This window comes from Streptomyces sp. NBC_00554, from assembly GCF_041431135.1.
GTDB lineage: Bacteria > Actinomycetota > Actinomycetes > Streptomycetales > Streptomycetaceae > Streptomyces.
In genome coordinates this window covers 9,364,606-9,420,097 of the sequence record NZ_CP107799.1, presented here as the reverse complement: position 1 = coordinate 9,420,097, position 55,492 = coordinate 9,364,606, and the positions used below count along the sequence as shown (strand labels likewise).

55 protein-coding genes (2 of these 55 running past the window's edge) are annotated in these 55,492 nt (G+C 71.0%); 30 read left to right on the top strand and 25 right to left on the bottom strand.

Annotated features, from left to right (window positions below):
* On the top strand, positions 1 to 763 hold the 3' portion of the coding sequence (locus OG266_RS41875; RefSeq protein ID WP_266469750.1) for an O-antigen ligase. Its footprint begins 323 nt before the window's first position; 763 of the gene's 1,086 nt are visible here — the last part of the coding sequence; its start codon lies off the left edge, out of view; it ends in the stop codon at positions 761 to 763.
* Positions 764 to 787: 24 nt separating this feature from the next.
* On the opposite strand, the gene OG266_RS41870 is transcribed toward OG266_RS41875, so the two are convergent.
* Together OG266_RS41870 and OG266_RS41865 are read right to left on the bottom strand one after the other, a co-directional pair.
* Positions 788 to 1,333, bottom strand: coding sequence for a hypothetical protein (locus tag OG266_RS41870; protein WP_266469748.1), 546 nt, complete (start codon positions 1,331 to 1,333; stop codon positions 788 to 790).
* A gap of 141 nt (positions 1,334 to 1,474) precedes the next feature.
* Entirely contained in the window at positions 1,475 to 2,260 is a 786-nt protein-coding gene (locus OG266_RS41865) for a glutamate racemase (protein ID WP_371552102.1), read from the bottom strand.
* Positions 2,261 to 2,318: 58 nt separating this feature from the next.
* Here OG266_RS41865 and OG266_RS41860 point away from each other — a divergent pair, with 58 nt between their 5' ends.
* Positions 2,319 to 3,494, top strand: a complete 1,176-nt coding sequence (locus OG266_RS41860) for a glycosyltransferase (protein WP_371552101.1) — start codon at positions 2,319 to 2,321, stop codon at positions 3,492 to 3,494.
* 4 nt (positions 3,495 to 3,498) lie between these two features.
* Here the strand turns inward: OG266_RS41860 and OG266_RS41855 are convergent, their stop codons facing one another.
* Entirely contained in the window at positions 3,499 to 4,779 is a 1,281-nt protein-coding gene (locus OG266_RS41855) for a TerD family protein (RefSeq protein ID WP_371552100.1), read from the bottom strand.
* 293 nt (positions 4,780 to 5,072) lie between these two features.
* On the opposite strand from OG266_RS41855, the gene OG266_RS41850 reads away from it, so the two are divergent.
* The 4 genes from OG266_RS41850 to OG266_RS41835 all read left to right on the top strand — a co-directional run bounded on the left by OG266_RS41850 (position 5,073) and on the right by OG266_RS41835 (position 9,779).
* Entirely contained in the window at positions 5,073 to 5,516 is a 444-nt protein-coding gene (locus OG266_RS41850) for a DUF6643 family protein (RefSeq protein WP_266469742.1), read from the top strand.
* Positions 5,517 to 5,560: 44 nt separating this feature from the next.
* Complete coding sequence (locus OG266_RS41845) at positions 5,561 to 6,388, top strand: MOSC domain-containing protein (RefSeq protein WP_371552099.1); 828 nt, start codon at positions 5,561 to 5,563, stop codon at positions 6,386 to 6,388.
* 188 nt (positions 6,389 to 6,576) lie between these two features.
* Entirely contained in the window at positions 6,577 to 7,185 is a 609-nt protein-coding gene (locus OG266_RS41840) for a hypothetical protein (RefSeq protein WP_371552098.1), read from the top strand.
* Between the two features lie 158 nt (positions 7,186 to 7,343).
* Positions 7,344 to 9,779 carry a right-handed parallel beta-helix repeat-containing protein gene (locus OG266_RS41835; RefSeq protein ID WP_371553157.1) on the top strand — a complete coding sequence of 812 codons (2,436 nt, stop codon included), beginning with the start codon at positions 7,344 to 7,346 and terminating at the stop codon, positions 9,777 to 9,779.
* Here OG266_RS41835 and OG266_RS41830 read toward each other — a convergent pair.
* Positions 9,749 to 12,115 (bottom strand): hypothetical protein, encoded by a 2,367-nt coding sequence (locus tag OG266_RS41830; RefSeq protein WP_371552097.1) that lies wholly within the window; start codon positions 12,113 to 12,115, stop codon positions 9,749 to 9,751. The two genes, OG266_RS41835 and OG266_RS41830, sit on opposite strands and share 31 nt — an antisense overlap.
* A 271-nt stretch (positions 12,116 to 12,386) precedes the next feature.
* Here OG266_RS41830 and OG266_RS41825 point away from each other — a divergent pair, with 271 nt between their 5' ends.
* Together OG266_RS41825 and OG266_RS41820 are read left to right on the top strand one after the other, a co-directional pair.
* Positions 12,387 to 13,217, top strand: coding sequence for a DeoR/GlpR family DNA-binding transcription regulator (locus tag OG266_RS41825; RefSeq protein ID WP_266469731.1), 831 nt, complete (start codon positions 12,387 to 12,389; stop codon positions 13,215 to 13,217).
* Between the two features lie 94 nt (positions 13,218 to 13,311).
* On the top strand, positions 13,312 to 13,791 hold the full coding sequence (locus tag OG266_RS41820; protein WP_371552096.1) for an SRPBCC family protein: 480 nt from the start codon (positions 13,312 to 13,314) through the stop codon (positions 13,789 to 13,791).
* Positions 13,792 to 13,831: 40 nt separating this feature from the next.
* Here the strand turns inward: OG266_RS41820 and OG266_RS41815 are convergent, their stop codons facing one another.
* On the bottom strand, positions 13,832 to 14,956 hold the full coding sequence (locus OG266_RS41815; RefSeq protein ID WP_323178338.1) for a PLP-dependent cysteine synthase family protein: 1,125 nt from the start codon (positions 14,954 to 14,956) through the stop codon (positions 13,832 to 13,834).
* Positions 14,957 to 15,304: 348 nt separating this feature from the next.
* Here OG266_RS41815 and OG266_RS41810 point away from each other — a divergent pair, with 348 nt between their 5' ends.
* Positions 15,305 to 15,628, top strand: a complete 324-nt coding sequence (locus OG266_RS41810; RefSeq protein ID WP_266823575.1) for a hypothetical protein — start codon at positions 15,305 to 15,307, stop codon at positions 15,626 to 15,628.
* Positions 15,629 to 15,842: 214 nt separating this feature from the next.
* The gene (locus tag OG266_RS41805; protein ID WP_329549245.1) at positions 15,843 to 16,358 is read left to right on the top strand and encodes an ATP-binding protein; all 516 of its coding nucleotides are present in this window, start codon (positions 15,843 to 15,845) and stop codon (positions 16,356 to 16,358) included.
* Positions 16,359 to 16,384: 26 nt separating this feature from the next.
* On the opposite strand, the gene OG266_RS41800 is transcribed toward OG266_RS41805, so the two are convergent.
* Genes OG266_RS41800 through OG266_RS41790 form a run of 3 tightly spaced genes read right to left on the bottom strand, consistent with a single transcriptional unit; the run spans position 16,385 to position 19,988 of the window.
* Positions 16,385 to 18,946 (bottom strand): ABC transporter permease, encoded by a 2,562-nt coding sequence (locus OG266_RS41800; protein WP_371552095.1) that lies wholly within the window; start codon positions 18,944 to 18,946, stop codon positions 16,385 to 16,387.
* Positions 18,943 to 19,701: an ABC transporter ATP-binding protein gene (locus tag OG266_RS41795; RefSeq protein WP_266469723.1), complete on the bottom strand. Its 759-nt coding sequence runs from the start codon at positions 19,699 to 19,701 to the stop codon at positions 18,943 to 18,945. The genes OG266_RS41800 and OG266_RS41795 overlap by 4 nt, the downstream gene beginning before the upstream one ends.
* On the bottom strand, positions 19,698 to 19,988 hold the full coding sequence (locus OG266_RS41790) for an SHOCT domain-containing protein (protein WP_371552094.1): 291 nt from the start codon (positions 19,986 to 19,988) through the stop codon (positions 19,698 to 19,700). Before OG266_RS41790 ends, OG266_RS41795 begins: the two co-directional genes overlap by 4 nt.
* Before the next feature lie 200 nt (positions 19,989 to 20,188).
* On the opposite strand from OG266_RS41790, the gene OG266_RS41785 reads away from it, so the two are divergent.
* From OG266_RS41785 to OG266_RS41775, 3 genes are read left to right on the top strand one after another with little or no spacing between them, the layout of a single operon-like run.
* A complete protein-coding gene (locus OG266_RS41785) occupies positions 20,189 to 20,770 on the top strand; it encodes a TetR/AcrR family transcriptional regulator (RefSeq protein ID WP_329549241.1) in 582 nt (193 codons plus the stop codon).
* Between the two features lie 18 nt (positions 20,771 to 20,788).
* Entirely contained in the window at positions 20,789 to 21,373 is a 585-nt protein-coding gene (locus OG266_RS41780) for a DUF4865 family protein (RefSeq protein ID WP_371552093.1), read from the top strand.
* 2 nt (positions 21,374 to 21,375) lie between these two features.
* Entirely contained in the window at positions 21,376 to 22,278 is a 903-nt protein-coding gene (locus OG266_RS41775; RefSeq protein ID WP_371552092.1) for a phosphotriesterase, read from the top strand.
* 24 nt (positions 22,279 to 22,302) lie between these two features.
* On the opposite strand, the gene OG266_RS41770 is transcribed toward OG266_RS41775, so the two are convergent.
* Both OG266_RS41770 and OG266_RS41765 read right to left on the bottom strand, forming a co-directional pair.
* Positions 22,303 to 23,541, bottom strand: coding sequence for an ROK family protein (locus OG266_RS41770; RefSeq protein WP_266469712.1), 1,239 nt, complete (start codon positions 23,539 to 23,541; stop codon positions 22,303 to 22,305).
* 55 nt (positions 23,542 to 23,596) lie between these two features.
* The gene (locus OG266_RS41765; protein WP_371552091.1) at positions 23,597 to 24,259 is read right to left on the bottom strand and encodes an alpha-ketoglutarate-dependent dioxygenase AlkB; all 663 of its coding nucleotides are present in this window, start codon (positions 24,257 to 24,259) and stop codon (positions 23,597 to 23,599) included.
* 66 nt (positions 24,260 to 24,325) lie between these two features.
* Here OG266_RS41765 and OG266_RS41760 point away from each other — a divergent pair, with 66 nt between their 5' ends.
* Positions 24,326 to 25,459, top strand: a complete 1,134-nt coding sequence (locus tag OG266_RS41760; RefSeq protein WP_329549237.1) for a methyltransferase — start codon at positions 24,326 to 24,328, stop codon at positions 25,457 to 25,459.
* Here the strand turns inward: OG266_RS41760 and OG266_RS41755 are convergent.
* Complete coding sequence (locus tag OG266_RS41755; RefSeq protein ID WP_371552090.1) at positions 25,449 to 26,222, bottom strand: helix-turn-helix domain-containing protein; 774 nt, start codon at positions 26,220 to 26,222, stop codon at positions 25,449 to 25,451. The genes OG266_RS41760 and OG266_RS41755 overlap by 11 nt on opposite strands.
* A 71-nt stretch (positions 26,223 to 26,293) precedes the next feature.
* Between OG266_RS41755 and OG266_RS41750 the strand changes: the two genes are divergently transcribed.
* Together OG266_RS41750 and OG266_RS41745 are read left to right on the top strand one after the other, a co-directional pair.
* Complete coding sequence (locus OG266_RS41750; protein WP_371552089.1) at positions 26,294 to 27,106, top strand: phytanoyl-CoA dioxygenase family protein; 813 nt, start codon at positions 26,294 to 26,296, stop codon at positions 27,104 to 27,106.
* Entirely contained in the window at positions 27,103 to 27,384 is a 282-nt protein-coding gene (locus OG266_RS41745; protein WP_266469703.1) for a hypothetical protein, read from the top strand. The genes OG266_RS41750 and OG266_RS41745 overlap by 4 nt, the downstream gene beginning before the upstream one ends.
* A 13-nt stretch (positions 27,385 to 27,397) precedes the next feature.
* Here the strand turns inward: OG266_RS41745 and OG266_RS41740 are convergent, their stop codons facing one another.
* Positions 27,398 to 28,249: a ketose-bisphosphate aldolase gene (locus OG266_RS41740; RefSeq protein ID WP_371552088.1), complete on the bottom strand. Its 852-nt coding sequence runs from the start codon at positions 28,247 to 28,249 to the stop codon at positions 27,398 to 27,400.
* 33 nt (positions 28,250 to 28,282) lie between these two features.
* Entirely contained in the window at positions 28,283 to 29,173 is an 891-nt protein-coding gene (locus tag OG266_RS41735; protein ID WP_371552087.1) for an SIS domain-containing protein, read from the bottom strand.
* Between the two features lie 122 nt (positions 29,174 to 29,295).
* Here OG266_RS41735 and OG266_RS41730 point away from each other — a divergent pair, with 122 nt between their 5' ends.
* From OG266_RS41730 to OG266_RS41720, 3 genes are all read left to right on the top strand, one after another.
* A complete protein-coding gene (locus tag OG266_RS41730) occupies positions 29,296 to 30,075 on the top strand; it encodes a DeoR/GlpR family DNA-binding transcription regulator (RefSeq protein WP_266469696.1) in 780 nt (259 codons plus the stop codon).
* A 67-nt stretch (positions 30,076 to 30,142) separates the two neighbouring features.
* Positions 30,143 to 30,949, top strand: coding sequence for a DUF427 domain-containing protein (locus tag OG266_RS41725; RefSeq protein ID WP_371552086.1), 807 nt, complete (start codon positions 30,143 to 30,145; stop codon positions 30,947 to 30,949).
* Positions 30,950 to 31,077: 128 nt separating this feature from the next.
* Positions 31,078 to 32,616, top strand: a complete 1,539-nt coding sequence (locus tag OG266_RS41720; protein ID WP_371553155.1) for a metallophosphoesterase — start codon at positions 31,078 to 31,080, stop codon at positions 32,614 to 32,616.
* Positions 32,617 to 32,682: 66 nt separating this feature from the next.
* On the opposite strand, the gene OG266_RS41715 is transcribed toward OG266_RS41720, so the two are convergent.
* The 7 genes from OG266_RS41715 to OG266_RS41685 all read right to left on the bottom strand — a co-directional run bounded on the left by OG266_RS41715 (position 32,683) and on the right by OG266_RS41685 (position 38,863).
* Entirely contained in the window at positions 32,683 to 33,135 is a 453-nt protein-coding gene (locus tag OG266_RS41715) for a phospholipase (RefSeq protein WP_371552085.1), read from the bottom strand.
* Positions 33,136 to 33,395: 260 nt separating this feature from the next.
* Positions 33,396 to 34,001 (bottom strand): hypothetical protein, encoded by a 606-nt coding sequence (locus tag OG266_RS41710; RefSeq protein WP_371552084.1) that lies wholly within the window; start codon positions 33,999 to 34,001, stop codon positions 33,396 to 33,398.
* Positions 34,002 to 34,202: 201 nt separating this feature from the next.
* Positions 34,203 to 35,198, bottom strand: coding sequence for a MurR/RpiR family transcriptional regulator (locus OG266_RS41705; RefSeq protein ID WP_371552083.1), 996 nt, complete (start codon positions 35,196 to 35,198; stop codon positions 34,203 to 34,205).
* Between the two features lie 119 nt (positions 35,199 to 35,317).
* Positions 35,318 to 36,241 (bottom strand): ABC transporter substrate-binding protein, encoded by a 924-nt coding sequence (locus OG266_RS41700; protein ID WP_266470982.1) that lies wholly within the window; start codon positions 36,239 to 36,241, stop codon positions 35,318 to 35,320.
* A 47-nt stretch (positions 36,242 to 36,288) separates the two neighbouring features.
* Positions 36,289 to 36,978 (bottom strand): ABC transporter permease, encoded by a 690-nt coding sequence (locus OG266_RS41695; RefSeq protein WP_371552082.1) that lies wholly within the window; start codon positions 36,976 to 36,978, stop codon positions 36,289 to 36,291.
* Entirely contained in the window at positions 36,975 to 37,640 is a 666-nt protein-coding gene (locus OG266_RS41690) for an ABC transporter permease (protein WP_266823613.1), read from the bottom strand. Before OG266_RS41690 ends, OG266_RS41695 begins: the two co-directional genes overlap by 4 nt.
* On the bottom strand, positions 37,637 to 38,863 hold the full coding sequence (locus OG266_RS41685; RefSeq protein ID WP_371552081.1) for an ABC transporter ATP-binding protein: 1,227 nt from the start codon (positions 38,861 to 38,863) through the stop codon (positions 37,637 to 37,639). The genes OG266_RS41690 and OG266_RS41685 overlap by 4 nt, the downstream gene beginning before the upstream one ends.
* A gap of 253 nt (positions 38,864 to 39,116) precedes the next feature.
* On the opposite strand from OG266_RS41685, the gene OG266_RS41680 reads away from it, so the two are divergent.
* The 3 genes from OG266_RS41680 to OG266_RS41670 are packed head-to-tail and all read left to right on the top strand — an operon-like array spanning position 39,117 to position 42,960.
* A complete protein-coding gene (locus tag OG266_RS41680) occupies positions 39,117 to 40,118 on the top strand; it encodes an ornithine cyclodeaminase family protein (protein WP_371552080.1) in 1,002 nt (333 codons plus the stop codon).
* Positions 40,115 to 42,064, top strand: coding sequence for a histidine ammonia-lyase (gene hutH / locus OG266_RS41675; protein ID WP_371552079.1), 1,950 nt, complete (start codon positions 40,115 to 40,117; stop codon positions 42,062 to 42,064). The genes OG266_RS41680 and hutH (OG266_RS41675) overlap by 4 nt, the downstream gene beginning before the upstream one ends.
* Entirely contained in the window at positions 42,061 to 42,960 is a 900-nt protein-coding gene (locus OG266_RS41670) for an amidohydrolase family protein (protein WP_371552078.1), read from the top strand. The genes hutH (OG266_RS41675) and OG266_RS41670 overlap by 4 nt, the downstream gene beginning before the upstream one ends.
* Here the strand turns inward: OG266_RS41670 and hutU are convergent.
* On the bottom strand, positions 42,944 to 44,602 hold the full coding sequence (gene hutU / locus OG266_RS41665) for a urocanate hydratase (protein ID WP_371552077.1): 1,659 nt from the start codon (positions 44,600 to 44,602) through the stop codon (positions 42,944 to 42,946). The two genes, OG266_RS41670 and hutU, sit on opposite strands and share 17 nt — an antisense overlap.
* Positions 44,603 to 44,624: 22 nt before the next feature.
* Here hutU and OG266_RS41660 point away from each other — a divergent pair, with 22 nt between their 5' ends.
* From OG266_RS41660 to OG266_RS41645, 4 genes are read left to right on the top strand one after another with little or no spacing between them, the layout of a single operon-like run.
* Positions 44,625 to 45,347, top strand: a complete 723-nt coding sequence (locus OG266_RS41660) for a GntR family transcriptional regulator (protein WP_371552076.1) — start codon at positions 44,625 to 44,627, stop codon at positions 45,345 to 45,347.
* Positions 45,344 to 46,279 (top strand): 3-hydroxyacyl-CoA dehydrogenase family protein, encoded by a 936-nt coding sequence (locus OG266_RS41655; RefSeq protein WP_371552075.1) that lies wholly within the window; start codon positions 45,344 to 45,346, stop codon positions 46,277 to 46,279. The genes OG266_RS41660 and OG266_RS41655 overlap by 4 nt, the downstream gene beginning before the upstream one ends.
* On the top strand, positions 46,276 to 47,796 hold the full coding sequence (gene hutH, locus OG266_RS41650; RefSeq protein ID WP_371552074.1) for a histidine ammonia-lyase: 1,521 nt from the start codon (positions 46,276 to 46,278) through the stop codon (positions 47,794 to 47,796). The genes OG266_RS41655 and hutH (OG266_RS41650) overlap by 4 nt, the downstream gene beginning before the upstream one ends.
* A 47-nt stretch (positions 47,797 to 47,843) precedes the next feature.
* Positions 47,844 to 48,380, top strand: coding sequence for a hypothetical protein (locus tag OG266_RS41645; protein ID WP_371552073.1), 537 nt, complete (start codon positions 47,844 to 47,846; stop codon positions 48,378 to 48,380).
* Positions 48,381 to 48,517: 137 nt separating this feature from the next.
* Here the strand turns inward: OG266_RS41645 and OG266_RS41640 are convergent, their stop codons facing one another.
* Complete coding sequence (locus tag OG266_RS41640; protein WP_371552072.1) at positions 48,518 to 49,369, bottom strand: LysR family transcriptional regulator; 852 nt, start codon at positions 49,367 to 49,369, stop codon at positions 48,518 to 48,520.
* 204 nt (positions 49,370 to 49,573) lie between these two features.
* Here OG266_RS41640 and OG266_RS41635 point away from each other — a divergent pair, with 204 nt between their 5' ends.
* Positions 49,574 to 49,936: a DoxX family protein gene (locus tag OG266_RS41635; RefSeq protein ID WP_371553153.1), complete on the top strand. Its 363-nt coding sequence runs from the start codon at positions 49,574 to 49,576 to the stop codon at positions 49,934 to 49,936.
* A gap of 152 nt (positions 49,937 to 50,088) precedes the next feature.
* Here OG266_RS41635 and OG266_RS41630 read toward each other — a convergent pair whose 3' ends face one another.
* On the bottom strand, positions 50,089 to 50,676 hold the full coding sequence (locus tag OG266_RS41630) for a TetR family transcriptional regulator (RefSeq protein ID WP_371552071.1): 588 nt from the start codon (positions 50,674 to 50,676) through the stop codon (positions 50,089 to 50,091).
* Positions 50,677 to 50,776: 100 nt separating this feature from the next.
* On the opposite strand from OG266_RS41630, the gene OG266_RS41625 reads away from it, so the two are divergent.
* From OG266_RS41625 to OG266_RS41615, 3 genes are all read left to right on the top strand, one after another.
* A complete protein-coding gene (locus OG266_RS41625) occupies positions 50,777 to 51,760 on the top strand; it encodes an aldo/keto reductase (RefSeq protein WP_371552070.1) in 984 nt (327 codons plus the stop codon).
* A gap of 63 nt (positions 51,761 to 51,823) precedes the next feature.
* Positions 51,824 to 52,780 (top strand): SDR family NAD(P)-dependent oxidoreductase, encoded by a 957-nt coding sequence (locus tag OG266_RS41620; RefSeq protein WP_266469660.1) that lies wholly within the window; start codon positions 51,824 to 51,826, stop codon positions 52,778 to 52,780.
* Between the two features lie 17 nt (positions 52,781 to 52,797).
* Positions 52,798 to 54,054, top strand: coding sequence for a low temperature requirement protein A (locus OG266_RS41615; protein ID WP_371552069.1), 1,257 nt, complete (start codon positions 52,798 to 52,800; stop codon positions 54,052 to 54,054).
* Positions 54,055 to 54,084: 30 nt separating this feature from the next.
* Here OG266_RS41615 and OG266_RS41610 read toward each other — a convergent pair whose 3' ends face one another.
* On the bottom strand, positions 54,085 to 55,188 hold the full coding sequence (locus OG266_RS41610) for an LLM class flavin-dependent oxidoreductase (protein ID WP_371552068.1): 1,104 nt from the start codon (positions 55,186 to 55,188) through the stop codon (positions 54,085 to 54,087).
* 124 nt (positions 55,189 to 55,312) lie between these two features.
* Positions 55,313 to 55,492: the 3' end of a MarR family winged helix-turn-helix transcriptional regulator gene (locus OG266_RS41605; protein WP_266469655.1), read on the bottom strand. Its footprint extends 288 nt past the window's final position; the window shows 180 of its 468 coding nt (coding positions 289–468); the start codon falls outside the window, past its right edge; it ends in the stop codon at positions 55,313 to 55,315.

Below are 55,492 nucleotides of genomic sequence, written 5' to 3'. Positions count from 1 at the left end.
GCTGATCCTCTCCGCCGGAGCCGCCTGCTGCGCGGCCTGGGCCGCCCGCCCGCTGGTGCTGCGCTTCGCACTGCGGCTGCTGGCCGCCGGGATCGTGGTGACCGCGGCGGTGCTGGGGTCGACCACGGGAGTCGTCTTGTGCACGGGGGTGCTGTTGTGCTCCCTCGCCGCCGCCCGCATGCGCCGCCGCGCCCTGGGACTGGCCGGCCTCGCGCTCACCACCGCCCTGGTGACGGGAACGACCTGGGCGATCGCCGAGAACGTGCTGCCGGACGGCCTGACCGCCGCTTTGGAAGGGCCACTCACCCAGCACCGGGTCCTGCTCTGGCGCGACGCGCTGCACCTGGCCCGCGAGTATCCGGCTCTTGGCGCCGGCCCCGGGCGCTACGGGGAACTCGGCCCGACGGTCACGCAGTCGCTGTTGCCCGATGGCAAGCCCCACTCCGCGCCTCTGCAGCAGGCGGCCGAGCAGGGCGTGATCGGCGTGGCACTCCTCGCGGCGGTGTTCTGCTGGGTCCTGTACGCGCTGTGGCGCACGCGGCGTCCCACACCGATCGCACTCACGGCGGGCGCGGCCCTGACCGCTCTGGCCGTCGTCGCGTCGGTCGGCAACGCCCTGAGCTTCACCACGGTGACGGCCGGCGCGGGCCTGCTGGCCGGCTTCGCCACGTCACGACCGCTGTCCGAGGAGGTGCCGGAACTCATCGTCGACACGGGTGGTGTGCCCCCGGCAACCGCCTTCAGCCGCGACGCAGGGGACTGATCAGCCGTAGGACAGGCGGCTGGGTCAGAGCGCCGTGCCTGGCGTGGTCGCGCGCAGGTGGTCGCGGATGATCCGTACGGCCGCCTCCGCGTTGTCCACCGTGATCGTGAACGTATGGCCGTCCCCGAGGAGGAGCACCACGCCCTCGCCACGCCGGACGATGACCGCGGTCCCCATCTCGGGCCGCCAGCGGTAGCCCCAGCCGCCCCACTGGCGGGGGGTGACCGAGGGCGCGAAATCGGCGCCGACGACATTCGAGAGCGGGATGCGGCGACGCGGCAGCCCTATGTGGCCGCAGCGCACTTCGAGGGAGTCCTTGTCGACCTTCACGGCGACATGCACGAATGCGAGCGTGCCGAAAAGGATCAGCAGTCCTGCCGCGATGCAGCCGACGACGGACATGACTAGCGGGGCACTGCCCGACGTCCACGCGGAGTCGACGGCCAGCTCGATGCCGAGCGCGATGCACGCGGCCCCGCCGAGCGCGGGCAGCCACTGGACACGGTTGGTCGCGCGCCCTGTCCAGATGGCCGGGTGCGAGGTCTTTTTGCCGTGGGGGTGGTCCCTCATGGCAATGAGACTACTCAGGTTCCGCACTACGGGCACTGGGTTGCGGAGCGTTACTGCTCCGGGTGGACATTCTTCGTACGCAAGGCGTCCGTTTCGTGACCGAGGGTGTCCGAACGGAGGGTGTTCACCGGTGACCGACGGTCAGTGCGCGGGGGTGACCGCGGACAGGAGGCGGCCTTCCTCGTAGGCCAGCGCGGCAGTGGGAAGCGCGCCCTCGTGGCCGCTGAGGAGCACGGTGAGAGAACCGACGGCGGGGGCCTCCGGGTCCGCGACCTCGCCGATCCGGCGCAGCGCCTGGGCGGCGACCGCTCCGGCGGAGGCGTGCAGGACGAGCGGCGGCAGGCCGGGCTGCTGCACGGCGTCGCGGATGCGGTCGGCGACCAGCTCGTAATGGGTGCAGCCCAAGACAACGGCCCTTACATCGTCGGGGGTGCGAGCGGCGGCCGCGGCGATCGCGGCGTCGACGGCCTCCTGGTCCGCGTGCTCCACGGCTTCGGCGAGACCGGGGCAGGCCACCTCGGTGACGTCCACTCCGTCCGCGAACTCGCGGATGAGACCCCGCTGGTAGGGGCTGCCGGTGGTGAGGGGCGTGGCCCAGATCGCGACGGGTCCGCCGCCTGCCGCGGCCGGTTTGATCGCCGGGACGGTGCCGATGACGGGCACCCCCGGCTCCAGACGGGCGCGCAGCGCGGGCAGGGCGCGCACGGAGGCGGTGTTGCAGGCGACGATCAGCGCGTCCGGGTGGTGCTGCGCGGCGGCCTCGGCGACGGCGAGGGCCCGTGCGGTGACGTCTTCCGCTGTGCGAGGTCCCCAGGGCATGCTGCCGGGGTCCGAGGAGAGGATGAGATCGGCGTCGGGCCGCAGGCGGCGTACCGCGGCAGCGGCGGCGAGCAGTCCCGTACCGGAGTCCATGAGCGCGATCTTCACCCGGTCACCATAGACGATCCGCCTCAACGGGCCGCTGGGGTGGGGCAGACTGCGGCGGGTGAGCGCCGTTGTGTGGACCGCTGTCGGATCACTGGCCGCCTGGCTGTGGCTGCTGCTCGGCCAGGGCTTCTTCTGGCGTACGGATGTGAGACTGCCGCCGCGCGAGGAGCCTGACGACTGGCCCTCCGTCTGTGTCGTCGTACCGGCGCGTGACGAGGCCGCCGTGCTGCCGGACAGCCTGCCCTCGCTCCTCGCACAGGACTATCCGGGGCGGGCCGAAATCTTCCTCGTGGACGACGGCAGCTCGGACGGCACCGGGGAGCTGGCCCGTGAGCTGGCGCGGCTGCACGGCGGGCTGCCGCTCACCGTCGGCTCGCCCGGGGAACCGCCCGCGGGCTGGACGGGCAAGCTCTGGGCGGTGCGCCACGGCATCGGTCTGGCACGCGCGCGTGCACCCGAATATCTGCTGCTGACGGACGCCGACATCGCCCATGCGCCGGACAGCCTGCGGGAGTTGGTGGCGGCGGCGCGCACCGGTGGCTTCGACCTGGTCTCGCAGATGGCCCGGCTGCGGGTGGAAAGCGTGTGGGAGCGGCTCGTCGTACCCGCCTTCGTCTACTTCTTCGCCCAGCTCTATCCCTTCCGCCGGATCGCCGTACGGGGCTCACGCACGGCTGCCGCGGCGGGCGGCTGCGTCCTGCTGCGTGCGGACGCGGCCGAGCGGGCGCGGATTCCGGACGCCATCCGCCATGCCGTCATCGACGACGTCGCGCTCGCGAGGGCGGTCAAGGGGGGTGGCGGCCACATCTGGCTGGGGCTGGCGGAGCGAGTGGACAGCGTCCGCCCGTATCCGCGCCTGCACGACCTGTGGCGGATGGTCTCGCGCAGCGCGTACGCCCAGCTGCGGCACAATCCGCTGCTGCTCGCCGGGACGGTCGCCGGCCTCGCCGTCGTCTACCTGGTGCCACCGATCGCGCTCTTCGTGGGCCTCGCCACGGGGAGTGTGTGGGCGGCGACGGCCGGGGGGCTCGCCTGGCTGCTGATGACGGCGACGTATCTGCCGATGCTGCGCTACTACCGGCAGCCCCTGTGGTTGGCTCCGCTGCTGCCCGTCACGGCGTTCCTGTATCTCCTCATGACGGTCGATTCCGCGGTGCAGCACTACAGGGGGCGAGGCGCCGCCTGGAAGGGCCGCACCTACGCCCGTCCCGACACCGCCCTGGACGAGAGCTGACCGCTCACTTCCTGCCGGGGGTCCAGTTCATGCCCCACCCGTAGGCGTAGTCGACGGTGCGCTGGGGGCTCACTCCGCGCTCGGGGACCAGGAACCGGGCCTCACGCTGGACGATCAGATCGCCGCCGTTGCTGGTGATGAGGGCGAGGGCGCAGACGGTCGAGGGCACTGTGCACTCACCGAGCGAGAAGTCGATCGGCGCACCGTTCAGCGGCTGGAGGGTGACCGTGGCGTTCAGGTCGGCGAAGGAACGTGCTCCTTCGTAGATGGTCACGAAGATGAGGATGCGCCGGAAGCTCTGCTTGTGGTCGAGGTTGATGGACAGGTTCTCGCCGCTCGCCGACGCACCGGTGCGGTCGTCGCCGTCGAGATGGATGTACGGCGGCTGGTGCAGCGCTCCGTAGGCGTTGCCGAGCGCCTGGACGACTCCCTTGCGGCCGTCGGACAGCTCGTACAGCGCGCAGAGGTCGAGGTCGAGATCCGCGTGCATCGCGACGGCCCGGCCCAGCTTGCTGCCCCACCCCGAGAACTGCTTGCGCACCTCCCAGTTGAGGTTCACGCGCATGGCGCCGGACGTGCCGCCCTGCTTGCTCAGCGAGACCGACGGGGCCTCCTTGGTGAGCGTGACCTTGGTCAGGCGCACCGGGGTCGGAGGTGCCGTCGGCGGGACGGGCGGCGGCGTGGGGACGGGCTGGGCAGCGGGCCGCGCCATGGTCACCGGCGGAGCCGCGGGCGGTGCCGCGGGCGGTGCCGCGTGCTGCGGTTCGTCCACCGTGATCCCGTAATCCGTGGCCAGCCCTTCCAGACCGCTGCTGTACCCCTGTCCGACGGCGCGGAACTTCCAGGCGCCCTGGCGCCGGTAGAACTCGCCGAGCACGAACGCGGTCTCGACGGTCGCGTCGGCGCTGTCGAAACGGGCGACCTCGGTGCCGCGCTGCGCGTCGAGCACCCGGACGTACAGTCCGGGCACCTGCCCGAAGGGGCCGCCGTCCGTGGAGGCGGCCAGCACCACGGTCTCGATCGTGGGCTCCACGCGCGCGAGGTCGACGAGCAGTGTGTCGGTCACCTGGCCGCCCGCGTCCCGCTTGCCCTCGTGCCGCACGGCGCCGGAGGAATGCTCCGGCTGGTTGTAGAAGACGAAATCGCCGTCAGAACGGACCCTTCCGGAGACCAGCAGCAGCGCGGAGGCATCCGCGTCGGGCACTCCTGGTCCTGAACGCCATCCCAATTCGACGCGCAAGGCGGTCGTCGGCACGGGAACATTCGATCCCTTAGGCATTGACATGTACGCCCCCATCACATGCTCTCCGCGCCGGGCCGCGCCTCGGGCAGTCCGCCGACTCCACTCCCGCCAAACCTAATCCCCCGCGTACCGAACTCCCATGATCCGCACCGGAAGATCGGTGGTCAACCGCCGGTAACCTCCCAGGCACTCGGCCTTTACACGATCTGAACGCGCTTCGGTGCCCTTTTTTGCCGAGTTCGCTCGCATTGGGGATCCCGCGTCACTGCCGACACGGAAAACAACCCTCTTATCGGTCTCCCCAACCAGCACATCGTGGGCTTAACTTATGTGCCATGACCTCCCCCCGCTCCACCTATGGCGGCGGTTACTACTCCGCGCCGTCCTTCCCGGACACCCCGATCTACGACTCGCTCGTCGCCGAGCGGGGGACTCCCCAGATCGCCCCGATCCGGGTCCCCGCCGCCTACGACACGGGCAACCACCTGCCCGCGCTTCCTTCGGCACTTCCCGCCCTGCCGGCCGGACCCTCGTATCAGGCCCAGGCCCCGATGTACGGCTACCCGCAGGCCCAGCAGCCCGCACCGCTGCAGCAGGCCCCCGCGCCCTACATTCCGCAACAGGCCGGTGCCCCGCGCGGCTACCCGGGCGCCCAGCCCCAGCAGCAGCGCCCGATGGCGCCCGGCACGGGCTACGAGGCGATGCGCCCCGCAGCCCCCCGTCCCACTCCGGCTCCTTACCAGGATCCGTACAACGGCCAGCAGTACCGCGGGTACTGAGGCTTTCGCACCGGATTGTCGGTGCCTGCTGGCAAGATTGCGTCATGGGGAACGCGGAGCTGCACTCGATTCATGTCCATCCGGTCAAGGCGTTCAGGGGCCAGGAGCCCCGGGAAGCCCTGGTGGAGCCCTGGGGGCTGGCCGGAGACCGACGCTGGGTGCTGATCGACGACGGGGGAAAGGTCGTCACGCAACGCCAGCAGCCTCGTCTGGCGCTGGCCGCCGCCGAGCTTCTGCCCGGCGGCGGCGTTCGTCTGTCCGCATCGGGCCGTGAGCCGGTGACCGTCCCCTTGCCGGAGCCGATGGGCACGACGACGCTGAACATTTTCGGGACCAAGGTGGAAGCGGTCCTCGCCAACGACACCGCGCACGACTGGTGCAGCGACTATCTGGGCGCGGACGTGCGCCTCCTGCACATGGACGACCCCGCCACCCGCCGCCCCATCGACGACCCTCCGCACGCCTTGCCGGGCGAGACCGTCAGTCTCGCCGACGGCTACCCGCTGCTGCTCACCACGCTGGCCTCGCTCGACGCCCTCAACTCCCTCATCGCCCAGGGCGATCACGCGGACGAGGGTCCGCTGCCCATGAACCGTTTCCGGCCGAACGTGGTCGTGGCGGGCACGGCGGCCTGGGCCGAGGACGACTGGTCGCGGATCGCCATAGGCGCGGTCAACTTCCGGGTCGCCAAGATGTGCGGAAGGTGCGTCGTCACCACTACCGACCAGGGCACCGCCCAGCGCGGCAAGGAGCCGCTGCGGACCCTCGGGCGCCACCGCCGCTTCGGGGACCGGCTGGTCTTCGGGCAGAACCTGGTGCCGGAGTCCGTGGGCACGGTGCGGATCGGCGACGCGGTCACCGTCCTCGAATAACCCGCCCGGCCAAGTTCCGTGAATAGGCCACGCACATCGGGAACCCGGCTCCCAGGCACGGTCGTTGAGACTTCGTGAGAAGTTCATAAAAGGCCCAGGGCGGGGTGATTTCGCTCTCTCTTCCCCGGACTCGACGAGCGAACGACTCCGCGGTGGGTTATCACGGAAGCGGAAGGGGGTGCGGAACGGTGCGAGCAATCGGCGGACTCTGGCGTTGGCGGCACAACCCGCTGCGCCGCAGGACCGATCTGGTCGAGGCCTGGCTGGCCCTGGCCGCCATCGTGCTGATCCTGGCTGTCGCCCCTCTCGTCGGAGCCGCTGTCGGAGCCTCCGCCCAGAGCGCCCTGCAGCAGTCCGTACAGGACCAGCGCGAGGCCCGCCACGAAGTGGTGGCCACAGTCGTCAAGAAGGCGGCCCGCAACCCGCTGCTCGACCCGGACCCCGAGACAGCCTCGGGACGGGACTCCCACAGCCGTGTAGTGGCCAACTGGACGGCACCGGACGGCACCGCACAGCACGGCACGGTGACGGCCGCCATCAAGTCCCCAGCACCCGGGGACCACTTCACGATCTGGACCGACCCGCACGGCCGAATAGTGGGCCGCCCGCTGGACGGTGCCACCGCGACGACACACGCCGTGCTGGCCGGGTTCGGCGCGGCCGTGCTGGCCGTGGGACTCGTCGAGGGCGGCAGGCGGCTGATCGTCTGGCGCATGGTCCTTCGCCGGTACGCCCGTTGGGACCGTGCCTGGGACAAGGCGGGGCCCGACTGGGGCAGGACCGGCGCGGGCAGCTGACAGCCTTCCCACTCCGGTCAACCCGGTGTCCCCGCGCACGCTACGGTGGACCGGCGGAGGTCTTCGGCACCGTCGTGAGAGGCTTTCCGTCATGCCGACGGGCTTTCCGGTCGGCCTCGCAGGACCCGCGTATGACGAGGTGGGGACAGAACAGCGCCATGGCACAGGGCACGGTCCAGGTGACGCACACCGGCACCTCGCGGTGGCGGCGCCGCACGGGTGAGTACGCATCGCTGGCCGCCGCCCTGGAGGCGGCGGGCGACGGTGACGTTCTCACTGTCGCTCCGGGCACCTACCGCGAGAATCTGGTGGTCGAGCGCGCGGTGACGTTGCGCGGCCCCGAAGGCTCCCCCGGTTCCGTGCGCATCGCGCCGGTCGACGGAGTGCCGCTGACCGTGCGCGCCTCCGCCGTGGTCCAGGACCTGCATGTGGAGGGCCAGGACTCCGCCTCGCCCGCGCTGCTCGTCGAGGAGGGCACCCCCGAACTGCTCGACGTGCGGATCGTCACGCGCTCCGCCGCCGGGATCGAGGTGCGCGGCGGTGCCCGCCCGACCGTGCGCCGCTGCACGGTCGATAATCCGGCCGGTATCGGCATCGCCGTACTGGACGGCGGTGGTGGGGTGTTCGAGGAGTGCGAGGTCGTCGCGGCAGGCCAGTCGGGCGTGGCGGTCCGCGGAGGCGGCCGTCCGCGTCTGGAGCGCTGCCGGGTGCACCACGCCTCCGGAGCGGGCCTGTCGGCGACCGGCGAGGGCTCCTCGCTGGAGGCCGTCGGCTGCGAGGTGTACGAGGTCAAGGGCTCCGGAGTGCAGATCACCGGGCGCGCCACGGCACATCTCACCGACTGCGATGTGCACCGTACGACCGGGGACGGCATCACCCTCGACACGGACGCGGTCCTCACGCTCGCCGACTGCCGCATCCACGACATCCCGGAGAACGCGGTCGACCTGCGCTCACGCTCGGTCCTCACGCTGACGCGCACCACCGTGCGGCAGTTCGGGCGCAACGGCCTGTCGGTCTGGGACCCGGGCACGCGTGTGGACGCCAACCAGTGCGAGATCTTCGACAGCACGGGCGACTACCCCGCGGTGTGGATCAGCGACGGTGCCACGGCCGTGCTCGACTCGTGCCGGGTGCACGACGTGCCGGACGCCCTGTTCGTCCTCGACCGCGGTTCACGCGCGGACGTCGTCGACTGCGACCTGTCGCAGGTGCGGAACACGGCCGTGTCGGTGAGTGACGGCGCGACGGCGCAGCTCGACGACTGCCGTATCCGGGACGCCGCGACGGGCGCCTGGTTCCGCGACCACGGCAGCGGCGGCACCCTGTCCGGCTGCACCGTGGACGGCACCCAGACCGGCGTGATCGTCACCAAGGGCGCCGATCCGACCATCGAGCGCTGCACGGTCACCTCACCCGCCGAGGCGGGCTTCTATGTGTCGGCGGGCGGCCGGGGCAGCTTCCTCAACTGCCGGGTGACGGACAGCGGGGGTTACGGCTTCCATGTGATCGACGGCTGCCGCGCGACCCTGAAGAAGTGCCGCACCGAGCGGTGCGCGCGCGGGGGTTTCGACTTCGCCGACGCCGGCACCGCACCGGGCGCGGGCGACGGACCGGTCGTGGAGGACTGTACGAGCGACGAGAGCGCGGGACTGCGGTCCCCGGCGCACGAGACCGCCGTACAGACGTCGAGCGCCTCCGCGGGACTGCTGGGCGCGATCCCGGGCCAGCGCACCACCGAGCAGGAGCCCCTCGTCGCCGCGCAGGAGCCCGAGCAGCCGACGCGTTCACCGAAGGCCGTCCTCGGTGAACTCGACGCGCTGGTGGGCCTGGAGAGCGTCAAGCGCGAGGTGCGGGCCCTGACCGACATGATCGAGGTGGGCCGCCGCCGCCAGCTGGCGGGCCTCAAGGCGGCCTCCGCCCGGCGGCATCTGGTCTTCACCGGCTCCCCCGGCACCGGCAAGACCACGGTCGGACGGCTGTACGGCGAGATCCTCGCCTCGCTCGGTGTCCTGGAGAAGGGACATCTCGTCGAGGTGTCCCGCGTGGACCTGGTAGGCGAGCACATCGGTTCCACGGCGATCCGTACGCAGGAGGCGTTCGACAAGGCGCGCGGCGGGGTCCTGTTCATCGACGAGGCGTACGCGCTGTCGCCGGAGGACTCGGGCCGCGACTTCGGGCGTGAGGCCATCGACACGCTGGTCAAGCTGATGGAGGACCACCGGGAGGCGGTGGTCGTGATCGTGGCGGGCTACACCGCCGAGATGGAGCGGTTCCTCACCGTCAACCCCGGTGTGGCGTCCCGCTTCTCACGGACCATCACCTTCAGCGACTACGACCCCGACGAGCTGCTGCGGATCGTGGAGCAGCAGGCCGAGGAGCACGAGTACCAACTGGCCCCGGGGGCACCCGAGGCGCTGCTGAAGTACTTCACGGCGATCCCCAAGGGGCCGGCTTTCGGCAACGGCCGCACCGCGCGGCAGACGTTCGAGTCGATGGTCGAGCAGCACGCGGGGCGGGTCGCCCAGCTGGAGGAGCCGAGCAAGGACGACCTCACCCTGCTCTACTCGGAGGATCTGCCGGACCTGCCCTGAGGCGCGCCGTCGTCCCCCGCGCGCGGGACCGGCACGTCCGGCGTCAGCCGCGCCAGCAGTTGACCCCGCTCCTCGGCGAACGCCGGGTCCGCCTGGTAGTCGGAGTGGCCCAGGATCGGCGCGGGCAGCGGGTGCTGAGCGGTGCGTCCATAGGCGAGCGGATCCTTGAGGGGCTCGCGGTCGACCTGGGGACCGCAGTCGCCGGGCAGCTGGACGCCGCCGCCGATGGGGTCGGTCGGCCGGTAGAGATTGCGCCAGCAGGCGACCTCGCGGTGCAGGGAACTGAGGGCGGCCGGGCCGAAGTGGGCCGGGAACCAGCGCCCGTACAGGCGTTCCAGCGGTGAGCCGTAGGTGAGGAGCGCGACCCGTTTGCGTACGGACGGCTTCAGCTGCCAGGCCGCCGCGGCGGCCAGCACGCTGCCCTGGGAGTGCCCGGAGATCACGAGCCGCCCGCCGGTGGCGCGGGTCCAGGTCGCCATGCGCCAGGTCAGGTCGGGCACGGCGCGCTCGGCGTAGCAGGGCGGCGCGAAGGGGTGGGCGGCGCGCGGCCAGAAGGTGCCGACATCCCAGAGGATGCCGATGGTGCGGCGGGCCGCCGGGTCCTTGTAGGCGCGGCGGCCCCAGGTGACGAACAGTATGAAGCCGAGGCCGATCAGCCAGGAGCCGAGCGCCTGCGCGGTCTCCGCGGCGCCCTGGACGAAGGCGTACGTCCCTCGCGCGGCCTCGCTCGGCGGGTCCTCGGTCGCCAGCGCGCCCGCGAGAGCACCGGCGCCGAGCAGCCACGTCACGGACGCGATGACGGCGACCATGAGGGGCGCTCTGTCGGTGAGGGAGGCCATCGCGCGTGTGTTCGCGATGCGGCGCGTACGGGCGGGGTCCTTGGCCGCCCCCTCGTAGTCGAGCTCCACGCCGCCCATCTCCCGGTTTCGCAGCTGCCAGGTGCGCCAGGCCAACCAGCCGATGAGAAACGCGAGCACGACGAGCACCGCGGGGATCGTGGAGGCCTGCCAGGTCAGCAGGACGGGTGGGCCCGGGATCGAGCTCCGGGTGCCGTCCAGCCAGTCGGCGACACGCTGGGCCACCCCGCCGGACATCACACCGCCCAGCGCGCAGGCCAGCATCGCGACGGCGGGGCCGGCCAGACCACGCATCGCGGTGCGCGTGTCGGGTCGCGCGCGGAACAGGATGTGGGCCACCACGCCGAGCGCGATGACGAGTACGCCCTCAAAGAGCGCGATGCCGCCGAAGGTCATGTCGCCGGGCAGCCGCCCCTCCGAGTGCCAGCCGGGCCGCGACCAACCGGCGTACAGCAGGGTCAGGACCAGCAGGATGACGGAGCCCATGGGCAGCAGGCGCACCAGTGACCGGTCGAGTTCCTTGTCGAGACGGTTCTCGCTGCGGCCCCTGCGGCACACCACCCACAGCACGACGGCGAAGCCCGCGACGAGGGTCACTTCCAGGAGCCGGCCCAGAGTGTCCAGCACGGCGGGGCCGCCCGACGCGTGGTCGTAGCGCGCCGCGGAGGTGCCGACCGCCGCCGCGACCGTCAGCAGGCCCGCGGCGGTGTGTGCGGCGCGCAGCCGGGCCACCAGGCGGCGCCCGTACCAGAACCCGGGCCGGCCGAGCCCCGTCCGGCCGGTCTCCTCGTCGGGCTCGGCCTTGCGGGACATCGGCTGCTGCGACTCGTACGCGCTCCAGGTGCGGTGGGACAGGTACCAGAGGAGGCCGGTCAGCGCGGTGGGCACCAGGCAGGCCAGGACGAGGCGGCGGCCCGGTTGGCTCCACCAGCCGTCGTCGGACGCGTCCGGTGAGAGGAACGCCAGCCAGGAGTGCTCCTCGGCGCACGCGCGCGTGCCCGCGCACTGCCAGGCGGCCAGGTCTAGGGCGACCTCGCAGGCGGCGGCGACCAGGAGCACCGTGAGGGTGAGTCCGGCCAGGCGGACGAGCAGGCCGTACAGGCGGACCGTGCGCTTGCGGCCGCGGGTGGTGGGGCGCATCCAGTGCGCGAGGTTGACCACCATGAAGGGCAGCAGTAACAGCCACAGGGCGCGGGAGCCGTTGCCGGACGTGAGGTTGCACCACACGTAGGCCTCGGGCACCGGTTGGCCGCGGTCGGCGTCTGGACGCTGCTCCGCGTCGGCGTCCGCGATGCGCCGGTAGACGGCCGCCGTGTCGTCGCCGGTGACACGGACTGTCCGGGGGTCGTCGAGCATCTCCTCCGGTGAGGCGCCGCCGACTCCGTGAACCAGGAGTTCAAGGGCTGTCGCAGCCGCTTCGGGCCGCTGTGCGGGGCTGCCGAGCTCCCCCGTCGAACCGTTTTCCCGTGCACGTTCCACTGTTCCGCACTTCCCCCGTGCCACGTCTTTCCCCTGTGTCATGTGCAGGCACAAGGATCTCGCCCAAGGGCCGTACGCACACCTGTAGTCACGGAATCTCCCCGATTCGTGTGACAGCTCCTCGACGGGAGTCCGTACGGGCAGTGGCGCGCCTGTCTGTGACCCGTGCGAGGATGAGGCGTCCTCCAGACCTAGGACAGGGAGAATGTCCACGTGGGAGTGGGTTCGGACGCAGTGTCGGGCAGGCTGAGGCGAAAGGACCGGAGCGGACGTGAGTGAGAATCAGAACCTCCTCGCAGAGCAGCGTCGCGCCCTGATCATCGACGAAGTACGACGGCGCGGTGGCGTCCGTGTGAACGAACTGACCCGCAGGCTCGGCGTCTCCGACATGACGGTCCGCCGCGACCTGGACGCCCTGGCCCGCCAGGGTGTGCTGGAGAAGGTGCACGGCGGCGCGGTGCCGGTGGCCGAGGCGAGCACGCACGAGCCGGGCTTCGAGGCCAAGTCGGGTCTGGAGCTGACCGCCAAGGAGGACATCGCGCGCGCCGCGGCCGAGTTCGTCGCGCCGGGCACGGCGATCGCGCTCTCGGGCGGTACGACGACGTACGCGCTGGCCCAGCATCTCCTGGACGTCCCGGACCTGACCGTGGTCACCAACTCGGTGCGTGTGGCGGACGTGTTCCACTCGGCGCAGCGCGTCTCGGGTCAGCGGCAGGGCGCCGCCACGGTCGTCCTGACCGGCGGGGTGCGCACACCGTCCGACTCCCTCGTGGGACCGGTGGCCGACCAGGCCATCGCGGCGCTCCACTTCGACGTGCTGTTCCTGGGGGTGCACGGGATATCGGTCGAGGCGGGCCTGTCGACGCCGAACCTGGCGGAGGCCGAGACGAACAGGCGGCTGGTGCAGTCCGCTCGACGTGTCGTCGTGGTCGCCGACCACACCAAGTGGGGCACGGTGGGCCTGAGTTCCTTCGCCGCGCTCGAGCAGGTCGACACGCTGGTCACCGACGCGGGGCTGCCTGCCGAGGCCCGCGCGGAGATCTCGGAACACCTCAGGCGCCTGGTGGTGGCCGGTGAACCGGGAGACGGTACAGACATCTGACGGTCCGCCAGTTAGGGTGACGCTGCCCCCGGGCCGCGTCCCGCGGTGCGGGCGCTCTCTGTCATCGACCGTGTCCCCACAGGGGGTTTCGCACATGGCACGCCGACTGCGCCCGGTAGGACCCGACTTCATCAAGACCGCTCCGGTGCGCCTGGTGTTCGCCAGAGACGTGACGGCCTCCCCGGATGCGGTCTTCCGCGCGCTCGCCGAGGACGTCCCGGGCTGGGCCGAGTGGTTCTCGGCGGTGACGCGGGCCCGGCCGACCGAGGACGGCGGCGGGCGCGAGATCCGGCTCAGGGGCGGCATTCGTTTCCAGGAGACGGTCCTCGTGGCCACGGCCCCTGAGGTGTACGCGTATCGGGTGGACGTCACGAACGCGCCTGGTCCCCGCGCCCTGGTCGAGGAGTGGCGGCTCACACCCGCCGGAACGGGCACGCGGGTGCAGTGGACCTTCGCCACGGACGGCCCGGCCCCCTTCCGGCTGGCCCTGAAGCTGGCCCGGGCGGGCCTGGGGCGAACGTTCCGCGACGCGGTCACGGCGCTGGACCGGCGGCTGACGTCGACAAAGGTCTGACCGCCGCCTCACCGAGGTCTCAACGGAGTTCTCAACGCGTTCAGTCGGGCCAGATGCCCGTCTCCAGCAGCGAGGCGATCGCCGCCGTGTACGGCGCGATGTCCAGCCCCTGTTCGGCCAGCCACGCGTCCGAGTAGTACTTGTCCAGATAGCGGTCCCCCGGGTCGCACAGGAGCGTCACCACACTCCCCGTACGCCCCTCCGCCACCATCTCGGCAATGATCTTCAGCGCGCTCCACAGTCCGGTGCCGGTCGAGCCGCCCGCCTTACGGCCGATGGCCTGTTCCAGGGCTCGTACTGCGGCCACGCTCGCGGCGTCCGGAACCTTCATCATCCGGTCGATGGCCCCGGGCACGAAGCTCGGCTCCATGCGCGGTCTGCCGATGCCCTCGATGCGCGAGCCGCAGTCGCAGGTGACATCCGGATCGCCGGTGGTCCAGCCCTCGAAGAAGCACGAGTTCTCCGGATCGGCGACACAGATGCGGGTGTCGTGCTGCATGTAGTGGACGTAGCGCGCGAGGGTCGCCGAGGTGCCGCCGGTGCCGGCCGTGGCGACGATCCACGCGGGCTCCGGGAACCGCTCCAACTCCAGTTGCCGGAAGATGGATTCGGCGATGTTGTTGTTGCCTCGCCAGTCCGTGGCCCGTTCCGCGTAGGTGAACTGGTCCATGTAGTGGCCGCCGCTCTCTACCGCGAGGGCGGCGGACTCCTCGTACAGCTTGCGGGAGTCGTCCACGAAGTGGCACTGCCCGCCGTGGAACTCGATGAGGCGGCACTTCTCCGGGCTCGTCGTGCGGGGCATGACCGCGATGAAGGGCACTCCGATGAGCTTGGCGAAGTAGGCCTCGGAGACGGCTGTCGAGCCGCTGGACGCCTCGATGACCGGGCGGCCGGGCCGGATCCAGCCATTGCACAGGCCGTAGAGGAACAGTGAGCGGGCGAGGCGGTGCTTGAGGCTGCCGGTGGGGTGCGTCGACTCGTCCTTCAGGTACAGATCGATGCCCCAGTGCTCGGGGAGCGGAAAGCGCAGCAGGTGTGTGTCGGCCGAGCGGTTGGCGTCGGCCTGGACCTTGCGTACGGCTTCTTTGAGCCAGCTCCGGTACTCCGCGTCGCTGTGGTCCACGTCGAGGGTTTCGCCGGTCCTGGTCTGCTGCGGGGTGCTCACGGCGGGGCTCCTTCGGATCGTGCCGACGCCGGATCGCGAGGTCGGACACCTCGATCATAGGCACCTTCCGCACGCTTCTCACCTGCATAAACATACCTTTGAGCACCTCAAAGGCACCCCTGGAGCAAGAGTGTGCACAACGGTGGGGGCGCATCCCGGCGAGTGCTCCCGCCCCCGCCGTGACCTCGTCGTGCGCACTGGTGCTCGACGCCGGGTGCGGGCAGACTGCACCGCGGGACCGGGGTCCGGCAGGACGGCGCTCCTCGAGGACGACCCGGACTCTCCCTGCGGGATGCACACTGGATCGCGGCACAGGCACAGCCGAAGCGCACAAGGGGGCGGGGCATCATGGCGGAGCCGGAGTTCACGGCCACGGGCGTGCGGATCGGGAAGAGGCTTCGTTCGCTCACCCGGGCCGGACAGGTCCGGATCAGCGACGGCAGGCTGGAGTTGCTCACCAGTTACGGGAGCGAGATCGACAGCGCGCCCGTGCAGGCGGTGCGCGCGTCGAAGCCGTGGTTCGCGCACGAGGACCGGGCGTTGGCGGACGTCAACGGCACGCGGTACTCCCTCACGCTGGGCGAGCACGACCCCGCGCCCGGCAAGCCGGGGCCACCGTCGGCACGCCGGTTCATCGAGGCCGTACGCAAGGCCGCGGGACGCAACCGCTGACCCCACGGCGACGGCGTCCGCAGGGGCGAAAGCGCCGCGAGTTGCACGACCGCACCCCCTGAGTCACTCTGTTCTCACATCACTACTCTGGGTTTACCGGCGATAACGCTGCGAACCAGCCCGCCGGCCACGTCGGCAGGCGGCCGTTCCACTCAGCCACTCTGCCGGCCCGAACTCCGTCTTCTTCCGGACCTCAATTCGGGGAGTCGCAGCCGTGATCAGCCAGCCAAGCAGGCATTGCACGGTGGAGCTCCAAGCCCTGCCGTCGCGGATCGGCCAGGTCCGCAGAATCGTATCTGCGCAGTTGCGCTACTGGCATCTGGATCCCTTGATAGACCCGGCCGCGCTCGGTGTGACCGAGCTGCTGACCAACGTGCACCGGCATGCCCAGCCCGACAAGCTGTGCACCGTGGAGATCGAGCTGCTGCTCGACCGGCTCACGGTCTCGGTGCACGACCACGACCCCCGCCTTCCCGAGGTGCGGGAAGCGGACCTCACCGCCACCTGCGGACGCGGCCTCGCCATGGTTGCCGCGGTCAGCGAGAGCTGGGGAGTGCGTCCCGACGGCGAGTCGGGCAAGGTCGTGTGGTTCACGCTGCCGGCACCTGCGCCCGCCGTGGCGGTGCCCGTCCGGCCTCCGTACGACACGGCCCGCGAGACCACACGCCGGCACAGTGTCGACGGTCGCAGGCCCGAACACGCTCCCGCCCGGTCCGCCGTTGCCGGCTGACCGGGCGGTGACACCCTCCTCGTACGTCATTCGGTGGCGATGGCGCGCAACACGTCCAGGCGTGCCGCCCGACGTGCAGGACGCAGGCCCGCGAGCGCTCCTGCGGCGATGCCGACCAGGGCCACCACGACGAGTTGCACGGGTGGCATCGCGAAGGCGAAGGCACTGTCGCTCGCGCCGTCGGAGGCCTTGACGAGCACCCAGCCGAGGAAGGCGCCGAGGGCGAGTCCGCCCGCCGTGCCGAAGGCGGCGACCAGGATTGACTCCCAGCGGACCATGGCGCGCAGTTGCGCCCGGGTCTGTCCGACGGCACGCAGCAGGCCGAGTTCGCGGGTGCGCTCGTGGATCGCGAGCGTCAGCGTGTTGGCGATGCCGAGCAGTGCGATGAGCACCGCCAGGGCGAGCAGCGCGTAGACCAGGGTCAGCATCATGTCGATGCCGCCGGCCGAGGACTGCGCGTACTCGTCACGGGTCTGCACCTCGGGATTTCCGTACTGGTCCGCCACCTTCTGCACCGCGGCCTTGCCGTCGGCCGTGCTCACGCCGTCCTTGAAGGAGACGGCGACGAGCGTGTCGGAGTCCTGGGTGCGGTGCGGGTTCCAGGCGGCGCGGGTGATGACGTACTCGCCCGCGAGTTCCGACCGGCCGTAGACCGCGCGGACGGTGAACGTCTCCTTCTCGCCGTCGGTGAAGGCGAGTTGGGTGGTGTCGCCGACCTCGAGGTGCTGCTTGTCGGCCTCGCCCTCGGTGATGGCGATGCCGTCGGTGCCCAGGCCGTCGAGTGAACCGCGCACGTCGCCGAGGTCGAAGACCTTGCCGAGGGTGACCGGGTCGGTGACGGTCAACGCGCGTCCCTTGCCGTTGACTTCGGCCACTCCGCGCCCCAGGCCGACGGCGTTCTCGACCGTGGGCTGCTCAGCGATCGCGGGAGCCAGCTTCGGGCTCAGGCCGCTGCCGCCCGCGCCGAACGACGGGGTGCTGACGGCGACATCGCCCGCGAAGGACCGGGAGACCGTCTGGTCCATGGTGGCCTTGAGCGAGGCGCCGAAGACCGTGAACAGCGAGACGACGGCGACGCCGATCATCAGGGCGCTCGCGGTTGCGGCGGTCCGCTTCGGGCTGCGCAGGGCGTTGCGCCGGGCGAGTCCGCCCGTGACACCGCGCAGCCTGTCGAGGGGCATACCGAGGACACGTACGGCCGTCGAAGAGGCGACGGGGCCGAGGACCACGAAGGCGGCGAGGGCCAGGACGGCGCCCAGGCCCGCGAGCCACAGGGACGGACTGGCCAGTACGCCGAGCAGGGTGATGCCGATCGCGAGCGCGGCCAGACCGCCGCCGGCCACGGCGCGGGTGCGGGAGGCCCCGGACTGGTCGACGGCCGTCTCGCGCAGCGCGGCCAGCGGTGCGGTGCGTCCCGCACGCACGGCGGGCAGCAGAGCGGAGCCGAGGCAGACGACGATGCCGACCGCGAGCGGCAGCGCCATGGACAGCCCGCTGATCACCAAGTCGCCCTCGGGGAACGGGAATCCGATGGCCGGGAACAGCGCTTGCAGTCCGGCCGCGATGCCGATACCGGCGACGAGACCCGCGGCCGACGCGGCCACGGCGACCACGCTCGCCTCGATGAGCGTCGAGACGGTCACCTGGCGGCGGGACGCGCCGAGGGCACGCAACAGGGCGTTCTCGCGGGTGCGTTGGGCGACGACGATCGCGAAGGTGTTGTGGATGGAGAAGGTCGCCACGAGCAGCGCGATGCCGGAGAACACCAGGAGGAGGGTGGTGAAGATGCTCAGGAACTGGCTGGAGATCATGTCGGTGTTCTCCTGGGCCGACTCCTGGCCGGTGATCGCCTCGACTCCCTTCGGCAGTACGGGAGTCAGGGCCGAGACCAGTTCCTCCTGGCTCACACCGGGGCCGGCCCGCACGCGGATGCTCGCGGCCTCGCCGGGCCTGGCGGTGAGGTACTTCTCGGCGTCGGCCTGCGTCATACCGGTGAACGTCACCTGAGCCATGCCGTCCTCGCCGCCGAAGGTCGCGAGGCCCACGATCGTCACCTCGACGGGATCGGGCGTGCGCAGCGTGGTCGTGTCACCGATCTTCAGGTCGCCCTTGTCGGCGGTGCCCCGGTTGACGACGACCTCGCCGGACTTCGACGGGGCGCGGCCTTCGGCGAGTTGGTAGGCGTTGAGCTCGGGGTCGTCGATCCAGTTGCCCGCGAGGGTGGGCGGGCCCTGGCCGCCGATGGGCTTGCCGTTCGCGCCGACGAGCTGGCCCGCGCCCTGGATGTCGGGCACGGCTGCCGCGACACCCGGGGTCTTCTCGATCGTCTCCACCAGGTAGGTGTCGACGGGTTGGCGCACACCCTCGCTCTCATCGGGGGTCGTGATGGTGTCGGCGCTGCGGACGACGGCGTCGGTGCCGCTGGTGGCGTTGCCGAACATCGTGTCGAAGCTGGCGCGCAGGGTGTCGCCCATGACGAGCGTGCCGGCCAGGAAGGCGACACCGAGGAGCACCGCGAGGAAGGTACCGGCGAAGCGTCGCTTGTGGGCGCGCAGGGAGGAGACGCTGATGCGCACTGAGGCGTTCATGACGGAGCCCCCTTGCTGTCGAAGGCCTTCAGGCGGTCGAGGACCTTGTCCGCCGTCGGGGATTCCATCCGGTCCACGAGGCGGCCGTCGGCGAGGAAGACGACCTCGTCGGCGTGTGCGGCGGCGACCGGGTCGTGCGTGACCATGACGACCGTGCGGTCCATCTGGCGCACCGCGCGGCCGAGGAGGCCGAGCACCTCCTCGCCGGAGCGGGAGTCGAGGTTGCCGGTCGGTTCGTCGGCGAAGACTACGTCGGGCCGACCGGCGAACGCCCTTGCCACGGCAACGCGTTGCTGCTGCCCGCCGGATAGCTCGCTCGGGCGGTGGTGGAGCCGGTCGCGCAGGCCGACGACGTCGACGAGGGCGTCGATCCACTCACGGGAACCCTTCGCCCCCGCGAGGTCCAGGGGCAGGGTGATGTTCTCCGCGACGGTCAGCGTCGGGACCAGGTTGAACGCCTGGAAGACGAAGCCGACGCGGTCGCGGCGCAGGAGGGTGAGCCGGCGGTCGTCGAGCGTGCTCAGCTCGGTGTCGCCGATGAAGGCCGCGCCGGAGGTGAGGGTGTCCAGGCCGGCCGCGCAGTGCATCAGGGTGGACTTGCCGGAGCCCGAGGGCCCCATGATCGCGGTGAAGCGTCCGGCGGGAAAGCCGACGCTCACCCCGTCCAGGGCCCGCACGGCGGTGTCTCCGCTCCCGTACACCTTGACGGCGTCGGTGACACCGGCCGCCGCCTTCGTGACCGTCGCGGTGGTCATGCCGCACCGCCCTTGCCCGTACGCCCGAACTGCTCGTCCAGGACGGAGATCCGGCGCCAGTACTCGTCCTCGTCGATCTCGCCGGAGGCGAAGCGGCGGCCGAGCACCGCGATCGGCGAGTCACCCGTCGGGCGGGAGTCGGCCATCGCGTTCCACGGGCCGCGACGGCCGCGCCAGGCGGTGCGGCGCAGGACGGTCACGACGCCGATCACGACGGCCGCCCAGATGATCGGGAAGAAGAGGATCCACGGGCCGGGTCCGCCGTCCCAGTTCGCCAGGGTGTGCATCTCAAGTCATCTCCTCTGCGGGATCGTTTCCGATCCGCTGCGGGATCTTTTTCCGATGCCTTGAGACTCGCTCCGGGAAGGGGTCCCAGTCGTCGTACGGCCAGCGGCTGTGTGCCTACCTCCGCGGGAGTACGAGCGCTCGCCTCGGCTGCTTCCTCAACCCTTAGACTTCTGTACCTACTAGTATGTACAGTGCTGTGATGAGCACTCCGGAGCGGCTGATCGAGTCCACGCGCGAGCTGTTGTGGGAGCGCGGTTACGTGGGGACCAGCCCCAAGGCGATCCTGGAACGCGCAGGCGCGGGGCAGGGCAGCATGTACCACCACTTCAAGGGCAAGCCCGATCTGGCGCTCGCGGCGATCCGCCGCACCGCCGAGGAGCTGCGCGCTACTGCCGAGGGCGTACTGAGCGCGCCCGGATCACCGTACGAGCGCATCGAGGCGTATCTGCGCCGCGAACGTGACGTCCTGCGCGGCTGCCCGGTCGGGCGGCTGACGATGGACCCGGACGTGATCGCCAGCGACGAGCTGCGTGCCCCGGTCGACGAGACGATCGACTGGCTGCGTGAGCGGCTGGCGGGAATCGTCGAAGAGGGCCAGGAGCAGGGCCAGTTCGCGCCCTCGCTCGATGCGGAGGAGATCGCCGCCACGATCGTCGCGACCGTGCAGGGCGGCTATGTGCTGGCGCGTGCCTCCGGTTCACCGGCCGCGTTCGACACGGGAGTTCGCGGCCTGCTCTCCCTGCTCGGGTCGGCAGGTACCGCCGATTCGACGCCCCGCTGAGCCCTCAGGAGACACCCGATGCACGCCATGCAGTACGAACTCACCCTGCCCGCCGACTACGACATGGACATCATCCGCGCCCGGGCAACGGGCAAGGGGCCGCTGCTCGACGACTTCCCCGGCCTCGGCCTCAAGGCGTATCTGATGCGCGAGCGCGGGGTCGACGGGTCGCCGGTCAACCAGTACGGGCCGTTCTATCTGTGGAACACCCCCGAGGGCATGAACTCCTTTCTCTGGGGCCCGGGTTTCCAGGGGCTCGTCGACGACTTCGGGCGGCCGGAGGTGCGGCACTGGACCTGCCTCTCGTACGAGGAGGGGGTCGCAGCCGGTTCCCCGGCCAGGGTCGCCGTGCGTGGGCGGCAGAGCGTGCCCGAGGGGGTGCGGCTCTCCGAGGTGATGGCGGGGGCCGTGCGGGAGGCCGAGCGGCTGGCCTCGCTCGACGGTGCGGTCTGCGCGGCCGCCGTCGTCGATCCGCGTCACTGGGAGCTCGTGCACTTCTCGCTCTGGGACCACGACGCGCCGAGGGTCCCGGGTGAGGTGTTCCAAGTGCTGTACGTCAACACGCCGGAGCGCGACCGGATTCCGCGTGGCCGGCAGTGGTGAGCATGGTCCGTACGGTTCTCGGGGACACGCTCCCCGAGGACTTGGGGGTGTGCGACGCGCACGACCACCTCTTCCTGAGCAGCCCCCTACTCTCAGGCCAGGAACTCGACGACACCTCCGCGGTGCGGGCCGAGCTGACCGCGTTCCGCGAGGCGGGCGGCGGGAGCGTCGCGCAGTGGACGCCGTACGGCATGGGCCGACGCGCCGCCGATCTGCCGCTGCTCTCCCGCGACACCGGCGTCCACGTGATCGCCGCGACCGGACTGCACCAAGCGGCGCACTACGCACCGGAGTTGCTCACCGAGCTGCGCGGCAGACTGGCCGAGGTCTTCGTCTCCGAGCTGACGTCAGGCATCGGCGCGTCGGGTGTCCGGGCCGGACTGATCAAGGTCGCGGGCGGCTTTCACGCCCTCGACGCACACGCCCGCTGGACGATGGCCGCCGCGGCCGAGGCCCACCACGCCACGGGTGCGCCCATCGGCGTGCATCTGGAGCTGGGCACCGGCGCGCTCGACGTACTCGACCTGCTGTGCGGGGAGTTGGACGTGCCACCGCACCGGGTGATCCTGGGTCACCTCAACCGCTCACCGGACTTCGTGACCCAGCGTCAGGCCGCCGAGTCGGGCGCCTACCTGGCCTTCGACGGCCCCTCCCGCGCCAACCACGCCACCGACTGGCGCATGCCCGACGCCGTACACGCCCTCGCCGACGCCGGTCACGGCGACCGCCTGCTCCTCGGCGGCGACACGACGACCGCCGCGGCACGCTCGGCCAACGGCGGTCCGGGGATGCCGTATCTGCTGCGCCGGGTACGCCCGAGGCTCGAACTCGCCCTGGGTGAGGGCTTGGTGGAGCAGATGCTCACTGCCAACCCTGGGCGCGCCTTCGCCGTGGACTGGCGTTAGGTCACGGAGTGCGCTCACCGCCGCCTAGGCGGCCAGCGCCCCCAGCGGATCGTCCAGCACCGGCTGCCAAGCCAACTCGGCCGCACCCACCAGGCTGTTGTGGTCCAGCGTGCAGGGGAGGATCGGTACGCCGCCGCTCTGGCCCCACAGGCTGCGGTCGGCGACGACGGCGCGGAGGCGGTCCGGGTCGGCGTCGAGCAGGGTGCGGTGCAGGCCGCCGAGGATGATGCGGTCCGGGTTGAGGATGTTGACCAGGCCGGCGAGGCCGAGGCCGAGGCGGTCGATCAGCGCTTCGGTGGCCATGCGGACGGCCGGGTCGGCGTACTGGTCGCGGATCAGGTCGTTGGCCTGCTGGAGCAGCGAGACCTCGGGGCCGGGGTCGAGGCCGGCCGCGGTGAGGAAGGCCAGCGGGTCCGCTTCCACGTCGAGGCAGCCGCGGCTGCCGCAGTAGCAGGGGCGGCCCTCGGGGTTGACGGTGAGGTGGCCGACTTCGAGGGCGAGCCCCGAACTGCCCGTGTGGAGGCGGCCGTCGAGGACGAGGGCGCCGCCGACGCCCCGGTGTCCGGTGGCCACGCACAGCAGGTCGCGGGCGCCGCGGCCCGCGCCGTGGCGGTGTTCGGCGAGGGCGGCGAGGTTGACGTCGTTGGCGGCGAACGCGGGCCCCTGGATTCCGGCCGCGCGCACCTTCTCGGCGAAGATCTGGCGTACCGGGGAGCCCGCGGGCCAGGCCAGGTGCAGTGGATTGAGGGCGAGCCCTTCGGGTTCGGCGACGGCGGACGGGACGGCGAGTCCGGCGCCCACGCAGCGCAGCCCGGTCTCGCGGAGCAGTGCGGCGCCGGCCTCGACGACGGAGCCGAGCACCTTCGCGGGATCGGCGTCGACCGTCTCGCAGCCGGGCGCGGTCGCGACCAGACGCCCGCCGAGGCCCACCAGCGCGGCGCGGAACCCGTCGGCGTGCACCTGCGCGGCGAGCGCGACGGGCCCGTCCTCGGCGACCTCCAGGCGGTGCGAGGGCCGCCCCTGCGAACCTGCCGCCGCGCCGGGCCGTGCGTCGACCCGGATCAGCCCCAGCGCCTCCAGCTCCGCGGCCACGGCGCCCGCGGTCGCCCTGGTGACCCCCAGCTCGGCGGTGAGCACGGCACGCGTCGGCGCACGTCCGGTGTGCACGAGTTCCAGCGCGGGACCGAGCGCCCCGCGCCCCCGGTCCAGCCGCGCACGCGTGTTCCCTTCCCCCGCCGCCCGGGGGCCCGCCTTGCCGTTCATGAGGCCGAGTCTCCCATGATCCGCTCGTACGGTGGCCCCACCTGTCGTCCAGGGCCTATCCGCCGGACAGGTCCTGGAGGCCGCTCACCCGCAGCGTGACGTTCAGCCGCCCGGTGAGCCCCAACTCGGGCGGCGCCGTGCCCGCGTACACCCGCGGCACCCCGTGGTACGCGAGCCGGGACGCCCCGCCGAACACGAACAGGTCGCCGCTGCGCAGTTCGACATCCGTGTACGGCCGTGTCCGCGTCCCGGTGTTCCCGAACCGGAAGACGCAGGTGTCGCCGAGGCTCAGCGACACCACCGGCGCGTCCGACTTCTCGTCGCTGTCGCGGTGCATGCCCATGCGGGCGTCGGCGTCGTAGAAGTTGATCAGTGCGATGTCGTACGGGGCTGTCGCGGCCCCGGCGCCGAGGGCCTCCGTGACCGCGTCACGGCCCAGGTCGGCCAGCCACCCCGGGAACGGCTTCACGGGGGTGCCGTCGCCGTCGACGACCGTGCGGGCGTACCCGTACGGATACCAGTGCCAGCCGAGGCAGACCTGCCGGGCGGTCATCGTGCCGCCGCCGGGTGTGTGGACCGTGCGCAGGCCGGACGGCGAGAGGGCCCATGCGCGGCACGCCTCAAGGAGGCGCCGTTGCTGGTCGGCGTCCAGCCAGTCGGGCACATGGACCGCGTCCGGCGCGATCTCCGTCCGGTCCCGGGGGAACAACATCGACATCGCCCTGTCCTCGCGCACCTCGCTGAGCTGCGGCTCCGTTAGCCTTGACCCACGATGACCGACTCTATGGCTACACCCTTCGGCGAGTACGCACTCGCCCGTTTCCCCGAGGCCGCCCGCGACCAGCTGCGTGCATGGGACGCCGCCGACACGTATCTGCTGCGGCATCTCGCGGAGAGCGGGACCCCGCTGTCGGGGTCGGTGGTGGTGGTCGGTGACCGGTGGGGCGCCCTGGCCACGGCGCTGTCCGCGCACCGGCCGACGCAGATCACCGATTCGTTCCTCGCCCGTGAGGCGACGCGGGCGAATCTGGCGCGGGCCGGTGTGGAGGAGGCCGCGATAGGTCTTCTCACCACGCAGGACGCGCCTCCGGACCGTATCGACGTGCTCCTCGTAAGGGTGCCGAGGAGCCTCGGGCTCCTCGAGGACCAGCTGCACCGGCTGGCGCCCGGCGTCCACGAGGGGACGGTCGTCATCGGCACGGGCATGGTCAAGGAGATCCACACCTCGACGCTGCACCTCTTCGAGCGGATCCTCGGCCCGACCCGCACCTCGCTGGCCGACAAGAAGGCCCGGCTGATCTTCTGCACGCCGTTCCCGGGGATCGCCCGGAACTCCAACCCGTGGCCGTACAGCTACGAGCTCCCGGACGGCGTCGGTACGGTCTCCGGCCGGACAGTCATCAATCACGCGGGCGTGTTCTGCGCCGACCGTCTCGACATCGGCACCCGGTTCCTCCTCCAGCACCTGCCGCGCAGCCGCGGTCCCGAGCGCATCGCGGATCTGGGCTGCGGCAATGGGGTCGTCGGTACGGCGGCCGCACTGGCCAATCCCGAGGCCGAGGTGCTGTTCGTCGACGAGTCGTACCAGGCGGTGGCCTCGGCACGGGCGACGTACGCGGCGAACGTCGAGGGCACGAGGGCGGAGTTCCGCGTCGGTGACGGGCTGGCGGGCATCGACGACGGCAGCGTCGATCTCGTACTCAACAATCCGCCGTTCCACTCGCACCAGGCGACGACGGACGCCACGGCCTGGCGGATGTTCACGGAAGCGCGCCGTGCGCTGCGGCCGGGCGGCGAGCTGTGGGTGATCGGCAACCGCCACCTCGGGTATCACCTGAAGCTGCGCCGGCTCTTCGGCAACAGTGAACTCATGGCCAGTGACGCGAAGTTCGTGGTGCTCAGGGCGGTCAGGAAGTAGCTCCCCGCAGGGTGCGGGGCGACGCCCCGAGTTCTCTGCGGCATGCCTTGTTGAAGGCCTGCAGGTCCGGGATGCCGACGGACGCCGCTACCGCCGGGATGGAGAGGGTCGAGGCGCGCAGCAGGTGGTGGGCGCGCTCCAGTCTGCGGCGGCGGATGTAGGCGACCACTGTGGTGCCCGTCTCGGTACGGAAGAGCCGGGTGAGGTGGTTGTGGGAGATCCCTGCGGCACGGGCGATCTCCGGGATGGTCAGCGGGGCCGCCAGGTGCGCTTCGATGTGGGCGATCGCCGTGCTCACCGCGGGGTGGGGTCCGGGGCTCGTGGTGGTGGCCGGGGTCAGGTGGGCGATGCGCCAGAGCGCGGTCCAGAGCTCGGCCCGGGTGTGCGCGGGTGCGCCCGGTGCCGCCGTCATCGCATGGAGCAACAGCCCGGAGAGTGTGGGGAGTTCGGGGCCTGCGTCCTGCATGACGGGGACGGTGTGCGGCGGGCCGGCCGGGGCGATGCGCAGGTGGGCGTAGAGGTGTTCGGAGCGGCCCTGGTAGCGGTAGCGGACCGTGGTGCCGGGGGGTACGAGGCTCACGCGGCCGGGGCGGATGACGTGGGCGGTGCCGTCGACAATGAGTTCGGCGTCGTACTGGTAGAGGTGCAGCTGCCACAGCTCGGGCAGCCGGAAGACGTCCGTGGGGCTCGCGACACCGTGCACGCCGACGCCGATGTTGACGACGGCGGGCGGCTCGCCGAGGTGGATCACCGTCTCCCGCATGGTGAAAACGTACCAGTAGTGGTGAGTGGGACCCACGCGCCCGCGAGGACGCCCCTCCTACGTTGGAGGGCATGACCAACACCCAGCTACTGAGTTCGGTGCGGATGGCGCACTTCGTCGCCCACGGCTCACTGCGCCTCGACGCGGTGGTGCCGCCGGAGATGAACGCCGAGGGGATCGAGGTCCTGCGCGAGGGCGTGCCCGGCGTGCCCTACGGCAGTGCTGTCGCGGACGCCTATCCGGAGGGTTCCTTCGTCCGCCGACTCGTGGAACTCCCTGCTGTGGCAGGTGCGTTGCGCAGTCTTGTGGGGCCCGGGCCGACCGTGGACCATCACGCCGTGCACGTCCGCGAGCCCCACCAGGGGCAGGCGCAGCCGTTGCACGGTGACGCGATCATCGATGTGCGGACCGATGCCTTCGACGTCCAGTTGATGTACTACCCGCAGGACGTCACGCTCGACATGGGCGGCACCCTCAGCGTGCCGGGCAGTCATCTGCGGCGCACGAACGAGTCGGACACCGGGCGCTACCAGAACCTGCGCGGGCAGAGCCGCCTTGTCTGTCCGGCCGGCACCGTGGTGTTTCTGCACCATGGCCTGTGGCACGGCGGGCGGCGCAACGACAGCGACGCGGTGCGCTACATGTTCAAGATCCGCTTCAATCCGACCGTGCGGCAGCAGCGACTGTGGGACACCTCGGACCTCGGGGATCCGCGGGTCTCCGAGGAACTCGCCATGACGTTCCCGTGGTACGAGCCCGCCACCGGCCGCCTCGAGGTCTACAACCGGGTCCTGTGGTGGCGTGCGCTCACCGGGGACGACTCCTTCGACCTGGACCACTGGGTGACCAGGGTCTCCAACCGCCCCCAGGGAGCCGCCGCATGACCATCCGTCAGCAGGTTCTGGTGCTCTACCTGGCGACCTCCGCGCTGGACGCGGACGTGGTGGGCTGGTCGGTCTACGACGGTACCGGCCGTACGTCCCCGACGACCGGGGACAGTGACGAACCGCCGTACACGTCGGGCGTGCACGCCCTGGAGGACGGCTGGCGGCTGTTCCAGGCGGCGCAGCTGATCCCGCCGTATCCAGGGCGCGAGTACGACGTGTCGTTCCTCAAGCACGAGTTCTTCTTCGAGAAGTTGGTGCAGATCGACGCTTCCTGAGCTCGCGCTCAGGTCACCCGCGCAGTACGCCGATGAGCCGCGCCACCGTCCGCGCCATCGCCTCCCGTCCTTCGCCGAGGTACTTGCGCGAGTCCAGGGCCTCGGGATGGGCGGTGAGGAACTCCCTTATGGCGCCCGTCATCGCGAGGTTCAGCGCCGTACCGATGTTGACCTTGGCGATGCCGCCCGCGACGGCCGCCGCCAGTTCGTCGTCCGGGACTCCGGAGGAGCCGTGCAGGACGATCGGTACGTCGAGCGCCGCGGCCAGGCGCTTGAGCAGGCCGTGATCGAGGGCGGCAGTGCGGGTGGTCATCGCGTGCGAGCTGCCGATCGCGACGGCCAGGGCGTCCACGCCCGAGTCGGCCACGAAGGCGCGGGCCTCGGCGGGGTCGGTACGGGCGCCGGGCGCGTGCGCGTCGAGCGGGGGCGCGCCGTTCTTGCCGCCGACCTGCCCCAACTCGGCCTCGATCCACAGCCCTTGGGCATGCGCCCAGTCGGCGGCGGCCCGGGTGGCGGCGAGGTTCTCCTCGTACGACAGCCGGGCGGCGTCGTACATCACGGAGCTGAAGCCGGCGTCGGCCGCCTGCCGCAGCAGACCGTCGTTCTGGACGTGGTCGAGGTGCAACGCGACGGGTACGGAGGCGCGTTCGGCCGCGGCGGTCGCGGCGCGGGCCAGCGGGAGCAGCCGTCCGTAGCGGAACCTGACCGCGTTCTCGCTGACTTGGAGGACGACCGGCGCGTCCATGGACTCGGCGCCCGCGATGACCGCTTCGACGTGTTCCAGGGTGATGACGTTGAACGCGGCGACCGCGGTCCGGGCCCCGACGGCCGCGTGAACCAGTTCACCGGTTGCTGCGAGTGGCACAACTCCTCCTTCTCAGTGGGTGGTTGAGCCGACTCAGCGGGATGTCCGGGCGAGGATCACGGAGCGGGTGAGGTGACGCGGCTGGTCCGGGTCCAGTCCGCGGGACGCGGCGACCGCGACGGCGAGGCGCTGGGCGCGGACGAGTTCGGCAAGCGGGTCGAGACCGCCGGCCACCCACAACCCGCCGGTGGCCCGCACCTGTTCGGCCAGGCCTTCGGGCGCCTCGCCGAGCATCCAGGTGGCGGTCCCGTGCGTGGTGACGCTGATGGGGCCGTGCCGGTACTCCATCGCCGGGTAGGCCTCAGTCCAGGCCAGCGCGGCCTCGCGCATCTTGAGGCCGGCCTCGTTGGCGAGTCCGACGGTCCAGCCGCGGCCGAGGAAGGTGAACTGCGCGCAGTCGACGAGCCCTTCGGGCAGGGGTGTTTCGAGTGCGGTACGCGCGTCGGCGACGACGGCGTCGGTGTGCAGACCGAGGTGGGCGCGCAGCAGTGTGAGCGCGGTGGTCGCGAACCGGGTCTGCACGACGGACTGTTCGTCCGCGAAGTCCAGGACCACGACGTCGTCCGCCGAGTCCATGACGGGCGTGTGCGGGTCGGCGGTGATGGCCGTGGTGCGCGTACGGCCCTTGAGGTTGCCCAGGAGTTCGAGCACCTCGGTGGTGGTGCCGGACCGGGTGAGGGCGATCACGCGGTCGTACGAGCGGGTGTCCGGGAACTCCGACGCGGCGAAGGCGTCCGTCTCGCCCTGGCCCGACCGTTCGCGCAGCGCGGCGACGGCCTGCGCCATGAAGTACGAGGTCCCGCACCCCACGATCGCCACCCGCTCCCCCGCCGCAGGCAGTGCGGCACCGTGCGCCGCGGCCTGCTCGGCGGCGCGTATCCAGCACTCGGGCTGACTGTTGAGCTCGTTCTCGACATGGGTCATGCCGTACCCCTCCCACAGATGATTGTTTGTGCAAGATATAGCGAGGTTTCGAGCACAATCAAGCATTTGAGAGCCAGAAAGGTGCGCTAAGGTCGCGGAAGATCGAGGATTGGAGAGTGCGGATGTCGCGCGACGCCCGCTGGAAGGCGCTGCTGGAACTGCTCGTGGAGCGTGGCCGGCTGGACGTCGAGGAGGTCGCGACCGAGCTGGAGGTGTCGGCCGCGACGATCCGGCGTGACTTCGACCAGCTCGCCGAGCAGCAGATGCTCGTGCGCACCCGGGGCGGCGCGGTCGTGCACGGCGTCTCCTATGAACTGCCGCTGCGCTACAAGACCGCCCGCCATGTCACCGAGAAGCAGCGCATCGCGAAGGCGGTGGCCGCTCTCGTCACGCCCGGCGAGGCGGTCGGTCTGACCGGTGGCACGACCACCACGGAGGTGGCGCGCGCCCTGGCCGTGCGCCCCGACCTCGCGTCCGGTTCGCCCGCGCTGACCGTGGTCACCAACGCGCTCAACATCGCCAACGAGCTGGCCGTGCGCCCCCAGTTCAAGATCGTGGTGACCGGCGGGGTCGCCCGCCCGCAGTCGTACGAACTCGTCGGACCGCTCGCCGACGGCGTCCTCGGCCAGATCACCGTCGACGTGGCCGTGCTCGGCGTGGTCGCCTTCGACGCCACCCACGGCGCGGCCGCCCACGACGAGGCGGAGGCCGCGATCAACCGGCTGCTCTGCGAGCGCGCCGAACGCGTGATCGTCGCCGCCGACTCCAGCAAGCTGGGCCGACGCGCCTTCGCCCGGATCTGCGCTGCCGAGTCGGTGGACACTCTGGTGACGGACGCGGCGGTGAGCGAGGAGACCGTTCGGGAGTTCGAGGAGGCGGGGGTCGGAGTCGTCGTCGTCTGACACGGGCAGGGCCACGGCTGCCGGTGTCCAATGTCAGGGTGTCCGACAAACCGAAGGAGACCGGACCATGAGTGCACTCCCCCACGCGCGATCGGTACGGACCACCCCGGAGGGCCTCCTGTGGGAGCCCAGCGACCGCTGGGTGCGGGGACGGAAAGGCGACGTCACCGTCGTCGACAGCCGGCACCCCCTCCTCGTGTGGGAGCCCGCGCTGCCCGTCCCGACGTACGCCTTCCCCCGCGAGGAGGTCCGCGAGGACCTGCTCCGTCCGGCGCGGAACCCCCGGACGGGCAGCCACACGGGATCGCGGATCTTCTACGACCTCGAGGTCGACGGCGAGGTGGTGGAGAACGCGGCCTGGACGTTCCCCGCCGACGACCTGGCCGGCCACATCGCCTTCGAGTGGTTCCTGCGCAGCGGCCGGGGGCTCGACCACTGGTACGAGGAGGAGGAAGAGATCTTCATCCATCCCCGGGACCCGCACAAGCGGGTGGACGCCCTGCCGAGCAGCCGACATGTCCAGGTCGAGATCGACGGCACGGTCGTCGCGGACACCCGGCGTCCCGTGCTGCTCTTCGAGACCGGCCTTCCGGTGCGGTACTACGTGCCACGCGAGGACGTCCGCCTCGATCTCCTCGTTCCCACCGACCACAGCACCGGGTGCCCCTACAAGGGAACCGCCGAGTACTGGTCGTGGCGAGGCGACGCCGATGTCCCGGCGAACCTCGTCTGGAGCTACCCGGACCCGCTGCCCGCGGTGGCCACTGTCACAGGACTCATCGCTTTCTACAACGAGGCGGTGGACCTTACCGTGGACGGAGAGCGCGTGGAGCGCCCCGTCACTCCGTTCAGCAAAACGTTGTCGACGAGCTGACCGCCGGTCACCCAACCGGCCGGATCCACACACGTCGAGCCGCGCCCGGACGGAGATGTCGCGTGCCATACCTGGTGCCGCCGTCGGCAACACTGCCGCCGTTCACTGCGCGCGGGCATGCATCCGGCATGCGCTGCTGCCTCTCCGCTCCCCTCGCGGCCCTGTCCGCCCTGGCGGCCCTGCCCGCTCCCTCCGAAGTCCTGCGATCCGGCGCCCTCCTCGCCCCCGCACTGCTGAGGGCCTTGGCCGGTGCCGTGCACGACACCGCACGCACCAGCCGTCTCCTCCACCCCGACACCATCAAGGCCGTCCACCTGGAACTGGTCACCCTGACCGAGGACAGCGCCGTCATCACCTGGCACACCGGAATACCCGGCACCGATGACGGCACGGGCCACATGCTCCCCGCGGTCACGGAGGGCGAGGTGGTCTACGGCACCCACCCCACGCGCCTGAACCGCACCGCGGGGGAAACCCGGCCCACGGCGCACCACCACGTGGAGCTCACGGGCCTGGAACCGGGCCAGACGTACTACTACCAGGCCCGCTCACGGGGTGTGACCGCCGCTCCCACCTCGCTGCACCTCGTCCGCGGTAACGCCGTCGGCACCAACCGCTACGGATTCGGGACGCGCGGAGGCCCGTACTCCTTCACCACCCCGCAGCCGCCCCCGGGGCGCCATCTGCTGTCCATCGCCCTCTGCAACGACCTGCATGTCGGGGAGACCACCGCCGGCCTCGTCGGCGGCGTGCCGCTGTTCCGCGGGGTGTCGCAGGAGGCGGGGCTGTCGCCGTACCCGGAGATCATGAGCCGGGCGGTGGTGGAGGAGGCTCGGCGGCGCGGGGCGGACGTGCTGCTGGCCGCAGGGGACATCTCGGCCGGCGGCGGGCCGCGCGATCTGGCCGAGGCCAAGCGGATCCTGGACGGGTTCGGTGCCCACGGGCGGGACTACTTCGTCGTACGGGGGAACCACGACAGGCCCCGGCACGGCCATGCGGACGGAGACGCCTTCCGCGACGGGTTCCTCGGCGGCGGGGGTCCCTCGTACTTCGCGCGCGACCTCGGCGGGCTGCGGATCGTCGGGCTCGACACGTACGAGAAGCATGGCCACGGCGCCGACGCGGGCGGGCTCGGCGCGGAGCAACTGGCCTGGTTCCGGGCCCGGTTGAACGAGAGCAGGGACCAGCCAACCGTCGTGTTCGGCCACCATCCGCTGACCGTACGGGATTCGGTCTTCCCCGTGTCCAGGGGGCAGCAGCTCGGCCGCCGCCAGGCACGCGCCATTCTCGACGCCTACGCCGACGCCCCGGGCGTCTTCCTCCACCACGCGGGCCACACCCACCGCAACAAGCGGACGGTCCTGCCGCAGGCCCCGCACGTCACCTTGCAGGAGGTCAGCGCCGTCAAGGACTATCCCGGCGGTTTCTGTCTGCTCCGGATCCACTCCGGCGGATTCGCTCTCAACCACTACAAGTCCAGCAGTGCCCCGGCCCGTGAATGGGGCGAGCGCAGTCGCCGGGTGGCGGCGGGACTGTGGCCGCACCATGCGCTCGGCCGCTCGGTCGCCGACCGCAACAGTGTCGCCGCCCACGACCTGTCCGGCGTCATCCGCCCGGTACCACGAACGGCCTTCCAGGACAGCCCTGGTGAGCCTGTGGCCGGCTGAGCAGGTCTCTGCGCCGGGTGCGGGACGCCGCGTGGGCGGCGCCCCCGTTCTCCTCGGCGGACGGTCTCAGCCGAACACCTTGACCGCCTGGTAGTAGGTCCACGCCGTACCGTCGCAGGACGTCTTCGTCGCGCCGCTGTATTTGAGACAGACGCGCTTGAGGTCCTCGTAGAAGGCGCTGTCGAGGCGCGACTTGTTGGTGCTGAAGGTGCCCGCGGCCTTGTAGTTGCGGTAGCCGAAGTCGTGGCGGGCGCATGAGGTGGCGAAGGGGAAGCCGAACGGGTTGTCCGGCGAGGAGGAGCAGTAGTCGGTGGACCAGTCGAACGCGTACGCGGACCACGCGGCCTGGTTCGCGCGGGCGGCGTTCCAGGTGTTGTAGCTCGACGCGCTGGTCTGGGTCCAGTTCGAGAGGACCTGGGGCTTGTCGGCGGGAGCCGCGTCGGCCGCTGTGGCGGTACCGACGACGGTGATCAGGGCCAGAGTTGAGGCGGCAAGGCCGGCGGCGAGTCTGCGGTGCATCCCACACCTCCATGAGGCTGCGGCCCGCCCATCGGGCAGCAGGTTCATGACAAGAGGATCGCCATCACCGCGAGGTCTTTACACCTCGGATTCCCCAATGCCCCATTAACTCTCGGCTGTGCCAGAAGAGGGGAACGTGAACCGGCGGGAGAGACGCGGACGTTGACCCGGCGAAGGACCGGACTGGTTCTCGACTCGGACGAAAACGGTGGGGTGCGGAAGAGCAACTTCCGCACCCCACCGCGTACTTCCGGTCGCGGCTACGAAACGGCCACCGGGCTGCCCGCGGCGGGCAGTGCCGGAAGCACCGGAATCGGCGGAAGCGCCGAGGTCACGCCGCCGAGGACCCCCGTGATCAGACCGAGCACCGGCGACAGCAGGCCCGTGACCGCACCGATGACCGCGCCGAGGTCGAGCGAGGTCAGCGCCTTGAGGAGTCCGTCGACCGCCGACTGGAGCTGGGCCACCAGATCGGTGACCGGGTCGGCGGCGGCGACACCGGCGCGGTCCGCCGTGACGCCGGCCCGCTCCTTAAGCTGCTGCTGGAGAGAGGCGTTCGCCGTCTCCACTGCCCTCGTGAGTTCTGCCGCCTCGACCGCGTCGAGGGTGCCGGACTCGCGCTCGGCGAGGGTGGACAGCTCGTCCAGCAGGGGGTCGAGCGCGAGGTCGTCGTGGTCCGCCCTCTCCAGTACGCCGAGTTGTTCCAGTACCGCGTCGGTATCGGCGGAGGACCATGCCGCGGCGGCACTGCCCGAGGCCACCCGGGGTACGTCGACGGCGGCAACGGCGGTGCCGAGCGGACCGAAGACCAGAGCGGCGCAGACCAGGGGTGACAGGAGGAGTCCGCGGGAAACAAGGGCACGCATGCACAGTCCTTTCGAGAATTGCAGTTCTTGGGGCCACCGTGAGAACCACCGCCCCTCGCCGCAACCGATCACGCGCCCGCTCCACGGCCCCACGCTTCGCCGATACGGCGCTGACCTGCACCTTCCGCCCGCATGACCCAGCTGTCCATGCCTCAGCGGCATTCGGCTGTCAGGGGACGGTCTCATCGGCATGCGGGCCGTTCAGTCGACGAACAGCCCTCGCGCCGCCGCCCGCGCGTCGAACTCCTCGAGGCGGACCTGTGCGTCCGGCAGGCCGTCGCACATCACCTCCAGGAGAACCTGTCCCAGCAGCATGGGGGCGCTCACCGTGTCGAAGACCAGGCCGGTGCCCACGGCGGCCGGGAGGAGCAGATCGCTGTGGGCGGCCACCGGGGCGAACGTGCCGTCGGCGATCGTCACCACGGTCAGCCCCTTGTCACGGGCGTGGCCGAGCGCGTCGAGGAGCTCGCGCGGGTGACGCGGCAGCGCGAAGCACAGGAGTGCGCTCGCCCCGGCGTGCCGGGCGGCGTCGATGCGGTCGGCGAGCAGCGAGCCGCCCTCGTCGAGCAGGCGTACGTCGGGATGTACCTTCGCGGCGAAGTAGGCGAAGCCGCGTGCCTGGGCGGCGGAGGCGCGCAGCCCGAGCACCGGCAGCGGCCGGGAGGCGGCGAGCAGCCGGCCCGCGCGTTCCACGGGCCCCGCGTCGGCGAGCAGCGACGCCAGGTGCCGCAGGTTGTCGATCTCGGCCTGTACCGCTTGCTGGTACTGGTTGCTGGGCCGCCCGTCCTCGGCGCCGGCGGCGGGTGCGACATCCCGCAGATGTCTGCGCAGCGCCGGGTATCCGTCGAAGCCGAGGGCGACCGCGAAGCGGGTCACCGACGGCTGGCTCACCCCGGCCAGCTGGGCCAGCTCCACGCTCGACAGGAACGGCACGGCCGCGGATTGCCGGACCAGGCAGTGCGCGATGCGGCGCTGCGTCGGGGTCAGCCGGCGCCCCTCGAAGAGCTGGTGCAGGCGTGCGGACGCGCCGGGGGTGCCGGCGTCGGGGGCGCCTGTGCCGGGGGCGCTTGTGCCCGGTACGCCGGTCCCGCGTGCGCCCGTCTCAGGCGCGCCTGCGTCGCGTGTACCGGCGTCCCGGGTGCCGACGTCGGCTCCGTCGCTCTCGCTCATCCCGATCCCCCAGCCGGTCGCACTCATCCCCTCGCTCCTGCCTGGTGAGACTCACGGCCCGGCGGGCGGTGACGGCGTGGCCGAACCCACCGCCGGCACCGCCCGCCCCGGATCGGACGACCCGGGAATGATCCGGTGACACCCGGTCAGCTGACGAGGCCGGCCTCCGTCAGCCAGTCCTTGGCCACGGTGCTGGCGTCCTCCTTGTCGTTGACGAGCCTCTTCATCATGTCCAGCAGGTCCTCGGTGGTGAGCTTGGCCGAGACGCCGTTGAGCGCCGCCTTGGCCGTGTCGTTGACCGCGGACTTGTAGACCAGCGGCGTGACGTTCTGCGAGGAGAAGAGGTTCTTCGGGTCCTCGAGGACCACCAGCTTGTCCTCGACGATGGCAGGGTCGGTGGTGTAAAGGTTCGCGGCCTGGACCGTGTTCTTCTTCAGCAGTTCGAGCAGGGTGCTCTGGGCGCCCGCGTCGAGCGGCTGGAACTTCCCGAACTCCACGCCGTAGATGGTCTTCAGACCGACCAGGCCCTGCGTACGGGTCTTGAACTCCGAGCCGGCGCCGATCGACATGTCGCCCGCGACCGGCTTGAGGTCGGCGAGGGTCTTGAGGTTGTACTTGGCGGCGGTCTCGGCGGTGACCGTGACCGAGTCCTTGTCCTCGGCCGCGGCGGAGTCGAGTATCTCCACCGACGACGGGAGCTTCGCCTTCAGCTCGGCGTTGATGTCCTCGCTGCTGGTAGCCGTGCTCTTCTCGTCGACAGCGACCGCCAGCAGGGCGCCGTTGTACTCCGGGAAGACGCTGATGCCGCCCTTGACGATCTGGTCGTAGTAGACCTCACGGGCCCCGATGTCGAACTTGCGGGTCACCTTCAGGTCCTTGGCCTCCAGGGCCTGCGCGTAGATCTCGGCGAGCAGCTGGTTCTCCGGGAAGTTCGCCGAGCCGACGACGAGGGCCTTGCCGTCGCTGTCGCCGCTGCTCCCCGTCAGCGGATTGTCGTCGCTGCTGTCGCTGCCGCCGCAGGCGCTCAGCGACAGTGCGGCGATCAGGCCGAAAGCGGCGCCACGGATCATGCTTCTCATGGGTTTTTCCTCTCTTCTGAGCCCTGGAGCTCAGAAACTCATGACTTTGCTGCCGGGCCCTGAAGTCCCGGCGAGACGATGACGCGCCGCAGCGCGGTGAAGAGAACCTGGACTGCGAGGGCCAGCACGACGACGACGGTGGAGCCGCCGATGACCAGTTCGTAGTCGTTGCGGGCGAGCCCGTCGACGATGAAGCGGCCGAGGCCCCCGAGACCGGGATAGGCGGCGATGGTCGCGGTGGCCACGACCTGGATCGCGGCGACCCGCAGCCCGAGCAGGATCAGCGGCAGCGCCATCGGCACCTCCACCCGCACCAGCACCTCCCACTCCGTCATGCCGACCCCGCGTGCGGCATCCCGGGTGCCGGCGTCCACACCTCGGACGCCTTCGAAGGTGTTGATGAGGATCGGCGGGACCGCGAGCGCGACCAGGGCGACCAGGACGGGCGTGGTGCTGAGCCCGGCGAGCGTGACGACGAGCACCACCAGGCCGAAGGTGGGGATCGCCCGCGCAAGGTTGGCCACGCTGGCGACGGCGAACGCCCCGCGGCCGGTGTGTCCGACCAGCAGCCCGAAGGTGAGCCCGATCAGGGTGGCGAACAGCAGCGAGATGCCGCTGTAGGTGAGGTGCTCCAGGAGCCGCTGGGGGATCCCCTCGTCGCCGTGCCACTGCTGTGAGGACGTCAACCAGTCCCCTACCAGCTCGAGTTGGTTCAGCAGGTCGTTCATGCCCTCGCCCCCTTGCCCCGGGCCCACGGGGTGAGCAGCCGCTGCGCGAGGACCAGCACCGCGTCGGTGGCGAGCGCGAGCAGCATGATCAGCACGATCGCGGTGATGATCGGGGTCGGGAAGTCGAGCTGAAGGCCCCGGGTGATGTAGAAGCCGAGACCGCCCTGCCCGATCAGCTGTCCCACGGCGACGAGGCTGATGGAGGAGACGGCGGCGACGCGTACGCCGGCCACGACGACGGGTACGGCGATCGGCAGTTCGACCTGGACGACACGGCGCACCGTGCCGAAGCCCATCGCGGTGGCCGCCTGCCGGACCGGTTCCGGGACCGAAGCCAGGCCGTCCACGACATTGGGCACCAGGACCGACAGGGTGTAGAGCGTGAGCGGGATCATCACGGTCTGCTGGGTGAGCCCGGTATAGCGGACGAAGATCATGAACATGGCCAGTGACGGGATGGCGTACAGCACGTTGGTCACGGTCAGAACCGGTGGGTACAGCCATCGCCAACGATGGCAGAGGATGCCGAGCGGCACCGAGATGATCAGGCCGAACAGCACCGGCAGCAGGCCCAGTTGCAGATGGACGCCGGTGTAGTGGCCCAGCTCGCCGAGATGGTCTCCGACCCAGTCCCAGCGGACGAGTGGCTCTCCGTCGTTCATCGTTCACCACCGCCCGCGCCGTCGGCGCCCTTCTCGGCCGTGGCTTCGTCCTTGGCGGTCTCGGGCTTGGCGGTCTCGGGCTTGGCGGTCTCGGCCACAAGCGCTTCGCCGTCGGACACCTCGTCCTCGGGCGCCTCGTCACGGGCCATCGCGGCGGACAGCTCGTACGCGTCCGCGACACCGATGACTGCGCCTTCCCCGTCCACGCCCACCGCGAGCCGGGAGGGCGACAGGAGCGCCGCGTCGAGGGCGGCCCGCGCGGAGTCGCCGACGAGGCTGAACGTGTGGCCGAGCGGTGTCAGCGCCGCGTCCGCGAGCGTGCCGCCCTCCGGGAGCTCGGCGACCGCGGTCCAGCCGAGCGGACGCCGGTCGCCGTCTACGACGAGCACCCACGGATCCTTCACCGCCCTGGCCAGCGCCACGGAAGAGGTCGCCGGCAGCACCGGCCCGTCGCGCAGCGGCAGGTCGGCCGCCTTGACGAAGGACAGTCGGCGGATACCGCGGTCCTGGCCCACGAAGTCGGCCACGAAATCGTCGGCGGGGTGGGCAAGCAGCCGCTCGGGGGTGTCGAACTGGGCGAGCTTGCCGCCGGTTCGGAACACCGCGATGTTGTCGCCGAGTTTGATCGCCTCGTCGATGTCATGGGTGACGAAGACGATCGTCTTGTGCAGTTCCTTCTGCAGCCGGATGAACTCCGCCTGCAGCTCACCGCGGACGATCGGGTCGACCGCACTGAACGGCTCGTCCATCAACAGCACCGGCGGGTCGGCGCCCAGCGCCCTGGCCACCCCGACACGCTGCTGCTGCCCGCCGGAGAGCTGGTACGGGTAGCGCTTGCCCATCTCGCCCGGCAGCCCGACGAGTTCCAGCAGCTCGGATGCCCGTGCCCGCGCCTTCTTCCGGCTCCAGCCGAGCAGCAGCGGCACCGTGGCTATGTTGTCGAGGATGGTGCGGTGCGGGAACAGCCCGGCGTGCTGGATCACGTAGCCGATGCCGCGGCGCAGTTCGGGGGCGTGGATCTCCCGGATGTCCTGGCCCCGCAGCCGCACCGTCCCGGCCGTCGGCTCCACCATGCGGTTGACCATGCGCAGGGTCGTGGTCTTGCCGCAGCCGGAGGGACCCACCAGGACCGTGATGCCGCCCTCGGCCAGTTCCAGGGACAGCTCGTCCACGGCTGTCGTGCCGTTTGGATAGTTTTTGCTTACCGCGTCGAACCTGATCAAGGCTGCCCCTTACCCCGACTGCATATGGTCATGCAGAGTTGCCGGTGACTGAATGGCAGTCAATGCCCTTTCGTAAACGGCGCGTTACGTTCCTGCGAAGGCGAGGCCGATGCGCCGGTTATCTGCGCATTTGCTACGCAATGCGCCTTTCCATGTAAACCCCAGGCGCCTGACAGTTGCCCTCGACGGTCACGTTTCGGCCACGCCGCCGGCGTCGCACCATTCGCCACCCCACACGCAGGGAGCCACCGCCATGGAACCGGTCCGGTTCACTTTCCTGAACGGCTCGGACATCGAGCAGCTCGAGCTGTCCGACGCCGAGGTGCTCGACGCCGTCGAGCAGGGGCTACGTGCCCAGGGCCGCGGCGAGACGGTCATCGAACCGCGCGTCCACCTCATGCCCGATCCGGCGTTCAACGGCCACTTCAATGTTCTGCGCGGCTATGTCGCTCCGCTCGGGCTGGCCGGAGTCAAGATCGTGGGCGACTACGTGGACAACTACAAGGCTGGGCTGCCCTCCGAGATGGCGCTGCTCAACCTCTTCGACCCGCGCACCGGCATGCCGGTGGCCATACTCGACGCCACCGCCATCACCGAGATGCGCACCGGCGCCGTCACCGCGCTGGGAGCACGCCATCTGGCCCGCCCGGACGCCAAGGTGCTCGGTCACATCGGGGCCCGCGCCACCTCGTACTGGAACGTCCGCCTGCTGGACCGGATCTTCGACCTCACCGAGATACGAGTCCATTCGCGCCGTCCCGAGAGCCGCAAGGCCTTCGCCGAGCGCCTGGAGCGCGACCTCGGCAAGCCCGTCATCGTGACCGAGGACTGGCAGTCCTGTGTCGAAGGCGCGGACATCGTGGTGGAGGCGTCCCGGCTCGAGCGCCCGGAGCCGCTGCTGAAGACCGAGTGGATCACCCCGGGAGCCCTTGTCGTACCGTACGGAACGATGAGCGCGGTCGAACTCTCCCTCACGGATGTCATGGACAAGATCGTCGTCGACGACTGGGGCCAGTGCCGGTCCGGGCCCTTCGGTGCGCTGCGCGCCCACGTCGAGTCCGGCAGGCTCAGCGAGACGACCCTGCACGCCGAACTGTGCGAGATCGTCGTCGGCGACAAGCCCGGCCGCGAACGCGCCGACGAGACGACGCTCTTCTGGCATCGCGGACTCTCACTCTCCGACATCGCGCTGGGCGCCGCCATGCTGGCGAAGGCCGAGGAGCGCGGCCTCGGCCAGAAGCTGCGGTTCTCATGACGAGCGGACTCTCCGGTGACTCGGGCGTCGACGGGGGGACGACCTCAGGTGGCTCAGGCATCGACGGACGGACGCCTCCCGATGACTCGGGCGTCGACGGGCCGACGCCCCACGGTGACTCGGTTGCCGATGCGCGATCGCCCCACGGTGACTCGGCCGCCGGCGCGCGAACGGCCCACGGCAGCCCGGCCGTCGTCGACGGGCGGACGCCTTCCGGTGACCCGGCCGTTGACGGGCAGACGCCCTTCGGCGACTCGGCCGTCGACAGGCAGACAGCCTCCGGTGACTCGGGCGTCGCCGACGGACGTACGCCCTCCCGTGACCCGGTCGTCGACAGGCAGACGCCCTTCGGCGACTCGGGCGTCGACGGCCAGACAGCCTCCAGTGACTCCGCCATCACCGACGGACGTACGCCCTCCCGTCACCCCGTCGTCGTCGACGGGCGGTCGCTCTCCTGCGACGACGTCGTCGCCGTGGCCCACCACGGTGCCCAAGTCGCCCTGGCCTCGGACGTGTTGCCCAGGCTGGCCCGCGACCGTGCCGTCGTCGACGATGTCGTCGACCGCCAGGTGCCGACGTACGGCCTGACCACGGGGCTGGGCAGCCGGTCGTCGTACGCACTGCCGCGCGACGAGCTCGCGGAGTTCAGCGTCCGTACGGTCCGGGGCCGGGCCAACGCGGTCGGCGATCCGCTGCCGGTCCCCGTCGTACGCGCTGCCGTCCTCGCCCGGGTGAACGGCATCGCGAGCGGCGGCAGCGGAGTGCGGCCGGAGATCCTGAGCCGGCTCGTGGCCCTGCTCAACTCCCGTGTGCACCCGGTGGTACCCGAGATCGGGTCGATCGGCGCCTCCGATCTGTGCCAGATGGCCCATGTCGGCCTGGTCGTCATCGGCGAAGGCCGCGCCGAATTCGGCGGTGAGGTGCTCGACGGCGCCACGGCGCTGCGTCGGGCCGGTCTCACCCCGGCCGAGCTGGGTCCGAAGGACGGCCATGTGCTGTGCAGCGCAAGCCCGTTGGCGGCAGGCCAGGGCGCCCTCGCCCTGCACGAGGCGGGCGCCGTCCTCATGCTGGCCCAGACGGTCACGGCGCTGACCTTCGAGGGATTCCGGGCGAACACCAGCCCGTTGGACGCCCGCGTGCTGGATCTGCGTCCGGCGCCGGGACAGTTCCGGGCGGCGCGCGAGCTGCTCGCCCTGCTCGACGGCGGCGAGTTGGGCGATCCCCGGCACGCGCGGCGGGTCCAGGACCCGGTCAGCCTGCGCTGCGCGGCCCAGGTGCACGGCGCGCTGCACGCCGCGCTGGACTTCGCCACCGCCGCACTGGAACCGGAGCTCAACGGCTGCGGCGACAACCCGGTGGTGCTGGCCGACACCGGCGAGATCCTCTCGTCCGGCAATTTCCACACCCCGGCCCTGGCCCTTGCCTTCGACACCCTCGCGCTGGCCCTGACACAGACCGCTGCCATCTCCGCCGAACGCATGCGGCGGCTGCTCAACCCGGCCGTCAGCGGACTGTCCGCGAACCTCTCGCCGTACGGTCCGGAGCGCTCGGGTTTCGCACCGCTGGCGAAGACGGCGCAGGCGCTCGTCGCCGAGATCCGCATGCTGTCCGCACCGGTGTGCACCGACCCCCGGCACGGCGCGGACGCCGTCGAGGACGACTCGACCAACGCGGCGCTCGGCGCACGGCGGTTGACGACGATGCTCGTCCGGCTGCGCCAACTGCTCGCCGTGGAGGCCCTGGTGGCCGCCCAGGCCGTGGACCTGGCCGCACCGTCCGCCCTGGGACGGGGCCCCGCGCTCCTGCACCGCGCGATCCGCGAGCTCGTCCCCCCGCTGGACGACGACCGGCCCTGCGGAGCGGACGTGGAACGGGTGCGCTGCGACGTGCTGGAGTCCGACGACGTACAAAACGCCCTGCGCGCCATCGTGGAAGGAGCGTCGTGACCAACATCGACGTGCACCAGCACCTGTGGGGTGCCGCGTTCGTGGCGGCACTGCGGGCCCGCGACAAACCACCGTTCCTCGACGGATGGACCCTGTACGTCGACGGCGAGCCACCCTACCAAGTCCCTCCCGCCGACCACGACTTGGCCCGGCGTACGGAAATCGCCGTCGCCGACGGCCTCGGTCTGGCGCTCGTCTCCCTGTCCGCACCACTCGGCGTGGAGTGGATGCCCGCCGAGGAGGCACGGCCCTTGCTCGACGCCCACCACGAGGACGCGGCCGGGCTGCCCGAGCCGTTCGGGGCCTGGGCCGCCGCCTGCGTCCGGGATGTCGACGCCGGTGCGACGGCCGCCGTACTCGACCGGGGATTCGCCGGACTCCAGCTGCCGGCGAACGCCCTTGCCGACGCGGCCGGTTACGCGCGGTGCGCCCCGTTGCTCGACCTGCTCGAGGCGCGCGGCCTCCCGCTGTTCGTCCACCCGGGGCCGGCGGCCGGCGAGTCCCCGACACCCGGCTGGTGGCCCGCGCTGGTCCCGTACGTCCAGCAGATGCACGCCGCCTGGTTCGCCTTCCGGGCCTCCGGCCGGCCCCGCCATCCCCGGCTTCGCGTGTGCTTCGCGCTACTGGCCGGGCTCGCCCCACTGCACGGCGAGCGCTTCGCCGCCCGGGGCGGCGGCCTGGACGAGGTGGACCGGGACGTGTTCGTGGAGACGTCCTCGTACGGGCCACGCGCCGTCGACGCGATCGTCCGTGCCCTCGGTGCCGATGTCGTCGTCCAGGGCACGGACCGGCCCTACGCGGAGCCGCCGCGGCATCCGGGGTTCGGACTGGGCGAAGGCCCGGAACACGCCTTCCGGGTCGCCAATCCTCGGCGGCTGCTCACCGGAAGAAACTGACCGTGCCCAGATCGAGGCCGCTCTCCCGGGCCTTCCGGATGGCCTCTTCGTATCCCGCGTCCGCGTAACGGGCCACGCCCAGCGCCGGGTCGGTCCAGAACACCCGGCGGATCTTGCGCTCCGCGAGTTCGCTGCCGTCCGCAACCACGGTGAGGCCGGTGTGGATGCTCCGGCCCACCCCGACGCCGCCGCCGTTGCCGACGGACACCCAGGTCGCGCCCTGTGCGGCGTTGAGCAGCGCGGCAAGGACGGGCCAGTCGGCGATCGCGTCGCTGCCGTCGAGCATCCCCTCGGTCTCCCGGGACGGCGAGGCGACGGCGGCGGGGTCCATGTGGTCCCGGCCCAGGGCCAGCGGGCCGATCTCGCCGCGCCCGACAAGGTCGTTGAGGCGCAGGCCGACCTCGTGCCGTTCGCCGAGGCCGAGCCAGCAGATGCGGGCCGGTAGCCCCTGCGGTGCGACGCGGGCCCGGGCCAGTGTGAACCACCGCTCCAGAGAAGGGGAGTTGACCACCTCCAGTACGGCTTCCTCACTGCGGCGCAGGTCCTCGGGGTCACCGCTGAGGCAGATCCAGCGGTACGGCCCCACTCCGCGCGCGAAGATCGGGCGTACGTACTCGGCCACGAATCCCGGGAGTTCGCCCGTACGGGGAGCTCCGGCCGCCACTGCCTGGGCGCGCAGGTTGTTGCCGTACTCGAAGACGACCGTCCCGCGCTCGCGAAGTGCCAGCAGGGCGGCCGCGTGCGCACGCAACGAGGCCTGTACGGCGGCACGGTAGGCGGGATCGGCCACGCGTGCCTGGTCGGGCGTGTATCCGACGGGCACGTACCCGTGGTCGAGGTCGTGCGCGGCCGTCTGGTCGGTCGCTATGTCGATGGCGACTCCGTCGGCCACCAGGCGGGGCAGGATCTCGGCAACGTTGCCGACGAGCGCGATGGCCGCGGGGTCGGACGAACCGGTGAGGTCGGCGACCGCCGTTTCGTAGTCCGGCGCGATGCGGTCGACCCAGCCCGCTTCGAGCCTGCGCCGCGCGCGCTCGGGGTCGACCTCGACGATCAGGCCGCGGCCGCCCAGGTTCGCGATGGCGAGACCCTGCGCGCCGCCCATGCCGCCGAGCCCGGCCGTGACCACCCGCCTTCCGGCCAGCGTGCCGCCGAAGTGGCGGTGGGCGATGGCGGAGAGGGTCTCGTGGGTGAAGCCCAGGACCCCCTGAGTGCCGATGTAGAACCAGGACGCTGCCGTCATCTGCCCGTACATGGTGAGTCCGGCGTCCTCCAGGCGACGGAACTCCGCCTCGCCCGACCAGGCGGGCACGACCATCGCCGTCGAGATCAGCACGCGCGGCGCGTCGGGGTGGCTCGGCAGCACCGCCACGGGTTTGCCCGACTGCACCATCAACGTCTCGTCGGGGCCCAGCCGTTCGAGGGCGGCGACGATCGCGTCGTACGCCTCCCAGGAGCGGGCCGCCCGGCCGCGGCCGCCGTATACGACGAGCCGGGCCGAGTCCTCGGCGACGGCGGGATCGAGCGTGTTGAGGAAGCAGCGGAGTACGCCCTCCTGCTCCCAGCCCCGACAGCGGAGTTGGGCACCTGTCGGCGCCGGAACGCCGAGCCTTCCGTCAAGTTGGGCATTGATTGGATCCATGGATCCAATCTAGTATCCGGGCATGTGCCCGCCACCACCCTCCGCTCAAGGTGAGACGCTCGCCGTCGCGAGCCTCGCCGACGAGATCGCCTACCGGCTGCGCGCCGACATCCTCGACGGGCGGCTGCCGTTCGGCGCCCGGCTCCAACACGAGGAACTGGCAGCGCGTTTCGGCGTCAGCCGTACGCCGATCCGTGAGGCCCTGCGCCAGTTGCAGGCGCTCAATCTCGTGGAACTGGCGCCCAATCGTGGCGCGACGGTGCGCACGCCGTCCCGGGCGGAACTCGTCGAGGTCTACGAACTCCGTGCGGAGATGGAGGGTTTCGCGTGCGCGCTGGCCTGCGACCGCGCCTCCACCGAGGACTTGGACCATCTGGAGCGGACTCAGGAACGCCTCACCGCGGCCGTCACCTCGGCCGGGCGCGTCGACGACGCGGAACTCGACGCGGCCGTGACGGAGGCGAACACCGCCTTTCACGATCTGATCCACCGGGCCGCAGCCAACCGGCGTCTGACCGAGTCCATCCAGTCGCTGCAGAGCGTCTTTCCCCGCGACTCGGTATGGCGGGTCATCGCCCATGACGAGACAGCGATGACGACCATGAACGTGACCGAGCACCAGGCGATCTCCGCCGCGCTCCGCGCCCGGACACCGGAGGCCGCGCGCAAGGTGATGCGCGACCATGTGCGCGCCGCCGGTGAGATCCTGCTCGCTCACCTCGACGACCAGAGATTCTGGGGATGAGCGCGCACTTCGGCCGGGTGCTGGTCATCGGTGGCGGCGCCATGGGCACCGGTATCGCCGCCCGCCTCTCCGCCGCGGGCATCGAGACGGTCGTCCTCGTCCGCCGCCCCGAGGCCGCCGCGACCACACGGGACGAGATCTCCCGGCGGGTCGAGCACCTCGTCGAACCCGGCGCGGCGTCGCCCGGATCCGTGCGGGCGGCGACGGTCCTGGTCGGCGAGGCACCCGGGCCGTTCGCGCTGGCCGTCGAATCGATCGCCGAGGACCTGGCGGCGAAGCGTGTCGCCCTGGCATTGGCCGAGTCGCTCGTCCCGGACGACGGAATCGTGGCCACCAACACCTCCTCGCTCCGGCTCGCGGATCTCGCAGACGGCCTGAGGCGTCCCGAACTCTTCGCCGGCTGGCACTGGTTCAACCCGGCCGAACTCGTCCCGCTCGTGGAGGTGACGGGCGGCCCCCGCACGGCGCCGGGGACCTTGGAGCGGCTCGCCGCGCTCTCGCGGGCCGTCGGCAAGGAGCCGATCACGCTGCGGCGCGACCATGCGGGTTTCGTGGCCAACCGGCTGCAGTACGCGTTGCTGCGGGAGGCCTACGCGCTGGTCGAGGAGGGCGTCTGTGCGGTGGCGGACGTGGACCGCGCCGTCGTCGCCGGCCTCGGTGCGCGCTGGGCGGCGATCGGCCCGTTCGCGTCGATGGACGCGGCGGGACTCGATGTCCACGAAGCGGTCGCCGAGCAACTGTTCCCGCAGCTCTCCCGCTCGACCGAGGTCCCGGCCCTGCTGCGCGAGGCGCGTCGAAGCGGCGCCACCGGCATGAAGGGCGGCCGGGGCCTGCTGGGCGACTACCCGCCCGGCGCCGCGCGCGAGATCGCCGCGCGACGCGACACAGTGCTCGCCCTGCTGGCCGAAGACCGGCGGGAGGCCGAGCTATGACGTCCATCGCGGAACCTGTGGCCGCCGGGGAGGAATCGTTCGACGGCGCGGTCGTCCTGGGCGACCAGCCGCTGCGTCCGGCCGACGTGGTGGCGGTGGCACGTGGCCGTCGTGTGGTCCTCGGACATGCCGCCCGGACGCGGATGGGCGCCTCACGCCTCGCACTTGAGGGCGTACTGGCCCGTGGCGACACCGTGTACGGACTCAACACCGGTGTCGGTGCGATCAAGACCCAGGCGATCACGGCCGACCGGCAGGCCGCCTTCCAGACCCTGCTGCTGCGCGCGCACCGCGTGGGGCACGGGCAGTCGGCTCCCCGGGAGTTCGTCAGGGCGGCCATGGTCATACGGGCCGCGGGCCTCGCCGTCGGTGTCGCAGGTGTCCGGGCAGAGGTCGCCGACGCGTACTGCAGGGCCCTCGACACCGGCGTGACCCCGCGCGTCCACCTGCTCGGTTCGATCGGGCAGGCCGATCTGAGCCAACTCGCCGAGATCGGCCTGGCCCTCATCGGCCACGGTGCCGACGGCGCCGCCCTGATCGCCCACGGCTACACCCCGATCGAGCTCGGCCCGCGCGAGGCAGGGGCCGTCGTCAACAGCAACGCGTTCTCGGTCGGTATCGCCTGCCTGGCCCTGGAACGGGCGACCCGCGCCATCCGGGCGCTCGACGTGTCGGCGGCACTGTCGCTGGAGGGACTGACAGGGAACGTCGACGCCATCCACCCGGCCGTCGCCGGAGTACGCCCGTACACGGGCGCCCACGAGACGATCGGCCGACTGCGTGCACTGCTGTCGGGCGGCGCCCTGCTGACCGGCGCCCGGCCGGCCCGCGCCATCCAGGATCCGCTGGCGTTCAAGGTGGTGCCGCAGACCCACGGGGCGGCCCGTCAGGCGCTCGCGCACTGCGACCACGCCGTCGGGATCGAGCTCTCCTCCTCCGGCGACAGCCCGATCATGCTCGTCGACGAGGACCGTGCCATCTCGACCGGCAACCACGACATCGCCCCCGTCGCCATCGCGCTCGACTACGCGCGACTCGGGCTCGCCCAGGCGGTCACGATCGCGGGCGAGCGGGTGCAGAAGCTGCTGGACTCGGCCTTCACCGGTCTGCCGAACGGGCTCCGAGCCGATCCCACCGCGCCCGACGACGGCCTGGCGATCCTCGCCAACGGCGCGGCGAGCCTGGCCGGGGAGGCCCGCCTGCTCGCGCAACCCGTCACGCTGGAACAGCCCACGAGCGGAATCGCGGCCGGCATCGAGGACCGGATCACGATGGCGCCCACCGCGGCCCGCCGACTCCATGAAATGGCCGGCCTGGCACTGCGGTTGGCCGCCGTCGAGCTCATGTGCGGCGCCCAGGCGGTCGACCTGCGCGGGCACGCCGGTGACCTCGGCGAAGGGACGCAACGCGCCTACGCGGCAATTCGCCGGTCGGTCCCCTTCGTCGGCGCGGGCGAGGCGCCGGACGGGGACATCGACGCGCTGGAGGACTGGCTCGCCGGCGACGAACTCCCCTAGCAAGCCCACCACTTCCGTACACACGCACCCGGCACAAGGGGATGACCATGAACCCGACCCCGATCGACACCACCGCCCTCGCCGAACTCGGCGTGTCCGACCGCCCGTTCAGGCCCGAGGAGTGCGCGGACCGCGCCCGTCGCGCGGCGGCCTTCGTCGACACCGCCGCACTCGACCGCTCCGGGCCCGGTTCGTACCTGCTGCTGTGGCGGAACGACAACTCCGAGGCGTGGCTGAATACTTGGTGGGAGTCGCGCGACACCGGCTACCACGACCACCAGGGTTCCTGCGTCGGCGTGCACGTGATCGAAGGCGTCGCCTGGCAGGAGGGGTTGCCGGTGGGCGGGCCGCGCCGCGCCCACCGGTACGGGCCCGGCGAGTCCTTCTCGTTCCCCGGATCAGGCGTCCACCGCATGGACCACGACGCCGGCGCCATCACCATCCACGTCTACTCGCCGCCCATCCAGGCCATCGGCCACTACGAGATCATCGACGGCGAACTCCATCGCACTCCGGGTGACCCGGACGAGGGCTCGCCCGCGAGTCCTCGACTACTCGACGCGCTCAATGCGATCGGCCCGTGATCGTGGATGGGCCACTTCGACCCGGTCGAGACCCCCTGCCGGTCGTCAGTGACCGGAAGGGCACCGGCCGCTGAACCCATCCTGCACTCCCCCGTCCTGGCCCTGACGCCGCGGCCGCGCGTGCGCAGCCGCGGCGCTCAGTCCCGGTAAGCGGCCGTGGCGATCTGCACGAACGAGCGGATCAGCGGGTTCGCGTCGCCCTCGTTCCACGCCACCACCACGCGGCTCGGCGCCATGTCAGTCAGCGGGACCACCGCCAGCTGCTCGAACGGCTCGTGCCCGAGCGGGGTCATCCCGACCGTGCCGTTCCAGAGCACGGCCTGCAGGCACTCCTGTACGGCACGCACCACCGGGCCCTCGCGCGGCTCGCCGCCGTTCCAGTACGACCGCCAGACCGGGTCGGTGCCCTCCGGGAACTGGAACCAGCGGCGATCGGCCAGGTCAGCCAGTTGCAGGTGGTCACGGCCGGCCAGCGGATCGTCGGCGCGCAGCACCGCGCCCACCGGGTCGGCGCGCAACTCGTGCACCGTCAGGCCGGTCTCGTCGAACGGCCCCCGGGTGAGGGCGACATCGACAAGTCCGGCTCGCAGCCCGCAGGTCGGATCGGTCAGGTCGGTGTCGCGGATGCGGACCTCGACGCCTGGATGCCGCCGACGGTAGGCGGCGGCCAGCCGCGTCGCGCCCGGGTCGGTGCTGTCGCCCAGGATCCCGACGGTGATGGCCGATGCGCCGGCCGCCGCGGCCACCCGTACGCGTGCCTGTTCGGCCTGGTCGAGCAGGGTGCGCGCCTCGTCCAGCAGCGCCGCCCCGGCCGCGGTGAGCGTGACGCCCGCGGCAGAGCGGTGCAGCAGAGTGGCACCGACGTCGGTCTCCAACTGCTTGATTGCGCGGCTCAGTGGCGGCTGGCTCATGTGCAGCCGGGTGGCGGCCCGGCCGAAGTGCAGTTCCTCGGCGACGGCCACGAAATAGCGCAGTGTGCGCAGCTCCATGACCGGCGACGATACCCGTGCGGTATCGGCCCCACCCAACCGGTCTTGGACGGCCGCGGTACTCGGACGGTGGAATCGGAGCATGGCCGACGAACCGATGACCAACGGGGCGATGGCCGAGTCCGCCGTACCCGTGGTCGGCCCGGACGGCGACGAGCTGTTCGGCCGGGCACCCCGCCCAACTGCCAACCCTGGATGGGAATCATGCACGTCGCGTACTGGATCGTCGCCGCCATGCTCGCTCTCTTCTACCTCTACGGGGGCGGGATAAAGGTGATCCGGACCCGCGAGCAGCTCCAGCCGATGATGGCGTGGGTGGACCGCACTCCGATGCCGGCCGTCAGGACCATCGGGGTGCTCGAAGTGCTCGGCGCGATCGGGCTGATCCTGCCGCCGCTGACGGGCATCGCACCCGGCCTGGCCCTGGCCGCGTCCATCGGGTTCGTGCTCCTGCAGTTCGGCGCGACCGGAGTCCACCTGAACCGGGGAGACCGCCGGATCGCCCTGAACATCGCGCTCATCCTCGCCGCGGCCGTGACCGTATGGCTGGCCACGACTTGGCTGTGACCGGCGCTTGAGGAGCATGCGGCGGGGGCAGGTCGTCCCCTTTTCGACATCGCATGGCGTCACAGTCGCCCAGGTGGGTGCCACTATGTTTTCGCAGGTCAGGGCCACGAAGGAGACGGACCCGCCGTACCCCGTGCATGCCCATCAGGCTGCTACTCGCCGACGGCCTTCGGCTCGCTCATCCGGCGGGCGGCCTCGACGACCGCCGAGCGGTGCTGGGCCAGCCGCTCCGACGACCAGGACCGGCTGACCTCTTCGGGGTCGACACCCTCGGCGGCCCAGAACCACGCCTGAGCCGCGGCGAGAACCATGGTCAGGAGGTCGGCAGGCACCATCTCCCGGGCGACCTCTCCACGCTGCTGCGCGGCGGCCACTTCGGCGGCTTTGCGGCGGAAGGCGTCCGGTTCGAGTCCGGTTGCGGCAGGACGCTCCAGCAGTTTCCATAGGCGTAGGCGCATCAGGGCCGGCCGGGCGACGAGATGGTCGAAGATCGCGGCGGCATATCCGGGCAGGTCATCGACATCGAACGGCACCGACTCGGCGCCGGCCGTCATCGCGCGTTGCAGTACCTCGTCGAACAACTGCTCCTTGTTGCCGAAGTACGCGTAGATCAGCCGCTTGTTCGCCTCCGCGGCCTCCGCGATCCGGTCCACTCGGGCACCGGCGATGCCGTAGGCGGCGAATTCGTTGAAGGCCGCGTCGAGCAGCCGGGCCTTTGTGGCGCTTGAGTCCCGTGGCATGCGGGTCACCTTAGCAAGTAACTATCTAGTTATTGACATAGGCGGTGCACAGGTCTACGGTAACGTATCTATCCAGTTAGTTACGGAACGAGGAACCCTCATGGAACAGCGCACACTCGGCGGCCAGGGCCTGACCGTCGGCGTCCAAGGACTCGGCTGCATGGGTATGAGCGCGTTCTACGGCGCCGCCGACGAGACGGAGTCGCTGGCCACCATCGACCGCGCGCTGGAACTCGGCGTCACCCTGCTGGACACGGCCGAGAGCTACGGCCCCTTCGTCAATGAGCAGCTTCTCGGCAAGGCGCTGGCAGGGCGCCGGGAATCCGCCGTGGTCGCGACCAAGACCGGTGTCGAGATCACCGACGACGGCCAGGTACGCGATCTCAACGGCCGACCCGAGTACGTCCGGCACGCCCTCGATCGCTCGCTGCGGCACCTGGGCACGGACCACGTCGACCTGTACTACCTGCACCGCATCGACCCCAAGGTGCCCATCGAGGAGACCGTCGGAGCCCTGGCCGAGATCGTCGCGGAGGGCAAGATCCGCGACATCGGCCTGAGCGAGGCGTCTGCGGAGACGATCCGACGGGCCCACGCCGTCCACCCGCTCGCCGCCGTCCAGACGGAGTACTCGCTCTTCGAGCGCGGCATCGAGCACGACGGAGTCCTCGACACTCTGCGGGAGCTGGGGATCGGACTGGTCGCCTACTCCCCGCTGGGGCGCGGCTTCCTGTCCGGCGCCATCACCAGCCCAGACGACTTCACCGAGGACGACTGGCGCCGGACCGACCCCCGGTTCCAGGGCAAGAACTTCGACCGCAATCTCGACGTCGTACGCGAGGTCCGCCGCCTCGCCGACGACAAGAACGTCACGCCCTCCCAGCTGGCGCTCGCCTGGGTCCAGTACCAGGGCGCGGTCGCCATCCCCGGTACAAAGCGCCGCCGCTACCTCGAGGAGAACGTCGCCGCGACCGAGGTCACCCTGACCGCCGACGACATCGCCGCCATCGAGGCGGTCGCCCCGCACGGCGTGGTCACCGGCGACCGCTACGCACCCGAGTTCATGGGCACGCTCAACGGCTGACAGCCGACCGGCGCCTCACAAGATCCCCTCGCGGGGCCACATCCACGTCAGGAGACTCACCTCATGTCCACACCTCAGACTCCCCACACCTTCGGGGCGAGCACAACCGCCGCCGAGGTAACCGACGGCGTCGACCTGCACGGCCGCAGGGCCGTGGTGACCGGAGCCAGTTCCGGGATCGGAGTGGAGACCGTCCGGGCGCTCGCCGCCGCGGGCGCCGACGTCACCCTGGCCGTACGGGACACCGACGCAGGTGCCGGAGTGGTGGCGCGCCTGGAGAAGGAACTGCCGCCTGAGTCAGGACAGTTGACCGTGGGACGGCTCGACCTGGCCGACCGGTCGACGGTCGCGGAGTTCGTGGCGGCCTGGCAGGGCCCGCTGCACATCCTGGTCAACAACGCCGGTGTGATGGCCACGCCGGAGCTCACCCGCACATCCGACGGCCGGGAATGGCAGTTCGGCGTCAATCACCTGGGCCACTTCGCCCTCGCCACCGGCCTGCACCCGGCACTCGCGGCGGCGGACGGCGCACGGGTCGTCTCGGTGAGCTCGATCGGCCACCTCTTCTCACCGGTCGTCTTCGACGACCTGGACTACCGCTTCCGGCCCTACGACCCGTGGACCTCCTACGGACAGTCGAAGACGGCCAACGCCCTGTTCGCCGTCGGTGCCGCCGAACGCTGGGCCGACGACGGCATCACCGCCAACGCTCTGATGCCGGGCAACATCGCGGACACCTCCCTGGCCCGGCACATGGACATGGAGCAGGTGGCCGCCTTCCTCGCCTCGGGCGAACTGGCGCTGCCGCCGGGGAAGACGGTGGAGCAGGGCGCCGCGACCTCGGTGCTGCTGGCCGCCTCACCGACGGTGGAGGGCGTCACCGGCCGCTATTTCGAGGACTGTGCCGAGGCCAAGCCCGTCGCCGAGCGAGCCGGTGCCGTCGCCGGCGTCGCGCCGTACGCCCTGGACCGGGAGAACGCGGCACGCCTGTGGGCCGTGTCCAAGGCTCTCGTCAACTAGCGATCCGGGCTCCGGACATGACTCCGCGACACGAGCAGTGGGCCCGGCTGCGCAGCCAGCTCTGGCGGCCGCCGCGCGCCCATGGTGAGCAGCCGCGCGAACGGGTGGTCGGCCCGCTCGAACTCTTCTACGACCTGGTCGTGGTCGTCCTGGTCGCCCAGGCCGCTCACCACTTGGCCGCACACCTGACCTGGCGCGGGCTCGGCGAGTTCGCCGCGGTGTTCGCGCTGGTGTGGATCGCCTGGCTCAACGGCAGCCTCCACCACGAACTGCACGGACACGACGATGCCCGCGGCCGGAGCCTGTTCCTGCTGCAGATCCTGGTGCTCGTGCCGCTGGGTGCGTTCATCCCCGAGGCGGGCGGCGCACGCGGAGTCGCGTTCGCCGTGGACGCGGGGGTGCTGTTCGCGGTCCTAGCGGTGCTGTGGCTGCTCGCCGCGCGTGGTGACAGTCCCGAATTCCGCCGTCCCAGCAGGCTGTTCGTGAGCGGGACGGCGGTCTGCGCGATCGTCCTGGCCGCGAGTGCCGCCCTGCCCGCCGGTGTCCGCGTGCTGACGTGGGGTCTGTTGGCCGTCGTCTATCTGGCGGGGTTCGCGGTCGTGATCGGTACGGCCACCCCGGTGCAGTCGGTCGCGCTCAGCGTGACCCACGCGCTCACCGAACGGTTCGGCCTGTTCATCATCATCGTGCTCGGCGAGACCGTGACCGCGGTGGTCGACGGGCTGGCCCATGAACCGACCAACGCGCTCACCCTCGCCGTCGGGCTCGTCGCCGTCGTCGTCGGCTTCGGTGCCTGGTGGACGTACTTCGACTTCGCCGGCCACCGGCTACCGAGGCCCACACGCGTGAGCACCGTGCAGTGGATGCTGGTTCACCTGCCGCTCACTGCCACGGTGGCCGCCATGGGCGCCGCGATGGTCGGCCTCGTCGAACACGCCCACGACGGCCGTACCCCCGCCGCCACGGCTTGGGTGCTCTGCGGGGGCGCGGCCGTCGTGCTCTGCACGACGATGGTGCTCGCGAGCTCCCTGCGGGTCTGGCATCTGGACCGCGGCCTCTACCGGCCGCTGGCCCGCACCTGCGTCGCCGTGGCCGTCGTGTGTGTGGGAGTCGGAGCCGCCCGCCCGGCTCCCCTCGTCCTCGGCCTCACCCTCGTCATCCTCTTGGGTGTCCCCTGGGGACTCGCCGTGGCGTACCGCCTGTCCCACGAAGAGAAGACCGCCGCTGAGGAAGGGGCAGCGGTTCCGGAACCTCAGGACGACAACCGCCGCTAAGCCTTTCACTCGTATCGGCGCGCTGCCGTTTCAGGCCGCCGAACCCGCGGACCCGGCCCGGTCGTCGCGCGCTTCGCGCAGCGCGACATGGGTCGGGCCGTCGGGAACGTCCGCGGGCCGGTTCCTGGCAAACTCCTTGCGCAGGACCGGGACCACCTCTTCGCCGAGCATGTCGAGCTGTTCCAGCACGGTCTTCAGCGGTACGCCCACACCGTCGACGTTGAACAACTGGCGCTGATAGTCCCCGAAGTGCTCGCGGAAGGTCAGCGTCTTGTCGATGACCTCCTGGGGGCTGCCCACGATCAGCGGGGTCTGCTCCATGTACTGCTCCAACGAAGGGCCGCCGCCCATCTGGGGTGAGTGGTCGAAGAACGGCCGGTACTCCCGTACGGCGTCCTGGGAGTTGCGGCGCATGAAGATGTGGCCGCCGACGCCGACGATGGCCTGCTCCGGTGTGCCGTGGCCGTAGTGCGCGTACCGCTCCCGGTAGAGGCCTATGAGCCGCTGGAAGTGTTCCTTGGGCCAGAAGATGTTGTTGGCGAAGAAGCCGTCGCCGTAATAGGCGGCCTGCTCGGCGATCTCCGGGGAGCGGATCGATCCGTGCCAGACGAACGGCGGTACGTCGTCCAGAGGCCGGGGGGTGGAAGTGAAGCTCTGCAGCGGCGTGCGGAACCTGCCCTCCCAGTCGACGACGTCCTCGCGCCACAAACGGTGCAGCAGGGCGTAGTTCTCGATGGCGAGGTTGATGCCCTGGCGGATGTCCTTGCCGAACCAGGGGTAGACGGGGCCGGTGTTGCCGCGGCCCATCATCAGGTCCACGCGCCCGTCGGCCAGGTGGTGAAGCATGGCGAAGTCCTCGGCGATCTTCACCGGGTCGTTGGTGGTGATCAGCGTGGTGGCCGTGGACAGGATGATCCGGTTGGTGCGCGCCGCGATCCAGCCGAGCATGGTCGTGGGGGACGACGGTACGAAGGGCGGGTTGTGGTGCTCGCCGGTCGCGAACACGTCCAGGCCGACCTCCTCGGCCTTCTGCGCGATGGCGACCATCGCCTTGATCCGCTCGTGCTCGGTCGGCGTCCGGCCCGTGGTCGGATCGGCGGTGACATCACCGACGGTGAAGATCCCGATCTGCATCGCGCTCACCCTCTTTCATATAGTTGACACATCAACCATATGATGAACATGCAACGCCCCGCCTCTATTCCGACAAGGGGTGACACCTCAGATCAGCGGGGTCGCCGCGCCCCGTACCGCTCAATCACAGGCAGTCTTTGCCCAGCCCTTCGAGGAGCCGGTTGGAGATCTGGTCGAGCATGGCAAGCTCTGCCGGGCCGAGCGGATCGATGAACAGGCGACGGACCGCTTCGACATGACGAGGGGCCGCGGCGGCGATGGCTTCGCGGCCGGCAGGGGTGACGGCAATGAACGCCACCCGTCC

Bases quoted from the DNA above. Each gene is read 5' to 3' on its own strand.
- OG266_RS41870 (WP_266469748.1), bottom strand. From the start codon at position 1,333: ATGAGGGACCACCCCCACGGCAAAAAGACCTCGCACCCGGCCATCTGG.
- OG266_RS41855 (WP_371552100.1), bottom strand. From the start codon at position 4,779: ATGTCAATGCCTAAGGGATCGAATGTTCCCGTGCCGACGACCGCCTTG.
- OG266_RS41850 (WP_266469742.1), top strand. From the start codon at position 5,073: ATGACCTCCCCCCGCTCCACCTATGGCGGCGGTTACTACTCCGCGCCG.
- OG266_RS41845 (WP_371552099.1), top strand. From the start codon at position 5,561: ATGGGGAACGCGGAGCTGCACTCGATTCATGTCCATCCGGTCAAGGCG.
- OG266_RS41835 (WP_371553157.1), top strand. From the start codon at position 7,344: ATGGCACAGGGCACGGTCCAGGTGACGCACACCGGCACCTCGCGGTGG.
- OG266_RS41820 (WP_371552096.1), top strand. From the start codon at position 13,312: ATGGCACGCCGACTGCGCCCGGTAGGACCCGACTTCATCAAGACCGCT.
- OG266_RS41810 (WP_266823575.1), top strand. From the start codon at position 15,305: ATGGCGGAGCCGGAGTTCACGGCCACGGGCGTGCGGATCGGGAAGAGG.
- OG266_RS41800 (WP_371552095.1), bottom strand. From the start codon at position 18,946: ATGAACGCCTCAGTGCGCATCAGCGTCTCCTCCCTGCGCGCCCACAAG.
- OG266_RS41795 (WP_266469723.1), bottom strand. From the start codon at position 19,701: ATGACCACCGCGACGGTCACGAAGGCGGCGGCCGGTGTCACCGACGCC.
- OG266_RS41790 (WP_371552094.1), bottom strand. From the start codon at position 19,988: ATGCACACCCTGGCGAACTGGGACGGCGGACCCGGCCCGTGGATCCTC.
- OG266_RS41785 (WP_329549241.1), top strand. From the start codon at position 20,189: ATGAGCACTCCGGAGCGGCTGATCGAGTCCACGCGCGAGCTGTTGTGG.
- OG266_RS41780 (WP_371552093.1), top strand. From the start codon at position 20,789: ATGCACGCCATGCAGTACGAACTCACCCTGCCCGCCGACTACGACATG.
- OG266_RS41775 (WP_371552092.1), top strand. From the start codon at position 21,376: ATGGTCCGTACGGTTCTCGGGGACACGCTCCCCGAGGACTTGGGGGTG.
- OG266_RS41770 (WP_266469712.1), bottom strand. From the start codon at position 23,541: ATGAACGGCAAGGCGGGCCCCCGGGCGGCGGGGGAAGGGAACACGCGT.
- OG266_RS41765 (WP_371552091.1), bottom strand. From the start codon at position 24,259: ATGTCGATGTTGTTCCCCCGGGACCGGACGGAGATCGCGCCGGACGCG.
- OG266_RS41760 (WP_329549237.1), top strand. From the start codon at position 24,326: ATGGCTACACCCTTCGGCGAGTACGCACTCGCCCGTTTCCCCGAGGCC.
- OG266_RS41755 (WP_371552090.1), bottom strand. From the start codon at position 26,222: ATGCGGGAGACGGTGATCCACCTCGGCGAGCCGCCCGCCGTCGTCAAC.
- OG266_RS41750 (WP_371552089.1), top strand. From the start codon at position 26,294: ATGACCAACACCCAGCTACTGAGTTCGGTGCGGATGGCGCACTTCGTC.
- OG266_RS41745 (WP_266469703.1), top strand. From the start codon at position 27,103: ATGACCATCCGTCAGCAGGTTCTGGTGCTCTACCTGGCGACCTCCGCG.
- OG266_RS41735 (WP_371552087.1), bottom strand. From the start codon at position 29,173: ATGACCCATGTCGAGAACGAGCTCAACAGTCAGCCCGAGTGCTGGATA.
- OG266_RS41730 (WP_266469696.1), top strand. From the start codon at position 29,296: ATGTCGCGCGACGCCCGCTGGAAGGCGCTGCTGGAACTGCTCGTGGAG.
- OG266_RS41725 (WP_371552086.1), top strand. From the start codon at position 30,143: ATGAGTGCACTCCCCCACGCGCGATCGGTACGGACCACCCCGGAGGGC.
- OG266_RS41720 (WP_371553155.1), top strand. From the start codon at position 31,078: ATGCGCTGCTGCCTCTCCGCTCCCCTCGCGGCCCTGTCCGCCCTGGCG.
- OG266_RS41715 (WP_371552085.1), bottom strand. From the start codon at position 33,135: ATGCACCGCAGACTCGCCGCCGGCCTTGCCGCCTCAACTCTGGCCCTG.
- OG266_RS41710 (WP_371552084.1), bottom strand. From the start codon at position 34,001: ATGCGTGCCCTTGTTTCCCGCGGACTCCTCCTGTCACCCCTGGTCTGC.
- OG266_RS41705 (WP_371552083.1), bottom strand. From the start codon at position 35,198: ATGAGTGCGACCGGCTGGGGGATCGGGATGAGCGAGAGCGACGGAGCC.
- OG266_RS41700 (WP_266470982.1), bottom strand. From the start codon at position 36,241: ATGATCCGTGGCGCCGCTTTCGGCCTGATCGCCGCACTGTCGCTGAGC.
- OG266_RS41695 (WP_371552082.1), bottom strand. From the start codon at position 36,978: ATGAACGACCTGCTGAACCAACTCGAGCTGGTAGGGGACTGGTTGACG.
- OG266_RS41690 (WP_266823613.1), bottom strand. From the start codon at position 37,640: ATGAACGACGGAGAGCCACTCGTCCGCTGGGACTGGGTCGGAGACCAT.
- OG266_RS41680 (WP_371552080.1), top strand. From the start codon at position 39,117: ATGGAACCGGTCCGGTTCACTTTCCTGAACGGCTCGGACATCGAGCAG.
- hutH (WP_371552079.1), top strand. From the start codon at position 40,115: ATGACGAGCGGACTCTCCGGTGACTCGGGCGTCGACGGGGGGACGACC.
- hutU (WP_371552077.1), bottom strand. From the start codon at position 44,602: ATGGATCCAATCAATGCCCAACTTGACGGAAGGCTCGGCGTTCCGGCG.
- OG266_RS41660 (WP_371552076.1), top strand. From the start codon at position 44,625: ATGTGCCCGCCACCACCCTCCGCTCAAGGTGAGACGCTCGCCGTCGCG.
- OG266_RS41655 (WP_371552075.1), top strand. From the start codon at position 45,344: ATGAGCGCGCACTTCGGCCGGGTGCTGGTCATCGGTGGCGGCGCCATG.
- hutH (WP_371552074.1), top strand. From the start codon at position 46,276: ATGACGTCCATCGCGGAACCTGTGGCCGCCGGGGAGGAATCGTTCGAC.
- OG266_RS41645 (WP_371552073.1), top strand. From the start codon at position 47,844: ATGAACCCGACCCCGATCGACACCACCGCCCTCGCCGAACTCGGCGTG.
- OG266_RS41640 (WP_371552072.1), bottom strand. From the start codon at position 49,369: ATGGAGCTGCGCACACTGCGCTATTTCGTGGCCGTCGCCGAGGAACTG.
- OG266_RS41635 (WP_371553153.1), top strand. From the start codon at position 49,574: ATGCACGTCGCGTACTGGATCGTCGCCGCCATGCTCGCTCTCTTCTAC.
- OG266_RS41630 (WP_371552071.1), bottom strand. From the start codon at position 50,676: ATGCCACGGGACTCAAGCGCCACAAAGGCCCGGCTGCTCGACGCGGCC.
- OG266_RS41625 (WP_371552070.1), top strand. From the start codon at position 50,777: ATGGAACAGCGCACACTCGGCGGCCAGGGCCTGACCGTCGGCGTCCAA.
- OG266_RS41620 (WP_266469660.1), top strand. From the start codon at position 51,824: ATGTCCACACCTCAGACTCCCCACACCTTCGGGGCGAGCACAACCGCC.
- OG266_RS41615 (WP_371552069.1), top strand. From the start codon at position 52,798: ATGACTCCGCGACACGAGCAGTGGGCCCGGCTGCGCAGCCAGCTCTGG.
- OG266_RS41610 (WP_371552068.1), bottom strand. From the start codon at position 55,188: ATGCAGATCGGGATCTTCACCGTCGGTGATGTCACCGCCGATCCGACC.